The organism is Vibrio sp. 10N.286.48.C11 (genome assembly GCF_041469805.1).
In the GTDB taxonomy this organism is placed as follows: Bacteria; Pseudomonadota; Gammaproteobacteria; order Enterobacterales; family Vibrionaceae; genus Vibrio; species Vibrio crassostreae_C.
Genome location: NZ_JBFRLK010000041.1, coordinates 1 through 57,671, shown reverse-complemented (window position 1 = coordinate 57,671; position 57,671 = coordinate 1). Strand labels below are relative to the sequence as shown.

The window sequence follows — 57,671 nt, the reverse complement described above, 5'->3', positions numbered from 1 at the left end:
TCCTAATTGGTGTGTTCTTCATCATTTCTTGTGTCTCTGGCCTGAGCAACGGTTTAAAAAGAGTTGCATCAGTTACGATCTACATCTTTTTAGCGCTGCTGGCTTACGTGCTGGTTTTCGGAGATACCATGTTTATCGGTAAGATCAGCGCTGAAGCAATCGGAAGCCTGATGGATACATGGGCTCAGAAGACAGTTACCCAGAACACCATGGCACCAGAAGACTCATGGTATGCTAATTGGATCTTCCAGTTCTGGGCGCAATTCTTGGTATATGCTCCTGTAATTGGTATGTTCCTAAGTCGTATGGCTTATGGCCGAACAGTTCGTCAATTTGTTCTGGTTAATGTTCTTGTTCCGTCACTTTTCTGCATCCTTTGGATCGGTGTGTTTGGTGGCATGACCGTTAGCTTGCAAATTAACGAAGTAATTGACGTATGGGGCACAGTTAATGAGTCAGGTATGCAGTCTACTGTATTCCAGATTCTTGGCTCACTACCAATGGGTTCGATAGTTACACTAGTATTCCTAATAACCATTTGCTTCTCGTTCTGTACACTGGCTGATCCGATGGCATCGGTACTTGCAACTTTATCTGTTAAGAACCTTAACTTTGATGAAGAGCCACCAAGAAATATTAAAATAATTATGGGGGTGATCATAACTGTTGCGGCATACATTTTGGTCGCTTCTGGCGGAATGTCTTCTATCAAAGGTGTATACGCGATTATTGGATTAATTCTTTCCGTAGTAGTGTTTATGTGTTTCCTAGTAGCTTTCAGACTTTCTAAAGAATGCATCACTGAGGAAAATCATGGTGTTATTGCAGAAGGTGAAGCTAATCAAGAAAATAAAACAATTGAAAGCTCTAAATTGGATGAGCTTTGTCTAGAAAACTCGTAAGGTAAAAGAAGAGACAAACCTTTATGCATGGTTTGTCTCTTTTCCCTTGCTTTCTATCAAACGACCAGAGCATTTATGATTAGGCAAACTACTTGCAATCGTCGTCATGGGGGGGATGTGCTAGCAGGAGTCATGTTGGCACATACGTAGAACTCACTATTTTGATAGAAATCAATTTGTTTATAGCGCTAATAATGCCTTGAAAATTATCACTTAAAATCTACCTAAGAAGTAATTATGCCCAATACCGCATCCCCAAAAATAATGATTCTCGCCACTGTTGCTGCTATTAGCATGGGAACTATTGGGGTCATTTCACGTTTATCTGAACTTGATGCCATTACAGTTACTTTTTTTAGGTTATTTATCGGTGGAACTCTTTTACTCGTTCTGATGTTAGTAACGGGTCAGGCACGTCAACTACGCACTAGACCGCACCCACTAATAATGTTGAACGGTGTCATGCTCGCTGGGTTTATGACATTTTTTATTGATAAGGTAGAGCAGACATAATATTGCCTCTTCACGATTTTGTCGTAAACTTACTTAAGTCTAGACCATGAAGAGGCAATATCAAATTATGGTTGTACCAAATATCAATATATGGTTGCAAATATCAATTTATGGTTGTTTCAACACTATTCGAATCCGTTCAGATTACTCTTTACCGAATACGTTGTTTTCTTGTTCTTGTACACGAATGAAAGTTGTACGCTTAGTTAGCTCTTTAAGCTTTGCTGCGCCTACGTACGTACAAGTTGAACGTACACCACCAAGGATGTCAGAAATTGTGTTGTGAACTGAACCACGGAACGGAAGTAAAACAGTTTTACCTTCCGCAGCACGGTACTTAGCAACACCACCTGAGTGCTTGTCCATAGCCGACTGTGACGACATTCCATAGAACTTCATGAATTGCTTACCGTCTTGCTCTACAACTTCGCCGCCTGACTCAGAGTGACCTGCTAGCATGCCGCCTAGCATTACGAAGTCAGCACCGCCGCCGAACGCTTTAGATACGTCACCCGCACATGAACAGCCACCGTCACCGATGATCATGCCGCCAAGGCCGTGTGCTGCGTCGCCACACTCGATGATTGCAGAAAGTTGAGGGTAACCTACGCCTGTTTTAACACGTGTAGTACAAACAGAACCAGGGCCGATACCAACCTTAACGATGTCTGCGCCAGCTAGGATTAGCTCTTCAACCATGTCACCCGTTACAACGTTACCAGCAGAGATAACTTTAGTCGGGAATTCAGCACGTACTTTTTGTACATACTCAACTAGGTGCTCTGAGTAGCCGTTAGCGATATCAATACAGATAAATACGAATTCGTCGCTAAGCGCCATGATTTGCTTAGTTTTCTCAAACTCAGCTTCAGAAGTACCTGTTGAAACAAATACGTTGTTCAGCGTTTTCTTGTCTGCTGTTTTTGCGAACTCAGCCCACTGCTCTACTGTGTAGTGCTTGTGTACTGCAGTCATAACACCGTGCTCTGCTAGAGCCGCTGCCATTTCAAAGCTTGCTACCGAATCCATGTTCGCTGCAATTACTGGAGTACCAGACCATTGACGACCGCTATGCTTGAATGTAAAATCGCGGGTTAATTCAACTTGAGAACGGCTTTTAAGGGTAGAACGCTTCGGACGGAAGAGTACATCTTTGAAACCTAACTTAAGTTCTTGTTCGATACGCATGGTGTTTTCCTTGATTCATAAAATTATGTGTCTCTCGCGAAATGCGCAGTAAAACCGTTGGCAGACGAGTTTACTTTTCTTCGGACACAAAAAAACCGGAGCGTTGGCAGACGCTCCGGTTTTCAGCATTATAGGTCGTGATTTAGTAACAGCAAGTCTGATATTTCACTTTTTTTTATGCTATCCTCTCAAAGATTCCATATCCGCTAAAACTTCCTCAGTTACACTTCCCAACTAAATTCTTATTAATTAATAACTTAGCGAACCATTCACGCAAAAGCTGTTGGTTTATTGCGCAATCGTTTTCCTTCATATTTCACGTAATATCACCCTCTCAAAGCAAATATGTGAAGAAAGTGCCTCGAAATTACATAAAAACCACACTTTTCTCCAACAAAAAAATGCCTTTTTTCTTAAATAAATTCGATTATTTTCCAATTTTTATCTGTTTTTGACCAAATTGGCTAATCTCGTGACGTTTCTGTTTTGCGGTCACTTAGAAAAGTAGAGTGAAAAGGACTCAATCTAGAGACCAATATTCACTTGGGTTTGAGAGTCGAGCCCTCGCACTCCATTAAATGAAGCTTTCAAGCTTGTACTTTATAAATCCAATTTCTATTAACCCGTAGCATTACGGTTCCAAAAGCACGTTTCGTCGGCGCCCTTTCGTTCATGTAACCTAGAAGACTCTGCAAAGCGCTCAGAAAAAGAGGATTGGTTGACGTGAAAAACTGGGGAAAAGATAAGATTTGAAGAATAGAAAGCAAAAAAATGGCTCAGGTAATTAACCTTAGCCATTTTTATTCGCTGATTAGACTGATGCTAATGCGCGTATTGGAATGCGTTGTTTGGCGAATAGAGCAATCTAGTTCTTTTGAGAGACTAACGCTTCTGCAGTTGCATCTTGAATAGACAAGAACAATGAGGTCACTTGCCCTGTTGGTGAGCGCATCGGGTTCAGCGTCACGTTCTGATACATGAAATCAGCTTGTTGGGTTACTGGCCTAACGTTACGACACTTAAACAGATAAGGCCTTTGTTGCCATGTAATGAAGCTACGGCAACCTAGGTCATAGACTGGCTTGGTTTTGAGCCTAAACCACTCTTCTGGGATTTCAGGGAACAGTTCAAAGATCGACTTACCGATCGCATCATGCGATTGCTTACCGCTATGGTGCGTCATGAAGCCATTCCAAACTTGTACCTGAAAGTCACGGTTAATGACCACCAGCCCCATATCGACGTTTTGAACCATGTCTACCATCCAGTGGAACTGTTCAAACTCAGCAGGAAGATTCAACATATTAAAACTCCTCCATTAGGTAGGCCAATTTGTTATCTAGAAGAGGCAGAGACTCATCAACAAACATAAATAGAAGGTCACAACGGATGGACGTGCCGTCGATGTTGTAGCTGACTTCGAACGTCATGGTCTTTTTAAATGAGCCGCTGGTATTTTCAATCACCGAATCAATCGAGATGTGTTGACCTAGCAGCACAGGAGAGCTCTGAAAGAAACGAACTTCTGATTGCTCCCCTAACCCATTCAAGAAAGAGCCGACTAAGATGTTCGATACATCCATCAACAACTCTAATTCTTCTAGCTGCTCGCTTTCTGTTGGCACCTTCATGAGCTTCTTAAGATCGCTCACACTGGAATCACTCAACAAAACTAGCGCTTCACCTGCAATGCCTTCTCCACTAAAGCCTTGGCAAACACCCGACACTTGGTCGTTATCCGCTAGGTCACGAAGTGCCATGTGCAATTCACTCACTTCGAAGATGTTAACGTTCGGCAGCGGTAGGTGAACAAACACATTAAAGTGACGAGCCAGTGCATCAGCGGCACGGCCTATCGCTACGTTCGCGACTTCCATATAGATATCGCGTCTGCGAAGTATTGGCAGTTCTAAAGCGGTTGGGGTAATGATTTGAGGTTGTTTTGGCGGCTCGACATGCTCACGTAAAATGGCTTTTAGCGCTTCTTTATCGATCGGCTTTTGCAAAAATGCTTTGGCGCCAAGATCCAGCACCTTCTGTTGTGCTTTTGGTTGTATGTCACCAGAAACAACGACAACTGGCGTGGTATCGCCTAAACGTTGCATCTCTTCCAATGTGCCATAGCCGTCTAATTCCGGCATGGTTAGGTCGAGGAACATCAATTTGAATTGGTTTTTAGCGAGCTCTTCAAGTGCATTAAGCCCATGAACAGCAAAAGTTATATCTGCATTTAGAGAACTAGGCAGTGACCGAGCCATCTGCTTCCTTGCTAACGCAGAATCATCACATATAAGAACTGGGAACGACATAAATGCACCACTGACAAATTAAAGCTAATTCGACCGAGTGTAACAGAACATTATGGTATCAGGTACGGGGTGAATGGATTTATGTGCAGATTATTAGTAAGAATGATGAAACAGGTGGGTAAGCTATTATTTCGCATTATTCTTCATGAAAAACAATATGCTACAAAGGTAATAGCCAATCCTTGCTGTTGAGTAATAGCACTATTATATTTAACAGCAGCCTTAACAAGCGGGTTTATTAAGGCTCGACTGACTCATTCATTGAACGGCTTTATGTAGCCATGATAGAGAGCTATCCCACAAAGCTAATGCAAGAGAACTAGAACTGATATGAAGGCCATAAAATCAGTAATGCGAAACGTATGATCACAGCAAATACCAACAACGCGATCCCCAGGCGATACCATTTGTATTCGGCGATGTTCATTGGGATACGCTTGTAGAACATCGTAATCACGCCTTTCCAATCGCTACTGCGTCTTCCGTACTGCATCATGCTCGTCAAAACAAACAGTGCGCCAAGCACTAACATTCCTTTTTCAGCCCAGAACAATCCAACTTCCATTTGTGTATTCCTTGATAAAACGGTGAGCAACTCAAATCATTCTAGTCACCTTTTAGCTCGGTTTCTGTAAGACCAAGGTCTAAATTACGAAGTACGCAATTTAGGGCTTATAGGTCATTGTTGGTAATTGATAGTTCTCGGTCAGCAATACAACGTTTATCGTTCAAGGTTCCATGGTAAAGGCGAGCATCACAAGCAAATCACGTATAAGCATGATTCGACAAATCTGGAGATTGGTTGTTCTTTTGAATGACACGCATCAATTGGATAAGCAGCAGAATACCTGTCACGCCTAAGCCAACACCGATTCCGCCCCAAATCCCTGCCAATTCGAACTTAGGCATCAAATACCAAGCCGCAGGCAAGCCAAATACCCAGTAACCGATGGCAGTCATCACGGTTGGCATAGAGACAATCTTCATGCCTCTTAGCAGGTTAATCGCCAGTAGCTGCCAAGCATCAACAATAAAGCACAAAGCAACGACCCAAATCACAGAAGCCAGTAGTGAAGTCATTGCACCCGTGCCATCGTCTAACTTGAAGATAGAAGCAATCATCTCAGGCCATATAATGAACACGGCCGACAACGCCACACTCAACACCGACACCAATATAAAGCTTTGAATCGAGGTTCTTTTGATGCCTTCGTAGTTGCCCGCGCCATAATCACGGCCTACTAAAATTGCGGCAGCTTGCGAGAAACCGAAGTTGAAGTTCCAAGTAAAGCTTAAACATTGCAGCAAGATTTGGTGCAAGGCTAACGAAGCAATACCGATCGTGCCCGCCATCAAGGTGCCACCGTAAATCAAGCCATGCTCAAGTAAAGCAGCCAAGCCGATAGGTAGACCCATCAACAACAATGGGCTCATCAACTTGATTGAATACTCTTCTGTATTTAGCCAAGGGGCGAACTGCTTAAACTCGTCACGCTTAAATACCCAAACCGTATATCCAACCATCACGATAAATGCCGCGATAGCCGTACCAAGCCCTAAACCTGTTAAGCCCATGTCTAATTGGAAGGTGAGAAAGTAGCTCACTGGCACATTCAGAATTACGGTGATAATCGACATCACAAGAATGGAGCGCACGTTGCCAAACGCACTGGTTAAGCCACGAAGTACCAACAAGATAAGCGAAGGCAACATTACCCACTTCAAAGCATGGACATATTCCATGGCTAAAGTGATCACTTCTGGTGGCTGTTTGGCTGCTTCTAATACCAACGGAGCAAACCAGAAGCTGGCCATTAAGGTCACGCTGAGCACGAATGCCAACATGGTTGCGCCTTTCACAGCCAATCTGATTTGAGTATTACCAAACTCAGGGCGAGCTACGCGCTGACCATAAGCAATCGCAATCAAGTTCGCGACACAACCCACGGTGCTGCTCGCAATAATGAAGATGAAAAAGTAGATTGAGGCACCTAAGCCACCAGCCGCAAGGGCTGACACACTGATACGCGACATCATCCAAACATCAGTAAGGACTAAAGCCATAGAGATCAGCTGTGAAATGATCAAAGGGAATGCAAGAGTGAGTATTTTTTTCATGAGCGCCTCAGGTAATTTCGCCCAAAATACGATCGATGAGGCTAGCGTTCAATTGATAAATTTGCGACTCTAACATTCCATAAACTCATGCGAACGAATTATGACCCCATATCCTAGCTTGCCATCATCACATAATGGCTTAAAAGCCTTTGAAGCTGCCGCAAGGCTGATGAGCTTTACGCTGGCTGCCGAAGAGCTGCATGTGACACAAAGTGCGATCAGCCGACAGATCAAACAGCTTGAAGATGAGTTAAACGCATCACTGGTTATTCGTAAGCATCGAGCCATAGAATTAACGGTACAAGGTCATGATTTGTATGTGGCTTTGCGAGAAAGCTACGGTAATATCGAAGCTGTTATCGCCTCTTGGAGTGAGCCCAAGCAGAAGCGTATCGTGATCAAAGCGACTCTGAGTTTCGCGACGCGAGTATTGATCTCCAAAGTTCGGGAATTAAACGAGCGTTATCAAGATCATGAGATAGTCATTGTTCCTGTGATTGAGGAAGACGAATCGATTAATAGTAGTGAGTATGATCTACTGATCTTCCACACGCGTTTCAAAAAACGCTATGACAAGGCACCTGACATTACCTTCTTGCGTGAAGAGTTCATGGCGCCGGTTTGCTCTACTAGTTTAACCACCAAAGACACCGACCTTGATTCAATCTTAACCTTGCCAAGGCTGCATCCAACCTTAGATCATCACGACTGGAAAGTGTGGCTGGCCGATGTTGAATTCCCACCAAAGAAACCTGTCAGAAATACCAGCTTCTTGTCTTTAGATATGGCGCTCAGTGCCTGTCTATCCGGTGAAGGGGTTACGGTCACGGATCTGTTGTTAGTTCAACAAGATCTCCAACGAGGCTTCTTGTACTGCCCTAGAAATGCAAAAATCCAACACAGTGCTTGGACTTACTTCATGCACCAGCGTAGTCACACGCCTATCATCAACGACCTTATTGAATGGCTTAGAGAAGAGACAACAAAAGAGATCGAGTTGCTGAAAGTACTCGCACAGCAATATCAATGGTTTGGTGTAATAGAACAGGACAAAGACTTTGGTCGGCTCTTCTAAACTAAGTTATGATTCCTGTTCCCTCAACCGATTGATATTTTTATGTCTTCTTTCTCTTTTTCACAAATCCCTGTTGGGGTTCGATTCATGATCCTCTCCGCTTTTGGATTCGCACTGATGTCAGCTTGTGTGAAATACATCAGCAATTATGGCATTCCTGTATTCGAAATCGTTGCAGCAAGGGCTTTGGTGTCTTTGATCATCAGCTACATCGACGTAAAACGAAAAGGCATTTCGATCTGGGGTAATAACAAACCTTTGTTGTTTGTTCGTGGCGCAGTAGGTACTGCAGCACTGATGTGTGTTTACTACGCTGTAACCACTCTTCCGTTAGCAGAAGCGACCATTCTACAATACGTACATCCGGTCTTTACCGCGTTGCTCGGTGTGTTGTTCCTGAAAGAACGCGTCCAGAAATCGACCATGATCTGCATTGCATTCTGCCTAGCGGGATTATTGGTGATGGTTCAACCAAGCATGAACAGCGGCGCGAGCAGCGAGTTACCGCTATTCAGCATTATGGTGGCGTTATGTGGTGCGTTTGGTAGCTCAATTGCTTATGTGATTGTGAGAAAGCTGAGCCAGACGGAAGACAGCTCTGTCATCATCTTCTACTTCCCACTGGTTGCTCTGCCAATATCGACAGTCCTTATTTGGAACGACTTTGTATGGCCAAGTCTATTCTTAACCGTGATGCTCGTGTTAGTCGGTATTTTCACTCAGATAGGCCAATACGGTTTGACCAAAGCGATGCAGACTCAAGCGGCGGGTAAAGCTTCGGCTTACTCATACGTCCAGATTGTCTTCTCGGCACTGTTAGGCGTGTGGATCTTTAATGAAATTCCATCGGTTTGGACTTATCTAGGCGGTGGCCTGATTGTGACTGGCGCGCTGATTAATGTGTTTGGCAAACAACTGTTGGTGCCTTTTAAGGCTAAATAAACAACCCAACAACTGAGCTAAACATCAGCTAAATAATCAGCTATTGCATAGACCTAAAAAGGGCATTGCGGATTATTCCACAATGCCCTTTTCTATAAATGTTCTCTAACGTGTTTTCATGCCGCTAACCAACTTTAATAAAGCGGCGTATTACGTAACTAACTCGTGGCATTTCGTAACTTAGGATCATCACTCAAATACTCAACAAACTCGATTTCAAAGCCTGCAGGATCCACAAAGTAGACATTTTTTCGATAAGGTTCTTCGGCACCGGGTTTGGCAATTGGAAAGCCCGCATCAACAAGGCGTTGAGTGACACTTTCGATATTATTGGTCACATAAGCGAAGTGTGCGAGACCAACAGAATGCCCAGCCAAATCTCTATTTTCACCTTCACCGTGATCACTTATTGCTATGTATTGGTACTCGTCGCCAAAATGCAGCCAGTTACGTGGCTTACCTGACCACTCCCCTTTTCCCTCGTCACGGACATACCAATGAGGGAACGCCGCTTTATAGAAAACCAGCATTTCTGGGATGTCTTTTACCACTAAATTCACATGTTCAAGTTGGATCATTCATCTCTCCTTAAAGTATTCTCGTAAGCAACGTTGCATATCCTAATACCTCAAGTTAAGTTGAGGTAAAGCACTAATTTGCATTTATTTCGAGAACGTTTTTAGAGCCCAAATTGTCGTATTTTGAAGCGATACAAACCCTAAGTTTAGACGACCTTCCCTGATGTGGTTTATTTGGAATCCAGAATGACTGAGAGACAAGCCGCTATGGTTTAGGCGGAGTAACCTCAACTTCTAAAGCGGCTCGGTCTCTCCACTTGAAAACCTTCTTCCATTTAATCGGCATCATTGGAATAACGATGAGACTAATGCCCACCAGCGTCAGGATGTCTGGAATCTCATCGAACCACATAACACCAAACAATGTTACGAACACCAACCCAGAATATTCGGCGAGCGCAATCTGGTTGGCCGGTGCTTTTTTGTAAGCCACCACCACAAGCGCATGGTATCCAAGTACGAACAAGTTGATTGCCATGATCCAACCAACATGACGCCATTCGAGCGCAGACCAAGTTGGCAGCGCTAATGCCAGTGCAAGTGGCAGAGTCATAATGCTGGTCCAGAACAGAGTTGAGATGATGTGTTGCTCTGCATTCAAGCGTTTAATCAAGATATTACCCACGCCCATCGCAAGCGCACTGCCTAGCCCAGCAATCGCCGCCCAATGAAATTGTTCAGGGCGTAACACGATTAATACGCCCACAAAACCAATCAGGGTCGCGATCACTTTTGAAGATGTCGGCCTTTCTTTCAACAGCACGATCGACAAAGGCAGCATAAGGATTGGTCCAACGTAGAACATCGCGTTTGCTGTCGCCAAAGTAAGGTGTGTAATGGCGATCATCGCGCAGCCACTCCCCACTAAGATAAATTGAGCCCTTAAGAAGTTGATTCGGCAACCGCCTTTCATACGCGTCTCTCTCGGTAACTTTAACCAAAATGGAAGCAACAAGATCACGCTCAATAGCTGACGGATAAACACGTACTGGAACGTAGGGACTTCGCCATTCAGTATCTTCAATGATACGTCTGAAAAAGACGCAAGTAGGTTTGCGAGCACCAAAAGCAAAATGGCGTGGTTAACAGCTTTATTCATACAGAAGTAAGATTACACATTTGTCATACAATTATGGGCGCACATCATACATGAGAATTTGAAATGTGTAATAGCAAAATTAATAAGGCTCAGACTAATGCAATTTTGAATTAAACCTCGATGAACAAATCACAGCTATTCGTTCAATATTTAGCCGCATTAATATCCCCTTACTGACTGATACATCAAGTTACAATTCGATTTCATATTAGCCAACAACACTGATCTGGGTTAATAAACTGGTTTCACAATAACCTTATTTTTATTGGGGTCAGATAATTAATAAAAAGGAAGTTAAAGTGAAAAAATTATTAGCACTTGGTATCGCAGCGGTAATCTCGGCTCCAGCAGTAGCCGACCACAGCACAATCAATGGTATGGATTTTGGTCCACTCGCAAAGTTAGTCGGCACATGGAAATCAGTCGAAACTGGCGGCGTTGATATTTCTCCAGGTCAAGAAGGCACAGAAGTGGGCAAAGGTGGCCCCGCGGTCACACCATTTTATGAAGTAATGACGTTTGAGGTTGCGGCAGATGCAACCAACGCCAGCGATCAATATCTGGTTGCTCTGTACTACAAACAAGAAGTATTCAGAAAGGCCGACGACTCTAAATTCCACGATCAACGTGGCTACTTCATCTACGATCAAAAAAATCAGATCGTCTACAACTCTTACTGTGTACCACGTACCACATGTGTCACCGCAGAAGGCCCTGCTGGCGATACAATGACGTTAGTTGCGTCAAAGCGTGGCATCGCTGAGTCTGAATACATGACGGACAACGCAACCACCACAGGCTTCACGATGAACATTAGCATTTCAGACGATACGCTGACGTACTCTCAAACAACAGGCTTAGAGATCTACGACAACGCATTTGCTCATACAGATTCAAGCACTCTAGTTAAAGTGAAGTAGATTCAAATACAAACGCCTTTCACAGCGAAGTGAAAGGCGTTTTTCTGTTGTACTTGTAACAACAAACAAGTTTAACTAGATTGTGTATCAACCTTGGCGTAACGGTTGGCTAGCACTGCACAGTAAAAGATCTGAATCGGGTGATAAAGCATGATTGGCAGTAATATCATCCCTAGATTAGGGTTGTGAGCAAAGATCACCTTAGCCATAGGAATACCTGCCGCTAAGGTCTTCTTAGTACCACAGAATACTGCCGCGACTTCATCTTGATGATTGAATCCAACCTTTCGGGCACTCCATTGAATGCCGTGTACCATCACCATCAATACCACTAAACAAATCACCGCTGACAGCAACAACAGCATTGGTGAAAAGTCGCTCCAAATACCGTGTTCAATAGAGTCACAGAAAGCACTGTAGACAATCAGAAGTATCACGTATTTATCTAACTTATTGACCACTGACTTGTGTTTCTGAGTCCATTCAAAAAGTAACGGGCGCATCAACTGGCCGACAATCATTGGCAATAGCAGCATTTTAGATATAGAGATCACCGATTCCATCAGGTTTAGCTCTGCACCTTCCAACCCCATAAAGAGCTGGATCAGTAGAGGCGTAATGAACACGCCTAAAATACTAGAAAGTGATGCATTGAATATCGCACCCGGTAGGTTTCCTTTTCCAATCACCGTCATCGCGACCGAAGACGAAATCGTACTCGGTAATACGAAGAGGTAACAGAAACCAAAGGCCAGAGCTGCTGGCATATAAGCGACAAAGCCTTGCCCGAATATCACCCAAAGCAGTGGGTAAACTAAGAATGTCGCGCTTTGTACAAAAACATGCAGCTTCCAATTCGAAAGCCCCTCAAGAATGGCTTTGGGAGACAAACCCAAACCGTGTAAGAAAAACACCAAAGCGATGCCGAGAACAGTCACCGTATCGAGATGAAGTACCCCACCCGATTTGCCCCAATCCGGCGTAAAAACAGCAACGACCATAGCCACCACCATCCCTACAAGAAACCATTCCTTTTTCAGTTTTTCTATCATGTTGACACGCACTTTCTGTAGATTCCATTTCAGCCAATAACAAGGCTCCGATGCTATTTATCCTATCGACTCTAATTTTAATTAACCACCATAAACGCAAATTAAGCTCGTCTTTATCTTGAGGGTTAACGTTGTTATTCGAGTTTGTTACGCACGCTTCGCTCTGGATTAATCGGATGTATGGAATGACGATGAAAATATTAGAAAACAGAGGTTTATCGAGAAGATAAGATCACTTTCAGTGATCGGAACACAAAGGCAAGCCGTAGGGACAGCAATCAAACAGTAACAAATTTAGATACCAATATTCAGCCTATTACCAATAACTACTCAGCGGGAGCAAAACATGGACAACAGAATCACCATTATTGAATTTCTCAGAGTATTTGAGTTTATTCGCTCTTCCGGTGAGCAACGGGACAACAAATATCTAGTTGGCGAAATGACGGCTTGGCATGATTACGACGGTTACACCTGTTGGCTAAGCTATAAAGACGTCACGGTGACGCTGATGTTTCACGGTTCGCTAAAAATTGAGTACGACAACGCTTCAAATTACTCTGAATTTATTGAGCATTGTATGGGTATGCTTGCCACTGAACCTTCTCCATAAAACGCGAACAGACTAACGGCTAACGGCTAACGGAGACAATCATGAACGAAACGGCTTCATTGCTTAAGCGAAGACACCCTTTTTGGCTAGTACTCAGCCTCTCCTTTTTATGGTCTCAAGTATCTGTAGCAGGCATAGGTATGATTGATTTTATACAACCGAACGAACACAAGAATTGGACAGCGACCAACGACGATGTAATGGGTGGCATCTCAACGGGCGGGCTCATTTATCTTGATGATATGAGTCGATTTAGGGGCGAGCTATCGTTAGAAAACAATGGTGGTTTCAGTTCTGTAAAGCGCTCCATTGAATCACCAGCCCATGAAATAGATAGCGCAGAGCTAGTTTTCGTTGGTGATGGTCGCACCTACCAACTGAGGCTCACAACATCGAAAGATGGTAATCGAGTTCAATACAAACACGATTTCGATACGATAAAGGGAGTGCGGCTTAACAAGGTGTTCCACTTCAATGATTTTCAAGCGGTGTTCAGAGGTCGGCTACTGAGCGATGCGCCGGAACTTAAGGCACGAGACATCAAACAAATAGTTTTTTTGATTGCGGACAAACAGCCCTCGCCTTTTGAGCTAGACCTAATACAGCTTCACTTCAGAACATCGAAACCTATCACATCACCAGAAGCTGACTAAACTGAAAACAAACAAAAGCCCCTGAAACCTTTTGACTAGCAATCAGATATCAGGGGCTTCTTCTATTTAAACCGTCAACGACTCAAAACAACGACGGATTAAAACATCGGCAATTAGTATTTGATGGCAGTTTTACCAATCGAGGCACTGCTCTCAATGCGTTGGTGTGCATCTTTGATTGTATCCACACTAAAGCCATTTAGGGTCGTGGTTAGAGTCGTTTTAATACGGCCCGAATCAATCAGATTCGCGGCTTGGAATAGGATGTCTTGCTGCTTCTGGATATCTTCGGTGTTAAACAATGAACGCGTGAACATCAGCTCCCAAACAAAGCCTGCTGATTTTCCTTGCAGCGCTGATAAGTCAATACCACCATCAAATTCAACAATCGAACTGATCATGCCTTGCGGTGCGATCAACTCAACCATCGCATCCCAGTGCCCTTTTGTATCAGCAACATTGAAGATGTAGTCGACATGTTGAATGCCTTGCTCTCGGACAGACTCAACAAGGTTACGGTGGTTCACCACATAATCCGCCCCCATATCCCTTACCCACTTTTCAGTTTCGGGTCTTGAAGCTGTTGCGATAACATTTAGGTTGGTCAGTTGCTTAGCCAGTTGAATCGTAATTGAACCAACACCGCCTGCTCCACCAATGATCAGGATAGACTTTTTCTCTTCAGGACGAACACGCAAGCGGTCAAACAATGCTTCCCAAGCCGTAAGCGTTGCTAGTGGTATAACGGCTGCAGCTTCATCAGAAAGGCTCTTCGGCGCTTTAGCGGTAATACGGTAGTCCACAGCTTGGTATTCGGCATTAGCGCCCATACGAGTTACGTCACCTGCATAGTACACACGGTCACCGACTTCGAAGCCTTCAACGTCAGCACCTTTGCCAACAACTTCACCGACTGCGTCATAGCCCAACACTTTTGGTTGTTCGAGTGTTTTGTCTTTGGCACTACGAATACGAATTTTTGCGTCAGCAGGGTTAATAGAAGTCGCGCTCACTTTTACCAGCAAGTCATTATTTTTTAGTTCTGGCAGACTCGTTTCAAACTCAAATAAACTGTCTTGCTCTGTAATCGCAAGTGATTGAGTAAATCCGATAGCTTTCATTTTTGATGGTACTGACATAGTGCTTTCTCCTTGAATTAGACGAGTTAATCTTAGTCAATTCTCACTCTAGATAAACCGCCTAATATTTGAATAATTCTCAAATAATTTTTGATAATTGTATTGCCGTTATCTGGGTAATGCAGACATCTAACTGCACTACCAACGGCTTAGAGGTTAAATCAGGCCTTTCTCAATCAACCAATCATGTGTGACTTGATCTTGTGGTTTACCTTCACGGCAAACTTTGTAATCCAGCTCTGCGATGATGTCGTTCGAGAAGCGCAGGGAATCCAACTTCTGAATCTGTTGTTCGCTGAACAGATGCTTCTTGTCGTCTCTTAAAAGAAGCACTGCTCTATCAACAATTCCGAGTAGGCCTTTTGGCTCTTTGAGCTCACGAATATCGTAGCGATAGTGCAAAAACTGAGGTTTCCACAGTGGCACTACCACCCACTCTTTGTTTGCGACCGCACTTTCAAAGGCATTGAAACAATCATCTTCACTGCCAGGAAAGAACTGGTAGCCGGCATCGCTCAGGCCATAATCTTTCATCATCTGGATAGAGAAACGTGTGATGCCAGCGCCAGGGTTGATACCTTGAATGGTCGAGTTCATTTTCTCGACCACTTCGGCTTTTAATAAATCAGAGACTTCAGAAACCGCTTCTTCAGGCACATAGTCTGGTACGCCCCACAAAGCATAAGGTTCATAATGAAGCCCAAGCTTGATAAGTGGCTCAACTTCTTCAACGCCCGCTTTGTAGATACCGTGACTTGATGGCAGCCACGCAGAAGAAAGCATATCCACTTGGCCTGTTTTCAGCTTTTCAAAGTTCTCCTGATGGGGAGAGAAAATACGCTCTACCTCAAAACCCATGGCTTTCAATACATTGGCAACCAACGATGCGGTCGTAAGGTGGAACGACAAATCCGTTACACCCATTGTGATTTTCTTAGTCATCTTATCCCCCTAGATCGTAGGCTTCGTCCATACAGTGCGTACTGCGCTACGTTGTCGATATGGGAAAATGATAGTGAGAAAATTACTAATTTAAAACAGCCTCACATTTGAATTATTATCAAATTAGTTTTGACAATTAAGTGTTTGAAGCTAACTTAGAAGCGATAAGTAGAGATAACCCATTTGCAGATTGTGATGGGGAAATATCCCAACGCCATGTTTAGAACATAATTCAATACAGGTAGATAATATGCTTCTTGAAGACTTACAGGTCATTTTGAAAGTGGCGGAGTTTCGCAGTATCACCGCTGCAGCCACCAACCTTGATATGCGCACTGCCACAGCAAGTGCAGCGGTAAAACGTGTTGAAGCGGCACTAGGTGCGGAGTTATTTGTAAGAACCACGCGCCACCTAAGGCTCTCTTCAGCTGGCGAGCGTTATTTACCGGAATGCGAACAAGCCTTAAAGATGTTGGAGCAAGCGAAGCTCAACATGCGCGAAGAGCTCGGGATTCTTGATGGTGAAATTCGAATTGCGCTTTCATCGGATCTAGGACGCAACCTAATCACACCTTGGTTAGATGAGTTCTTGCTTGAATACCCAAAGGCGACGCTTCGTACTAGCATCAGCGATAGCAATATCGACTTCTACCGAGATTCCGTCGATATGGCGCTGCGTTACGGCTCCCCGACCGATGCCAATATGTATGGTTTTAAGATATGCGATGTGCCGAGGATATTGTGTGCGGCTCCTGACTACTTGGCTGAAATGGGAACACCAAAACACCCGAGTGACTTAGCGCAGCACAATGGTTTGCTTTACCAACTCCATGACATGTTGCAAGACGAGTGGGTGTTTAACGATGGTACTCAAGATCATAAAGTGAAACTAAAAGGAAATCGCGCTTCGAACGACGCAGACCTTGTAAGACGTTGGTGTATCGCGGGTAAAGGAGTGGCAATAAAATCTTGTTTAGACATGTCACCTCATCTGCTTTCAGGCGAAGTGGTTAAAGTTATGCCTGAGTTTAAGCCGACCCCTACCGAGCTGTGGTTAGTGTGTCCAAGTCGTCAATCCATCACCCCGACTGTGCGTCTACTGAGAGATTTATTCAGAGAGAAGACCGCTGAGATCCTTTCGCAACTGAGCAAACAAGGCATCATAGAAAGCACAACATCTTAAGATTGAATGCCGCTTAAAGATAAGAAACAGAGAGACAAAAAAGGCGTTAGCGAACTCAATTCGCTAACGCCTTTCATCATTAGAACATCATAGCTTCATGATGAACCTTAATAAGAGTACTTAGTTTAATACTCTTAATACAAGAGCTTAGTTTGACTCGTCTTCAACATCGCAGTCTGCACAGCACTGAAGAGCAATCTCATGTTCGAAGGTGATGGTGTCTTTACCTTCTTCTACTAGCTCTGCGATTTCGTCTACCACTTCTTTTTCATCATCCGCTTCGATTCCGCTTGCTAGCTCTTCTTCTGAATAACCGAAGAAGTTCAGTAGTAAATACTCACGCGCTTCATCTTTCGTACAAACCACGTCCGCTGAAAGATCAGGAGTAACCTCGCCTTGTGCAAGTGTCGCTGTCACTTGTGCGATAGCATCGTCTTTCATCGCAGGCGTTAACCAACCAAGATCAGTACTTACTGTCGTTTTTTTACAGTCGAAGCAAGGCAGTTGGTGAAAGTAGTATTGAAAGGTAGTCATAGGTAAATTCTTCTTTAAATGTTGTATAGCGAGATTATGCGCGTTTTGTAGCAAAATACTATCTCAATCACAACCTGAAACCGCTTCGTTCTAAGTATTTTTTCAAGCTCCGCGCAAGCTGATGTGATCATCCTATAAAAGCGCTGTTTTGCGCATGCTTACTCAGCTTTACGCTTGTTTACATTTGTACGGGTAATATATGCCTCATCAAATAATAAGCGTGGTACCTCACAATTGCTTTGGCTCTTGCTTAGTTTCGTCGTTCCAGCTATCAGCTATGAGTTCACGGCTTACTTAACTACTTAGCTACTTAGCTACTTAGCTACTTAGCTACTTAGCTCGGATTTGTTTGAAATAGCTTTGTTTTCAATTAACTTACTTGCACTTGGCTTATTTTGAACCACGCTTATTTAAATCACCCATTTAGGATACCCAATCAATGATCATCAAAAAATATCAAGCCCTTGCCCTTTCATCGGTTGCTTTGCTCGCTACAGGCTGCTCACCATCATCAGATACGCCTTCGGTCAGCAACATCAGTGATTACCAAGGCTCAGCGAGTATTACTCAGGGTGTGGCGACCACCGTTGAATCGAATCTCTTTGAGTGTGCAAACGGACGTAGCCGAGTGGCGGGCGTTGGGGAAATTACGGACTCAGAAGGAAAGGTTTGGACGGTTCCAGCCAAGAACAACTTTGCGACAGGGCCAAAAGCCTTTGATCTTTATGAAGAGTGCTCAAACACCACACCAAGCAGCCTAGCCGAAGTCGATCAAAGCTCTGTACCTGTAGCGATAGTGGATCAAGACGGTGAGGAAATAACAGGCTATATTTTTGCCGATAACTATTTCGAACTTTATATCAACGGCAAGTTAATCGCGGTAGACACCGTTCCTTTCACACCGTTTAACTCAAACATCGTCAAATTTAAGGTGAAGAAGCCTTACACGATTGCCGTGAAAGTGATTGATTGGGAAGAAAACCTAGGCCTTGGCAGCGAAGATAACCGCGGAAAGGCATACCACGCTGGCGATGGTGGCTTTATCGCGAGCTTTAGTGACGGAACCGTGACAGGACCAGAATGGCAAGCACAAACCTTTTATACCTCACCGATTTATGACCTGACTTGTTTGAGTGAAGTGGACGGGAAGCGTCTTTCTGAAAGCTGCACCACGGAAGGAACTGACCACGGTCAAGATGCCTACGCCGCTCATTGGGAAACACCAACCAACTGGATGAACCAAGAGTTCGATTCAACATCTTGGCCTCTAGCATCGGTATATTCAGAGGACGATATTGGCGTGAACAATAAAAAAGCGTACATGAACTTTATCGAAAAATTCAGTGGTGCAGGCGCAAGCTTTATCTGGTCGACAAATGTCGTTCTCGATAATGAAGTGCTACTGAGATACGAAGTTAGGTAACTTTATTCCTTTGTAAGTAAGCCCAGTCACGAGTATGACTGGGCTTACTACTCAAACAGCTTGCTGGTGTTTCTAATTCACAACGAACCCAATCATAATCTTGAGTCATTTCATTCCGACGAAGTTTGCGAAGTCTTGTTTGCTCCACGCGACTTAGCTTTGTAATTGTGTAACCAGCAACAAAACAACCCAATACACAGACCCCAAAATGCACTGCCGATCCCCAATAAATTGGTGCCAGAAGCAGTGAATAAGAAAGTAAGCAGTGCGGGTTCTCGGTAATGACTGTCTGCCATTGATACCGCAAGGCAATTCATCAAGGTCGGCATCACCGCTAAGCCAGCAACCGCAATGACAATCTCGGAGGGCACAGCGCTAAACAGCGACACAAATGACATCCCCATCACGCCAGCTAACAAGTAAAACCCGCCCATACAGATCCCCGCCATGTAACGTGTCTTTGGATTGCCATCCGCATTCGGGCCCATGCAAATAGCGCCCGTAATCGCAGCAAGGTTATACGCAAAGCCACCAAACGGCGCGAAGATCAAACCTGTCACCCCAGTGGTGGTAATGATCTTCGATGAATCGACCTGGTATCCGTTCGCTTTTAGAACCGCAAATCCCGGTAAGTTCTGTGAAGCCATCGTCACTATAAACAATGGGATACCTACACTGAACAACGAAAAGAACTCAAAATCGGGCGTGATGAACACTGGGGTCGTTAATCCCATAGTCACCTGACTAACATCGAGTTTGCCAAAACCCACACACATAACCAGTGCGATAATGAAAATGCTTGGGATCAGTAAATTTCCTAACCGCGCTTTCGCCAGAATAAATACAGCGAGCATGACCGCTACGACTTGTGCCTCTTCCATTAGCGACGTGAACAAACCCAAACCGAATTGCAATAGAATCCCCGCGAGCATCGCAGAGGCAATCGATGTTGGGATCTGTTTTAGGACTTTCTCAAATATCCCCGCTAATCCAACTAACGTGATCAACATCGAACTGAACAAAAACACGGCTACTGCCTGATTCATTGTCAGCCCTTCAAGAGATGTGATTAACAACGCCGCTCCAGGCGTCGACCACGCTGTAACCACAGGCTTCTTGTAATGAAACGAAAGCAGTATTGTGGTTACGCCCATGCCAATTCCCAACGCCCAAAACCATGACGCCACTTGTTCTTCAGTTGCTCCAGCACTCATTGCCGCTTGGAAAATAATCGCCGCGGCGCTCGCATAACCAATGAAAACAGCGATAAAGCCAGTACTGACGTGAGAAAATTTTAGCTTAGTCATGTTAATTTTTTCCTGCGTGCGTTATAACGTCCATAAACCAAACCTAGCATCGTGCGCTATAACGCACAACTTATTTGTAAAAAACTTGTAGAGAAAATATGCAAACAGAAATTAAAGTTGGCGTTAACTTGAAACGCCTTCGCCAAGAAAAAGGCTGGAGCTTAGACAAAACAGCGAAAGAAACTGGCGTGAGCAAAGCAATGCTAGGACAAATTGAACGTGGAGAATCCAGCCCGACAGTCGCTAAGCTCTGGCAGATAGCTTCTGGATTCGAGGTGTCACTTTCGAGCTTTATCGCGGCTAGCCCAAACAGTGAACTGACGAGTTTATTCAGAGATGCAAACGAACTAAGGCATGAAGAATACAACATTGGCTTTTTCGTCAGTTTGTTGTTTCCTTTTGAGGAAGCACTAGGATTTGAAATATTCGAACTCACCCTAGCACCCGATTACCAGCATGAATCCGCCCCACATAACGCAGGCGTCACTGAGCACATCTTATGCATTTCAGGAGAGATGGCCGTGATGTTTGATGATGAGTGGCATACGTTACGCGCAGGACAAGCCGTTCGCTTCAATGCCAACCAGACCCATGCCTACAAAAATATCGGTGAAGGAAACGCCGTATTTCATAATGTGATTCACTACCCTAATAACAAGCAATAGTGCCGGATTTGGTGCTAACGGATGTTTAGCTCTAACCGGATGTTCAGCGCTAACGAAAGAGCTGGCAGACCACTGGCTGTTACTAACTTAAAGCGACTATACGTTGACGACCATACTGCCATCTTCGGCTTGATAACGAGCCCATAGTTGAGAGAGGTTTTCTTTATTAAGCTGTATCTCTTTTTCTTTCAGAAACGTTTCGTTGTGCAGCTTCGAATACGAGCGCTCAGCAAGGTCACAGCTAAATGTAACGATGGTTTTCCCTTTCCCCATTCTAGCCGCAGCGTATAGCGCACCTGCTACGTTCAACGACGAACTGCTTCCTAGAAGAATACCGTCATGTTCCGCAACAAGGCGGGATATCGTCACCAAATCCTGATCGGGAAGCGTGATGGCACGATTGATTTTTGCCTGCCTGAAATTTTCAACCGTTCGCATGATCCCTATGCCTTCCGTGAACGAACTTCCCGTTGATTGATAGTGTCCATTACGTAGAAACGAATAAATGCCGGACCCATTTGGGTCAACTAACCAAGTTTCGAGATTGGGTTGCTGCTCAGATAGATAGTGTGAGTTTCCGGCAATGGTTCCACCCGTCCCCACCACTGAAACTAGAGCATCAATATTCCCCTGTGTTTGCTGCCAGATCTCAGGTCCAGTATTTAAATAGTGCGCTCGATAATTACTGAGATTTTCAAACTGATCTGCCCACCAATAACTCTCATTTTCGACACCAATCCGCTTAGCCGTGTGGTAAAAATGTTCAGGGTTTGCAAAAGGACAAGGGTCGACCAATAACAGTTCAGCATTATAAAGCGAGATCATGCGCTCTTTCTCTTGTGCCTGCCCTTTTGGCATCACCACTAACATTTTGTAACCAAGGGATTTAGCGACTAGAGCAAGGCCGATCCCCGTATTTCCTGCGGTACCTTCAACGATTGTCATTCCCGGCTTAAGCTTACCGGCTTCTACTGCATCCATAACCAACTGAAGGGCCGCTCTATCTTTAATCGAACCACCCGGGTTCTGGTGTTCGCACTTAATAAGAATCTCACAACCTGATATCTCTGAAAGACTGTTGATTCTAACAAGATCGGTATCGCCAATCAGTTCACTGAGATTGTTTGCAATATGGGCAGATGACATCGCGACTCCATTTATTTGTTGAGGATAAGTTTGTTCATCGATTGGGTTGTCGATGATCATAAGCGTAGCTCTGGGGTCTGCTTAGTCAAGAAGTGCCGGAATTGAAAAGACTCTCATTTTCCAAATAGCAATTATAATTAGGGGTGACCGATTAGATTGAGGGCAAAAAAATGTTTCTAAAAGAGAAAAAACCGGTGACCTCGTTGATGTAACTGAAATGACCAAATTAACCAACTTATTTCAAGACAGTATCGAAGGTCGGTTTCAAGCAGGCGAAGAACAGCAAGACCCTGAGATGTTTAAAAAGTCCGAACTGATGTTTATGTCAGGGGAAGAGTTACCTCGATGCTGGACAGATCCAAACTACCGCTCAGAGACTAAATAACCTTAGCGCTTCCAGAGCACCCGATGAGTCGCAATTTAAGCTCTGTTCTAAAACTGTTTCACGATCGCCTTGTAGGCTATCCCCCTGTTAAAACATTCAGACGCATCTTTACTAGACACAAAAAGCGAGCCACTTGGGCTCGCTTTTGATTGTCTTTTTCTTGCTTAGACTTCAGTTCAGATTACAGAAGTTCTACCGACTGTTGAGCAATCACGAATTCTTCGTTGGTTGGATTGCTATTAGTATCGCATCTGCTAGTAAGAGTGTGGTCAAAATTATTTAGACCACAATTTTAAACGACGTTGCAAAGATGAGTCTTACTCAATATCAGCAATTAGAACAACTATCCAAGCAAAGTGTAGGAAGTAAGCGCTATGTGACTCCCAGCAAAAGGATAAATTGCGCAGTCTAACTCAATGTAATCACGGTTTTTCGTTTTGTGGTTTCACTGTGTTTCAACGCATCAAGCATCTGCTCGAATTTAAAAGTGACAGGAATACTAACTTCAACACTCCCATTTTCAATACGCTTAAGCAGCGCTTCACCATTTTGCATTAATGTATGCCAATCATCTTTATCACCAAAATTATGTAACGCTCCAAGGGCTATTTCGTGGTAAGAAATAGTGCGCGTAAATGGAGGGTCAATGGGTTTAGCAATACGATCTTGAATGCAGACAATATGTCCATTCGCTCTTAACAGCGGCACTAAATGGGCGGCATTTTCCCCACTCACCGCATCAAAAATGGCGAAGTATTTCATGTCGATTTGAGATTGCTCCCGATAAACTTGGCGAATACCTAAGCTTTTGGCTCGCTCTTCGCTCAGACTCGCGGAGACAACATCAACGATATAACCCGCTCTGACAAGGATCTGGGATAACAAATTATTCACCGCGCCAAAACCAACGACAAGCACTTCTCTTTGTTGGGTTAATGGAATTTTTTCAAATGCTTGCCACGCAGTTAGCATCGGACAAGGCAGTGCCGCGGCAAGTTCAAAAGATAGGCTCTCAGGTAGTGTCATCACTCGCTCAACGTTCAAAACAGTATATTTAGCGAAGCTACCATGGCGATTTAGTGAACCATGATATGCCACTCGACGGCCAATTAGACTGGGATCAACTTTAGAACCTACTTGTACGACGACGCCTGCACCATCAACACCTGGAACATGGCCATTCGGCCAATTTAAAGGATTGGCTTTAATAAATTTCCAATCCACAGGGTTAATACCAATCGCTTTGTTTTGTACTAAGATTTCGCTGTCATCTAAAGCTGCTCTTTCAGCCTTACCTAAAACAAGACTGTGTTTCTCAGTTTGATATTGCCAAATTCGATAGGGTTCCATATCACTTCCACTCGCTTAATGAAAAGGTAAGGCACCAAAGAGTTATCGTCCTTGGTACCTGGTGTATTAGGCTTGATAAGTTGGATAATCGACGTAGCCTTCGGCTCCGCCCCCATACAAGGTCAACCTAGCATCGGCATCAAACTCGGCCAATGGTAAATCATGAGCAAATCGGGCGACTAAATCAGGGTTCGTTACAAAAGGAGTACCAAAGGCAACGAAATCAGCATACTGCTTATCTAGCAACTGTTGGGCAGATTGCTTGGTCAACTTTCCTGCAACCATGATTGGATTAGAGTATATTCGGCGTACTTGCTGGCGAAACTCTTCAGGCACCTCTACATAGCGTGATATGTTTTCTGAAAAATGCACATACGCAAGGTTCATCAGTTGTAGTTTTTCCAGCAATGCTAACGTTAGCGGAACAATTTCAACATCATCCCCAGCAAAACCCTCTCCGATATGAGGAGACAGACGAACCGCAACTCTTTCCCCACCAATTTCGTCGGTAAGTGCTTGCAACGTATCAACCAAAAAGCGCATGCGATTCTCTTGGCTGCCACCATATTGATCACTTCTTTGGTTGCTTTCTAAGCGTAAAAAGGTATCAAACAAGTAACCATGCGCAGCATGAATTTCCACGCCATCAAAACCAGCTTCAATGGCGTTTTTGCCCGCTTGTACAAAATCCGCAATCGTGCTCTTAATGTCTTGCAGCGTCATCTCCCGTGGCGTTTCAGTTTCAATCATCCCAAAGCCACCTTCAGCTAGTGGGCCAAATACTTGATCTGGGATTTTAATCGCTGATGGGGCTAACGGCTTAGTACCTGAAATATCAGAATGACTGCGTCGCCCCACATGCCAAAGTTGAGTAAATATTTTCCCGCCATCTTGATGCACAGCTTGGGTGGTTTGTTTCCAGCCTTCGATGTGCTCTGGGGTATAAATGCCCGGAGTCATCGAATAACCTCGTGCAGCCGCTGAGATCGGGGTGCCCTCTGATACAATGAGTCCAGCACTGGCACGCTGACGGTAGTAGGTTGCCATCATCTCGTTTGGTACATCACCAGGTTGAGACGTGCGTGAACGAGTCATCGGCGCCATCGCGATACGGTTTCTAGTCTCAAGTCCGTGACCTTTAAATACCTTAAACATACTTACCCCCTTAAGCTTTATACGTTGGATAATCAATCAGACCTTTCTCACCACCACCAAACAAGGTGTTTGGATCATGCTCTGCCAATGGGTAGCCGTGAAGTAGACGTTCAGGAAGATCGGGATTCGCCACAAAAGGTCGACCAAAGCCGATCATATCAGCCAGTCCGTCATCAATAGCTTGCTTTGCTTTTTCCGCATTATAACGACCTGCGTAGATCAGCACGCCTTGAAAAGCATTGCGCATTGCACGTTTGAATGAGACGGGTGTATCTGGTGCATCATCCCAATCGACTTCAGCAATATGTAGGTACACGATATGATGTTTATTGAGTAACGCTGCGGCAGCGGTATAAGTCTCAATAGGGTTAGCATCAACAGTACCATTTAAGGTTGTTAAAGGTGCCAAGCGCACACCAACGCGGTTAGCGCCAATTGCGTCCACCATTGCTGCAACGACTTCATCAAGAAAACGAAGACGATTTTCCAGGCTACCGCCGTATTCATCACTGCGGTTGTTAGCTTCGGAGTCAATGAATTGGTTGATCAAATAACCATTCGCCGCATGCAGTTCAATGCCATCAAAACCTGCTTCAATCGCATTCAATGCCGCTTGACGATAATCTGCAATGACTTGTTGAATATCTGCTTTTGTCATTGCTCTAGGCTGCACGACATCAACAAAACCTGGTTCATCACTGCCATTATCAACGAATACTTTTACGTTTTCCGCTTTTAACGCTGATGAAGAAATCGGTTGCTCACCACCGATGTTATCTGTGTGAGTGACTCTGCCCACATGCCAGAGCTGAGCGAAAATTGCGCCATTTTCTGCATGCACTGCTTGAGTTACTTTACGCCAGCCTGCGATCTGCTCAGGTGTGTAAATACCTGGGGTCCATGCATAGCCTTTTGCCGTCGCTGAAATTTGCGTACCTTCAGACACAATCAATCCTGCACTGGCACGCTGAGCGTAATAGGTTGCCATCATGTCATTTGCGACATCACCAGGCTGACTGGCTCTTGAACGCGTCATCGGTGGCATGACAATGCGGTTTTTGAGTGTTAGTCCACCCAATGTGAATGGTTTAAATAGTGATAGTGACATAGTTGAGCCCTCTTCATTTGATAAGGGCATACTAGCAAATGAGTCACCAATCATTTATAGCAATAAAGGCAAATAATATTTGTATAAATTGCAACAATCAGCTTGTTTAAGCGGGTTACAGGGTTAGCTTTGGCTTAATAAAATCAATAAAAGCGGAGATCCGCTTGGCCACAGAAGAAGTCTTATAATACACAGCGTTGACTTGTTCTCTTCGTGGATGACTGATTTTTTCGCTCTCCAACAGCGAGATTAAACGTCCTTCGGCAATATCTTTATTCACCATAAACCCTGATAGACATGCAATGCCATTTCCTGCCAACACAATTTGTCGAATGGTTTCGCCATTACTTGATGACATCAAAGCGTCTAGTTGGGTAAACCCTTTTAAAGGCCAGTCATTCAAAATTTTGGGGGCGACAAATCCAATGAGATTATGCTGAGCAAGATCGCTGCTTTTAGTGGGGAGCCCGCGTTTTGAGATATATTCTGGTGAAGCCACAATATACAAGGGGCTTCGACCCAGCGACCGAGCATGTAGCGTAGAATCGCTCAACGTACCAATCCGAATTGCTAAATCGGTTTTCTTTTCTAGTAAATCCACAATGCCTTCATTGGAGGTTATTTCTAGCTCAATATCGGGATAGGCTTGATTAAATGACTGCACCAATGGCACCAGTTGATGAAACACAAACGGACTAGCCGCGTCGACACGTAAACGGCCTTTGGGCAATTCCCCACGGGAAATAATATCTTCTTCCGCCTGCTGTAATTGCATTAATCCCACCCGCACAGAGTCAATGAACTGGCGTCCTTCATCGGTTAATTCAATACGTCTAGTGGTTCGGTTTAGAATAGTGACCCCAAGTTGACCCTCCACTTTACTGACCGCTCTGGATACTCGCGCGACTTGGATATCTAGGCTCTCTGCTGCCGCTGAAAAACCTCCGGTATCGACTACAGCTAGTAAAATGGCTAAATCATCAGATTTTGTTCGCATGCTATTTCCCTCAACTTTATCCAATCGCTCATCAGCTTTATTGCATTTATAACAAATATCATTTGTAAAAACCTCTGTTTTTCACAAAACATCTTTAATGCAAAATGCCCCCCATCAATTAACAACGCGACGGCATAGCGACCAATACATCGGCTATTGCTGGTCATTTTCAAACAACAGAGAGTAAATATTATGCCTTTAGCACTTCTTGCATTGACGCTCAGCGCCTTTGCTATAGGAACAACGGAGTTTGTGATCGTGGGGCTACTCCCGACCATGGCTTCCGACCTAAATATATCACTGCCTTCAGCAGGCTTGCTGGTTAGCCTTTATGCACTTGGTGTTGCCATTGGCGCCCCGGTTTTAACGGCTTTAACAGGAAAGTGGAATCGTAAACACGTATTGATTACCGTCATGTCACTGTTTGTTGTCGGTAACTTAGTTGCATGGCAAGCACCTGGATATAACACCCTGATTATCGCTCGTATTTTGACAGGTTTAGCCCATGGTGTATTTTTCTCCATTGGTTCAACCATTGCTACCGGTCTGGTACCAAAAGAAAAAGCCGCCAGCGCCATTGCGATTATGTTCACTGGTTTAACCGTAGCGTTAGTCACAGGCGTGCCGCTTGGGACATACATAGGTCAAACCTTTGGCTGGCAATCAACCTTCTTAGTTGTTGCGCTATTAGGTTTAATCGCATTAATTGGTAGTGCTTTCTTAGTACCAAATAACTTAAAACAACCTGCTGCAGCTAAGCTTTCATCGCAGCTTAAGGTATTAACTCAACCTAGATTATTACTGGTTTATGCGATTACTGCACTGGGTTATGGCGGCACTTTTACAGCATTCACTTTCCTTGCTCCTATTTTGCAGCAAGAAACTGGCTTTAGTGCGAATGCAATTAGTTTAATTATGTTGGTTTATGGAGTCTCAGTTGCGATTGGTAATATTTGGGGCGGAAAAATGGCCGATAAAATGGGCCCAATAAAAGCCCTTAGCATTATTTTTACTGGTCTTGCAGCTGTGCTTATCGTGTTCAATTTTACCGCCGTTAACCCTATTGCCGCGGTAGCCACGATTTTAGTTTGGGGGGCATTTGCATTCGGTAATGTTCCTGGCCTGCAAGTGTATGTGGTCAAACTGGCTGAAAAATTCACCCCCGATGCGGTCGATGTCGCCTCTGGTTTGAATATTGCGGCGTTTAACGTGGGCATTGCCCTTGGTTCTTGGGGCGGCGGTATGATTGTGTCAGAAATGGGCTTAATGCATACGCCTTGGATTGGTGCAGTGATCGTGCTCGTTGCGCTCATTCTTACTCGAATCAGTGGACACCTAGATAAACGAGCAGAAAGTCAGTGGGAACAAGCAAACGTACTTGTGAAGTAAGCATCACGACAATGGTTACAAGTTGGTCAGTGCACTGCATTGGCCAACTCATTCTTACTTAGAATCAACTTAGGTACCTCACAATGAAAACGGTTTTTATCACTGGCGCCAATCGAGGCTTAGGACTCGAACTTGTTAAACAATACGCTCTGCGTGGATGGCGTGTGATTGCATGCTGTCGTGACATTAACACAGCTCAGGCGTTGTCTCTTTTGGCACAAACTTATCCAACGATTGGTATTCATACGTTAGACGTGAGTAATGAATCCCATATTCTCGCTTTGACAGAAAAATTTGCAGATACCGCCATTGATGTACTTATTCATAACGCAGGAGTGAGCGGAGATGAATGTGAAAGCCTAGGCAACATGGGGCAAAAAGAGTGGATAAATGTATTAAAGGTCAACACCATTGCGCCCATGTTAATCACGCAAGCTTTACTTAATAATATTCTTGTTGGCGAAGATAGAACCATCATCGGGATGACCTCGATACTCGCTAGCATCGATGACAACCGCTCTGGTGGTCGATACAGTTATCGCGCATCAAAAGCCGCTCTCAACCAAATAATTAAATCTCTGGCCTGTGAACTGTCCGATGAGGGCGTGAAGACTATGGCAATTCATCCTGGTTGGGTACAAACCGATATGGGCGGAAAGGAAGGCAAGGTAACAGTAAAAGAGAGTGTTACAGGCATGCTTAATGTTATCGACAATTTAAAACTTAAGCATTCAGGTTCATTTTTTGTCTACGATGGCACTCAATTGCCATGGTAAGCCTAGTAGTTACGTCTCATACAAACTCTAAGGGTAGGATATGCTTTTAACCTTTATAGTTTTAATCCTTTCTATTGTCGCTTTGCTCGGGTGGTATTTACACAAAGTCTCCCGTGACATTTCCCAAATTGACTGGGATTGGGATGACGATGAGATCCTATAAATTGATATTGCCTGCATCTATGGCTGGTCACATTACATATCCTAAGGAACGACTGCGATCTTACTCTGGAATGAGTAAATACTTTAACGTGATGTATGGAATCCACTCTCTCCTTAGCAATCTAGACTTAGGAGTGTGAGAAAAAACCGAGGGTTCCAATATGTTGACTAAAAATGTTATCGCTATCGACTTAGCAAAAAATGTTCTTCAAGCCTGCCATATCAGCATTCATGGTGAGCTAATGTCCAATAAACCTCTGAGTCGCCAGAAGATGAAAGAGTTCTTGGCAAAGGCTAAGCCTTCGATTGTCGCCATGGAAGGTTGTTGCGGTTGCCATTACTGGGGGCAATTAGCAGAAAAACTTGGGCATGAAGTCCGAATCATTAACCCTAAGAAGGTGAAAGGATACCTAGAAGGTCATAAAACGGATCATAATGATGCTCTCGCCATCGCTAACGCCGCTATACAAATTGGTATCAAGTACAGTCGTCCAAAGTCATTGGAACAACAAGCTATGCATTCTTTAGAAACTAGCCGTAGATTCTTATCTCGTAGTGTTGTTTCCCTAGCTCTTCACATTAGAGGGACAATTTTGGGCTACGGGATAGCAACCCTAGAGGTGAAAAAGGCTTAAAAGCGTCGGTTCAAACCGTGCTTGATGGCGATACACCAATACCCTCCAATGTCGTATCCGTTCTGTCGATGCTTTGGGAGCAATATAAAGAACTTAAAGCAAAACTCATCGCATTCGAAAAAGAGAAAAATGCTTTAACCCGTCAGATAGAGCCGTGCCAACGATTAATGGGCATTGAAGGGGTTGGTGAAACAACTGCTGCGATGCTCTATACAACTCTTGGTGATGGAAAGCAGTTCAAGAATGGAAGACAAGCTTCAGCATTTGTTGGTCTTACACCTAAACAGCACAGTTCAGGAGGCAAAGTTTTTATGATTGGGATCGATAAATGCGGTGGTGTGAAGGAGCTACGCTCGCTTCTTTATCTTGGCGCAATGTCATACGTTGGGCGACTACCCGAAAAACCGAAGACTCAGAAGGACGCTTGGTTGAGGAGCATCATAGATCGTATCGGCTTCAAGAAGGCCTGCATTGCACTGGCTAACAAAGTGGTACGTACTGCGTGGGCAATGCTTCGGTATGAGACTGAATATAAACCAGTATTACTCACTCATTAATCACTACCAAATTTTTAAATTTTACAAAATGATGATGCATAAAAGGTAAGACCAACCTACTGAGAACCTGGCCATTCTATCATGCTGTAAAAAGCTGCTAGCGCGATAAGGACAGTAGGTGCGCAAAACATCAAAGGCTAGAGGGTAGCTCCTTCAATAAGAAGCCGAATATACGACCGCATCTTAACTTTTATTGCCAAAATCACTTTGTAAATACGTGGATTCCATATATGAAATGGGGCAAGCAATGATCGCGCTTAGAAAAGTCTGGGCATAAACAAGCCAACACTAACCTTACTAGTTTGGAGCTAAAAAGTGAATTGCAGCAGTCAATGTAGGGAGCGATGAGTGCTCGGCATTCGCGTGCTTTGCGATGGTCTATCCAACATATAAGATCAAAAAAGCGAGCACTAAGCTCGCTTTTAACTATCTGTTTTTAAAGTAAATTACAGTAGTTCTACCGACTGTTGAGCAATCACGAATTCTTCATTGGTTGGGATAACCATTGCTAATGCGTTTAGCATTTCAGACTTACCGATGATGCCTTCAGCACCAAAGCGAGCAGATTCGTTACCTGCTACATCTTCAACGAAACCTAGAATCTTAAGGTTGTTTAGGATTTCACGACGAATTGGTAGAGAGTTCTCACCGATACCACCAGTGAAGATGATGCCGTCTAAAGAATCTAGCGTTGCAAGGTAAGAAGCAATGTATTTTGATACGCGGTAAGTAAACACCTCAAACGCAAGCTTAGCGCCTTCATGGCCCTCTTCCATTGCTTCTAAGATGCCACGAGCATCGCTCGTAAGACCAGACACGCCAAGGAAGCCAGACTCCTTGTTTAGAGAGTTAAATACTTGCTCTTGTGACCAGCCTTTCTTAAGTAGGTATTCGATGATGCCTGGGTCTAGGTCACCACAACGTGTGCCCATCATTAGGCCAGAAAGTGGTGTGAAGCCCATTGAAGTATCAACACTGTTACCGTCTTTGATTGCACATACAGATGCGCCATTACCTAGGTGAACAGAGATAAAGCTAGATTTTTCGATAGGCTTGTTAACCATCTTCGCAGCTTCACGGCTAACGAAGTAGTGGCTCGTACCGTGGAAACCGTAACGACGTACGCCGAAGTCTGTGTATAGCTCTTTTGCGATTGCACCAGTGAATGCACGTTGTGGCATTGTTTGGTGGAAAGCCGTATCAAATACAGCAAATTGAGGTAGAGAAGGGAAAGCTTCAATCGCAGCACGAATGCCGACAGCACCTGCAGGGTTATGAAGTGGAGCTAGGTCAGATAGGCTTTCAATTTCGTTCGTTACTTCTTCAGTAATACGAACGGTTTGAGTGAACTTCTCACCACCGTGAACGATACGGTGACCGATAGCCACGATATCAGCAGTGAAGCCTAGATCTTCCATCAGGCCAACCAATTTGCCAATGGCAATTTTGTGGTGGTTATCTTCGCCTTGAATGGCAATTTCAGTTTTCTCGCCTTGATATTTCCAGCTCATACGAGCATCTTCAAGACCAAAACACTCCCCTAGGCCACTTAATACTGCTTCACCAGAAACAGAATCGATTACAGCAAATTTTAGGGATGAACTACCCGAGTTAATAACCAGAACAAACGAATTAGACATTGGATATGGATCCTGTTTCAGTACGAATTGGATGAAGTGTTTACTTCAATTTTAGTTAAGTCCATTATTCAATAATTTTTGAATCTTTCAACTTTTGTTTTGAAAAAATCACTAAATGAACACAATTAAGTTGATCTTGGTCATTAAATTATTTATTTCGAGAGCGAAATTAAAAAATAGTTGAATAAGAAAATTAATGAACAGGTGACGCAAACGAGTGCTCACGTTATTTTCAACTTGATTCAGTTAATTAAAGCGACTCGAACAAATGCAGGTGGTCCGCTTAAAAAACAACCACCCTTCCCTTTCGTCTGCTTATCATTACCGATAACTTTTTGCTCGATTTCTCAATTGCTCAGTGTTTGCATCAAAAAGCTCACTGAAGTTGAGAATAGTGATCTGATCTTATTTTGATTGCCTTCGAGCACAACTCTACGAATAGATGCACTGTAACGACGCTTAGATAGCCTTCACTCTTTGTTTTAGAATGTTTTGGTATAGGCTTAGAACGCGATACAGCTAAGTTTTGGCACTAACATTCGTTCTAGGCGCGATGCTTAGTTTCATGGACGAAGCATAGTTACAGGAACGAAGCTTGATTAAAGTAAGTTAGCTACGAATATCGAGCCAACCAAAGCTTAAGTTCAAATAGCAGGCACAAAAAAGCCGAGCATTACGCTCGGCTTTTAAATTCAGTGTCTAGACCTAAAGCGTCTAAGCGACAGGTTGATTAACCTTCGTTGCGCTCTGGACGACGACCACGGTTACCACCGCCATTGCCGTTACCATGGCCACGTTCGCCACGGAAGTTACCACGGTGATCGCCACCACGGTTACGGTCGAAACGACGTTCGCCATCACGTCCGCCAGCAGAGTTACCATCGCGAGCACCATCACGGTTGCCACGGTATCCACCACGACCGCCTTCACGGTTACCACCTTCGCGGTTGCCGCCTTCACGGTTACCACGGTAGCCGCCACCATCACGACCGCCACGGTTGCCACCACGGTTGCCATCACGACCGCCGCCGCCACGACGAGGCTCACGGAAGTCATTGAAATCAACAACTACAGCGCCAGCTTCTTTTTGACGAATGCGAAGTTTGCTTAGCTTACCAGCAGTTTCAGAGTTCATTGCTTTTGGCAGTTGAACGTAAGTAGAACCTTGGTCTAGCTTGATAGCACCGATAGAACCTTTAGTTAGGCCAAGTTCGTTTGCTAGTGCGCCAACGATGTCTTTAACCTGAACGCCTTGCTCACGGCCAACTTGTAGTTGGTAAGTATCCCAATCTTGAGTATTGAAGTTGCGACCACCACCGTCACGGCCGTTGTCACGATCTTCACGACGCTCTTTGCGACGGTTCTTATCACGCTCAATAGCAGCGATCATTGGGTCTTCGCCAACGTAGAATAGTGGGCTCTTACCTTGCTGACGCTTAAGAAGCATTGCAGCTAAAGTAGCAGCATCAACTTCTAGAGACTCTTGAAGAGTAGAGATAAGACCTGCAAAGTTTTCTAGTGCTTTGCTTTCTTTCTCAGTTTCAAGTTCAGCGCCAAGCTTAGCAACACGTGCAGCAGCAACTTGGTCACGTAGAGGAAGTTGAATTTCTTCCATTTGAGACTTAGTTACGCGCTCGATTGTGCGAAGCATGCGAATTTGGTTAGTGCGAACTAGTAGGATCGCTTTACCTTTACGTCCAGCACGGCCAGTACGACCAATACGGTGGATGTAAGATTCAACATCGAATGGGATGTCGTAGTTGAATACGTGAGTGATACGTGGAACATCAAGACCACGAGCTACAACGTCAGTTGCAACTAGGATGTCGATAACACCTTGTTTGATGTGATCAACAGTACGCTCACGTAGAGACTGAGGAATATCACCGTGCAGTGCAGCAGCTTTGAAGCCACGTGCAGATAGCCAATCAGCTAGACGCTCAGTGTCTTGACGAGTACGTACGAATACGATTGACGCGTCAGTTTCTTCAGTTTCTAGAAGACGAGACATTGCTTCGTCTTTTTCTACGCCTTTAACAACCCAGAAGTTCTGCGCTACTTTATCAACTGTGTGGTTAGTACCAGCAACGTCAACTTTAGCCGGGTTACGTAGGTAACGGTCAACAATAGTCTTAACCATTGGAGGCATAGTTGCAGAGAAAAGTACACGTTGTGCAGATTCTGGAGCTTGCTCTAGGATCCAAGTAACGTCATCTACGAAGCCCATTTTCAGCATTTCATCTGCTTCATCAAGAACAAATGTGTGTGCTTCATCTAGGTGTAGACGGTCACGAGTTAGTAAGTCTTTAACACGACCTGGAGTACCAACAACAATGTGAGCACCGCGGCTTAGAGCACGCATTTGGTCAACAATTGAAGCACCACCGTAGATTTCAATAACTTTAAGACCTTTGATATCACGGCCAAGGTTTTTGATTTCCGCAGCAACTTGAATCGCTAGCTCACGAGTAGGAGCCATGATGATTGCTTGTGGTTTGTGTTGGTTCAGGTTGATTTTGTTAAGTAAAGGCAGAGAGAATGCTGCTGTTTTACCAGTACCAGTCTGTGCTTTACCTAGTGCGTCACGGCCTTCAAGAAGAAGAGGAATAGCTGCTGCTTGGATTGGAGTCGGAGAAACGAAACCCATGCTATCAAGAGCTGAAAGAATGTTATCGTTTAGGGCTAATTCATTAAATTGAATTACAGATTCGGACATTGGGATCCCACTATATATAAGTAAACAAAAGGTCCCGGGAGCTCTATCAATTCCAATACTGATCCAATCAGATACTGATTCCATTCAGAGTTACGAAGCAGTAATAAAACACTTCAAGCCATTAGGGACGTCTAAGGGAGGCGGATTATTCCCTAAATGCATAAAAAAATCCAGAAAAAATTGAAATACATCACATATTTTTCGCTTTTACATCAATACTGGTTATCATATCGTCAAAACTTGATGAATATCTCGTCACAGCACCCATCTCCTAGCAAATTGACCTAGTTAAATAAGAGGGCAATTAATTAACGCTCACTTCGCCTTTAAGTAGTAATCAAGCCTCGCAATGATTATAGTGTGCTCAATTGTCCTCGATAGATAAAAGTCAAAATGTTTCAAGATAATCCTCTACTCGCTCAGCTCAAGCAGCAAATCCAAGAAACCCTCCCTAAAAAGGAAGGTACCATCAAAGCCACTGAAAAAGGTTTTGGTTTTCTCGAAGTTGATAGCAAAACAAGCTTCTTTATCCCGCCTCCGTACATGAAGAAATGTGTGCACGGTGACAAGGTGATTGCCATCATTCGCACAGAGAAAGAGCGCGAAGTAGCAGAGCCTGAGGAATTGGTTGAACAAGGTCTTACTCGCTTTATTGCACGAGTTAAGCTTTTCAAAGGCCGATTGAACGTTGTTCCTGATCACCCGCAGCTCAAAAAACTGCAACTTAAAGCGAAAGCAATGAAGGGTCTAAACCCTGAAACGCTTAAAGAAGGTGACTGGGTTGTTGCTCATATCGTTCAACACCCATTAAAAGGTGACAATGGTTTCTTGGCTCAGATCTCTGAGAAAATCACAGACGCTGACGACAAGATTGCACCTTGGTGGGTAACGCTGGCACAAAACGATCTACCAAACAGCGAGCCTGAAGGCATCGACAACTGGCTAATCAACGATGACGCCGATCTTGAACGTGTAGACATGACGCACGTCCCTTTTGTGACTATCGATGGCGAAAGCACAAAAGATATGGATGACGCGCTTTACGCGAAGAAGAAAGAGAACGGTGATTTTGAACTGACTATCGCAATTGCTGATCCAACGGCTTACATCTCTCCAGATGATGCGATGGATAAAGTGGCACGCGAGCGCGGTTTCACTATCTACCTTCCTGGTCGCAACATCCCAATGTTGCCTCGTGATCTTGCTGACAACCTATGTTCACTGATCGAGAACGAAGTTCGTCCTGCACTTTGCTGCACAGTAACGGTATCTAAAGGTGGCGTTATCGGTGATGACATTAACTTCTTCGCTGCAAACATCAAATCTCATGCTCGTCTTGCTTACGACAACGTATCAGACTGGCTAGAAACAGGTGCATCAGAGAAATGGCAACCATCAGAAGAGATTGCTGCAATTGTTTCTGATCTTCACCAATTTGCTCAAGCACGTTCAGCATGGCGCTCAGCAAACGCTGTTGTGTTCCCAGATCGCCCTGACTACCGCTTTGAACTGAGCGAAGATAACGATGTTGTCGCTATCCACGCTGACATGCGTCGTAGCGCAAACAAGCTGGTTGAAGAATCAATGATCAGCGCGAACATCTGTGCGGGCCGAGTACTAAAAGAGAGCTTCAACCAAGGTGTGTTTAACTGCCATTCTGGTTTCAAGGCTGAGAAAATCTCCGACGTTCTTGAACTGGTAAACCCGCAAGCGGAAACGCCGTTCACTGAAGAGCAAATCATTTCTCTAGAAGGTTTTGCTACTCTACGTCGTTGGTTAGGTTCTTTAGATAACAGCTACTACGACAACCGTATTCGTAAATTCCAAGCGTATAGCGAGATCAGCAATGAGCCTGCACCGCACTACGCGATGGGATTAGATATTTACGCAACTTGGACTTCTCCAATTCGTAAATATGGCGACATGATTAACCACCGTATGCTTAAAGCACACATCTTAGGTAAAGCGCCAATTCAAACACCAGATGAAACTATCGGTGATGAACTTGCCCTGCACCGCCGTCACCACGGCATGGCTGAGCGTAATGTTGGCGATTGGTTGTATGCTCGCACTCTAGCCAATGCTCCAGCAGAAGAAACTCGTTTCCAAGCTGAGATTTTCGATATTAACCGTGCAGGTATGCGTGTACGTTTACTTGAAAATGGTGCTGCTGCATTTATCCCTGGATCTCTCATTCTTAATAATAAAGAAAGAATAGAGTGCAACGGTGATATGGGTACTGTATCTATCGATAAAGAAATGGTATACAAACTGGGAGACGTTTTAGAAGTAGTTCTCTCTGAAGTTAATCAGGAAAACCGTAACTTAGTAGCAAAACCTACTCAAGTATTTGCGGACTTGCCTAGCGAGCCTGAAACGACAAACGAAACCGAAGCTTAAAGGCTTTAACAGCTACAGCTTTCAAGGTTACGGCTTTCAAGGTCAAAGCTATCAAGGTCAAAAGCTTCAAAGGTTCACTTCTAAAGGCGCTAATTATTAGCGCCTTTTTTGTAAATGTCTCATGCTTAAACAATACTTAAAAAAAACAATCAATAAGCAATCAATTTACAACGTCAAAGAAGCTCACTATGTCATCAATCACAGTTACTCAGTTCAGAAACTTCATTCCCAGGAGACGAGAACGTTATCCTGCTTCTAAAAACGGTATCTTTATAGTGTCGAAAGGCAGCATTTCTTTTGTGTTGCCCAATGGTACTCAAGCCTCGTTGCAAGCGGGAGATTTCACCCTTTACAATTCTGGTCAGATTAAAGACATCACGGTTAACACTGAAAATGGCGAATTCAGCGCAACCTGCTTAGATTTTGATTTGGCTATCTTTCAAAAGTTCATTAATCAGTTCAGCGATTTAGAGTCCGCTCGAATCCCAGACAAGTACATTAAGTTCAATCAAACGGATACTGAGCTCTGTCAGTTGAAAGATCTCATCATGTCACTGGCCAACTCTTCTTCTCAGAATGACTACGCACTCACTCAATTAGGCTTAAGTTTGCTGTCTTTGATGGTGGAACAGTACCCAGCTCTATTGGCTATTATTGCTCGAGCTTCAAGGTTAACCGTGACCCAAAGAGTCATTCATTACATCGAGCAAAACATTGAAAACAATATCTCTTTGGATACGCTCGCCAGTTACATGGGAATGTCACCGGCTACACTTAAACGTCGCTTATCGGCTGAAGATCTGTCGTTCTCAAACTTATTAAAGATAAAACGTATTGCTCATGCAGCCACTCAGCTAAGAACATCGGATAAGTCGATCACTCAAATCGCGTATGAGTCAGGCTTTAAAAGTGCCGCTCACTTCAGCACGGCCTTTAAAACGTATCACGGAAAAACACCAAAAGACTTCCGATCGCTAGTGGCACAAGCACAACTGCAGAGCGTAAAGCCGCAAGTTTAAAGAAACAAAGCGATAGATTGATGTGGACGTCTTAGTTGGGAACTGGTGTAAACCAAGTGGCTTCAATATTAAGCCACTTGGGTGTGGGATGAGATGATTTGGCTTTGGGATTCAGTGGTTGAGTTTTGATACTCATTGATTCAGCTTTGCGAGCAGGCCACCAGCAAACGTGAAAACAGAGTGACTATGACCAGAAGTACGATTTAGGGTCTTTTTCTATTTCCGCCAAAATAGCATCAAGATCCTTCGATTTAGGAAGGTACGGATACGGCCCCCAATTCACAGAGTCGGTTTCGACATCCCCTTCAAGCGGCACCATCACTAACCAACAAGACAGCGACTCATCAAAAGTCACGCAGACGATCTCGTTTGTATAATCACTGTGAGATGAGTCGAGTAGATAATGCGCCTGAGAAAACAGCACACCACCCTCACACTCTTCATATAGGGATTTGCCTAGCTCGACAGGTAAACTTCGATTTCGAGATGTACAGAGCCTCTCGGCCCCAATTAAAAGACGATTCAGCTCGATATGAATGACGGACATAACACCCCTTGTAACTTCATAGAAACTTCTAAGTAGTGAATTCCTCTACTTAGCTTAGGACTCAACAAACATTTTAGCGAACAAGCGTAATCAAAATACCTGCCCTGCTCCCAGAAACGAATCTTGCTTTCGGAAACCCAGAAAGCTACGACTCATCAAGCGAACAGCTATACATCGAGAGTATGGAATTTCACAAAAGTGTCATATAACCGACCTATCATATGCGACAAATGTTATTAACTAGGAGTTGTTTATGTTACGAGTCGCGCTTGCCTCTCTTTTATCCTTAGCCCTGTCTTCTCATGCTGCTTTAGCACAAGAAACCACTATTTCGGGCTCCACTTCAGTATCACGAGTGATGGATGTATTAGCTGAGGAGTACAACAAGACTCACCCTGATAACTATATTGCGGTTCAGGGCATTGGTTCTACAGCAGGTATTACCATGGTTAATAAAGGTGTCTCTGACATCGGTATGAGCTCGCGTTATTTAACCGACCGCGAACAAGACGAGAAGTTGAAGGTATTTCCAATTGCCTTTGACGGCCTAGCTGTAGTAACTAACCGCTCAAACGCTGTAAGCAACGTTACACGTGAGCAGCTGTTCGATATCTACAAAGGCAAAATTACGAACTGGAAAGCTGTGGGTGGCGCAGATCAGCCTATCGCAGTTGTCACTCGCGAAGCGTCTTCTGGCTCACGCTATAGCTTCGAAAGCTTGCTTGGTTTAACGAAGATCATTAATGACCGTCTAGTGTCTGACATCAACCCAAATAACTTGGTTGTAAACAGCAACAGCATGGTTAAAACGATTGTTAACCATAACCCACACGCGATTGGTTTTATCTCTGTTGGTTCAATCGACCGTTCGATTAAAGCAATTACATTTGAAGGCGTAGAGCCAACATCTAAGAACATTGCTAACCACAGCTATGAATTGGCTCGCCCATTCTTGTTGCTGCACAAGACAGACTCAGTTTCTGACGAGAGCAAAGACTTCATCAAGTTCGTGAAGTCAAAGCAAGGGCAAGACCTTATCGAAGAGTACGGCTACACTCGCATTAAATAAGTGAGTGAGTTTTATCTTATGAAAAAAAAGAGAGAGCATTAAGCTCTCTCTTTTTTTTGGAATCTATATGGTTCGTTTAGAAGTGAAGTTGAATCACTGAAACGATCACAGCGCCAGGACGACGAATACCTTCGATTTCGACGCGAATTTCGCGTTCAATCTCTAGGCCTTTCTTAATTGGCGTTACTTTTGTTAGCGTACTTTTAGCACGAACATTACTGCCCGATTTAACAGGGTATGGGAAACGTACTTGGTTAAGACCAATGTTTACGACCATCTTCGCTGTTGGGAATTGAGACTTGTCAGGGTCAACACTGTCAGTCAATCGAGGAAGCAGAGATAAAGTTAAAAAACCATGTGCGATGGTTGTTTTGAACGGAGAGTCTGTTTCCGCTTTTTCAGGCTCAGTGTGAATCCACTGCATATCTTCAGTAACAAGGCCGAACTGGTTAATACGGTCTTGACTTACATTGATCCAGTCGCCAGTATGGATGACTTCACCGATCTGTTGATTAAGCTCATCAAACACAAGTTGTGCTTCTGGCTTAAGTACGATCGGCTGTTCCACCGGCATCTCTGGTGCATCTTCATTGACAGCAGGTTTGTGGTGATCACGAACCCACGCAAAGAAATGGCTATTTTGCGTACGATTAAGAAAGTCGCCCCAGTAATCTCTAAGAGCTGGAGACATCCATTGCATAAACTCTGAGTGTTGCGAAGACATGCTATCGCCTCGGTGTTTAAATAAATCAATGACTTTCATAAGAACCTCAATGCACAAAAAATTTCAATATAACTTCGTAATTTTGAAACACTTCACACTATTGTGCAAATGTTTTCGAGCATACAACCGTTAGCTGAACCTTGTTAAAATCATATTAAACATATACTTACCAATAAAACATCATTTTATTACAAAACCCAAATTAGAGTGTTAGCTCTATCACATGACAAACATTTGTTTATATAAAAGGCGTTTTTATTCATAAGTGGAATAAAAAAAGGCTTAGCGCAATACTAAACCTTAGTTTTTACAAGGAATTAGTTTTCCGAGGGTTGGTCTTGTAAGAGACGAATCTTACAAGACACTCAATCCCCTATTCGTCATCAAGCGGAACCAGCTTGGTATTACCACCGTGTGCTTTCTCACGCTTACGTTGCACGAATGCGTAGAAGCCAGGGATTAGGAACGTACCCGCCAGTAATACACATAACAGGCCGCCGATCAGTGAAATACCCAGAGAGTTCTGACTCACGTGACCTGCGCCCGCAGCGAAGATAAGCGGGAAGATACCTAAGATGAACGACCAAGACGTCATGTTCACAGCACGGAAACGCAGTGTACCGCCCTTCACCGCCGCATCTTCAATCGGTGCGTCTTTCTCTTCACGCTCCACCTTTGCGAATTCCACAATCAAGATTGCGTTCTTCGCGGCCAAGGCTATCAAGAGAACCAAACCTATTTGTGCATAAAGGTTCAGCGGAGTGCCCGTTAGATTCAATGCCAAGAAGGAGCCTAAGGTTGCGACAGGTACCACGAGGATAATCGCAATCGGAATTGTCCAACTCTCGTATTGAGCCACCATAAACAGGTAGATGAAGATCAGAGCCAGTGCGAAAGCAAAGATCGCTTGGTTACCTGCTAGTACTTCTTGGTAAGCCATGCCTGTCCATTCGTACTGGTAACCTTGTGGCAGAACTTCTGCAGCTACACGTTCCATCGCCGCAATCGCATCACCACTTGAGTAACCCGGCGCTGGTTGGCCTTGGATCACTGCACTGCGGTACATGTTGTAACGCCATGCTACATCAGGTTCGAAGATCTGGTCGTAAGTCACCAATGTGCTTAACGGGATCATCTCGCCATTAGACGAACGCACGTGGAATCGTTGTAGGTCATCCATGCTGCTACGGTGTTCACTGTCAGCTTGCATGGTGACACGGAAGTTCTTACCAAACATGGTGAAATCATTCACGTACAACGAACCAAGGTTACCTTGTAATGTTTGGAAGATTTCCGACAACGGAATACCAAGTTGCTGCGCTTTCTCACGGTCAATATCGACATAGTAGTGAGGTACGTTCGCACGGAAAGTACTGAATGTGTGTGAAATCTCAGGCTGTTTGCTCGCCTCAGCTATCACGTCATTCATCACCATAGCAAGATCAGTACGGCTTCGGCCTAGCGTATCTTCAAGTACAAACTCGAAACCAGACGCGGCCCCCATGCCCGGAACTGCAGGAGGCCCCATCGCAAACACGACAGCTTGAGGAAGTTCAGTCGCAGCACGACCATTAATACGCTGTGAGATAGCCTGAGCAGAGTGTTGACCATCCAGTGCATTACGCATGTCCCAATCGTGAAGCTTGATGAACATTGACGCACCATTCGACGCAGAAGCGCCCGTCATAAATGCGTAGCCGTTAACCAGTGTTACACCATCAACACCCGGCTCTTGTTCAACCATTTCAAGCAGCTGCTTAGTCACTTCTTCGGTTCGAGACAAGGATGCCGCGTCAGGAAGCTGAACGTTAACCAGCAAAATGCCTTTATCTTCTTGAGGTACAAACGCCGTAGACGTTGTCTTCGCAAAATAAGTCACAGCCGCCAAAGCCACAAAGAAGAAAGTGAACAGCAGAACGCCTTTCTTAACTAAGAAGCCAGCCACTTGACCGTATTTGTTAGTAACAGACTCTAGACCACGGTTAAATGCTTGGTACCAACGCGCCGTGTTACCACCACCCTGCTTAAGAACCAGTGAACACAATGCAGGTGATAGCGTTAATGCGTTAATTGAAGAGATAACAACCGCGATACAGATAGTCAGAGCAAACTGACGGTACATGATGCCAGTAATACCAGGAAGCATTGCAACAGGGATGAATACCGCAAGTAGAACCAAGGTCGACGTAATGATCGGCCCCGTTACTTCTTTCATCGCAATAAGCGTGGCTTTACGCGGTGAAATGGTTGGGTCTTTAGCCATTGTGGTATCAACGTTCTCGATAACCAAGATCGCATCATCTACTACGATACCAATCGCTAGTATCAAACCAAACAGGGTTACCGTGTTGATGGTGAAACCCGTCATCTGCATGATGGCAAACGTACCAATCAAAGATACCGGAATCGCAACTACAGGAATCAAGGTTGCACGCGCACTACCCAAGAACAGGTACGTTACCGCAATAACCAGCAAGATGGCTTCGATTAAGGTCTTTACTACCCCTTTGATCGACTCAGCAACAAACAGTGTAGTGTCGTAACTTGCTTCATACGCCACGCCTTCTGGGAAGTTCTTGCTTAAGTTTTCCAGCATCGCCATCACAGCTTTGCCACTTTCCAGCGCGTTAGCGTCTGATTGAAGTGACAGCGTTACGATCGACGCATCTTGACCACGGTATTTACCATTACCGTCGTAGAACTTTTTACCAAGCTCAACACGTGCAATGTCTTTTAAGTAAACCGTTGAACCGTCTTGAGTTGCACGAAGAACAACATTTTCAAACTCATCAGCTGTTTCTAATCGACCTTTTGTTACCAAGTTGAACTGCACTTCTTGTGCGTTGTTATAAGGTGCAGCACCAATACGGCCTGCAGCAACTTGAACGTTCTGCTCTGCCAACGCGCGATTCACGTCTGAAGTGGTGATATTGAGGTTAGCCATTTTCTCAGGATCTAACCAAACACGCATCGCGTATTCACCACCACCCAACACGTTAACTTCACTGATGCCCTTCACACGAGCCAGTTGGTCTTTAATGTTTAGGTTAAGGTAGTTGATCAAGAATTGATCGTCGTACTCACCGTTTGGCGAATAGAAGTTCAATACCATCAAAAGGTCTGGTGAACGCTTTTTAACGGTGACACCCACCATTCGAACTTCTTGCGGAAGCTTCGATTCGATTTGAGCAACTCGGTTCTGAACGTTGACCTGAGCCATATCTGGGTCAGTACCAACATCAAAGGTCACATTAAGGTTGTATGAACCATCGTTAGCGCTTTTAGAAGACATGTAGATCATATCTTCAACGCCGTTAACCGACGTTTCTATGGGGTCGGCTATCGCCTGTTCTACTACTTCAGCACTTGCACCTGTGTAGAATGCGGTAACACTTACAGAAGGCGGGCTGATTTTTGGATATTCCGCCACTGGCAAGATAGCGAGAGAAATCGCACCCGCCAGCGTTAAGATTATGGATATTACAAGGGCAAACTTAGGCCTTTGAATAAAGAAACGACTCAACATAACTACGCCCCTTACTCAGCTTGTTCAGCAGAAGCTTGAATGCGAACAGACATACCATTGCGAACACGCTGTAAGCCTTGAGTGATCACTGTGTCATTCTTCTCCAGACCGGAATGAACAATCACACCACCTTCAACCTGACGACCCATTTCGATGTTTCTACGCTCAGCCACAGGAGCAGCTTCGCCTTCAACTAACACCATAACAAAGTCGCCTTCAAGGTCGGTTTGAACCGCGCGGCGAGGAATGGTTACGACATCAATAGATTGCTTCTCACGCAGATCAACACGAACGTGCTGACCAGGAAGCAATTGCTGGTCTGGGTTATCGGCAATAGCGCGCATCGCGATCGTACCAGTGTTTAGGTTGATACGGTTGCCCAAGAAATCGAGCTGACCTAGATGTTCGAATGCTTCGCCATTTTCAAGCATGATTTGCACTTCAACACGATCAGAATCGCTGCTGCCGTCACCTTCAATTCGGTCCATACCTAACTCAATACGCTCACGCTCACTGATGCTGAACGATGCATGGATTGGGTCTAGGCTAACCAAAGTTGTCAGAACACCTGAAGACGGTGAAACTAGGTCACCTTTACTTACTTTAGTGTCACTGATTCTTCCAGAGAAAGGCGCGATAATTTTGGTGTGAGAAAGCTGGACATTCGCGGCGTTTAACTGAGCTTGGCTTGCTTCTAACTGTGCTTGAGAACCTAATAGGTTTGCCGTTAATGCATCAAATTCAGATTGAGAAATACTGCCCTTAGGAAGTAGGTTCTTACCACGATTGAAATCAAGTTCGGCTTTTTTAAGGTTGGCATTCGCTTGAGCAACAGCCGCTTTCGCGCTTGCTACTTCTGCTTCAAATGATGAAGGCTCAATTGAGTAAAGCAATTGCCCCTTCTCGACCATTTGGCCTTCTTTGAAATGGCGGCTTTGCAGGTAGCCAGAAACTTGTGCAGTAATTGCCGTGTCTTCAACGGCTTCAATACGACCGATGTACGACTTACTTTGTTGGTGAGAAACGACGCTAACATCCTGTACAGCTACGAGAGGTAAAGGCGCTTGCTTGGCATTCTGAGCATCTTGCCCACATCCAGCAAGAATAAGAGAGCTTGCAAGAGCCGTAAGGATTAACTTTTTACGCATGGTTATACCGTCACTTATGAGAAATTGAACAGCATAAAAGTTACGTAACACAATTGCTTCAAATGTCCGAGGAATATCAATTATAACTGGCCAAAGTGTATCAATATGTTAATTGAAACCAAGTGCTTATAAAGTGATTACAAACACGCTACAATTCCTAAGTAAATCAATCTCTCAGCTTTTGTTCTCTATGGATATTGTCTAACATAATGTATTGTCAGACAGATAAGCATTCACATTTAATTGTTAAGGAATTCTCATGATTTCAAAATGGGCTAAACGTTTCTATCAAATGGCGGAATTGGTCGGTTCTTGGAGTAAAGATCCTTCAACTCAAGTCGGCGCCGTAATCACTAAGCACAACCGCATTGTTTCTGTTGGTTTTAATGGCTACCCACATGGCGTGTCTGATAGTGCGGATACTGATGACAGAGAGATGAAGTACCTCAAGACACTTCACGCTGAAGAAAATGCGATCTTATTCGCCAAGCGTGATTTGGACAGCTGTGAAATCTGGGTGACTCACTTCCCTTGCCCAAACTGCGCAGCGAAAATCATCCAAACCGGTATTTCTGCGGTTCACTGCCCAGAGCAAAGTGAAGACTTTCTTTCTCGCTGGGGAGACAAAATCAAAGTGAGCCAAGATATGTTTGAGCAAGCTGGTGTGGAAATAGACTGGCTACCACTCGCTGACCTAGACTGATATCGAAGCTGAATTTCAGATATAGAAAAGCCGAGAGTCGATCTTATCGCTCTCGGCTTTCTTTTACTTTTAGAGCCTTACATTTCGAACATGAAATGCGTAAACAACATAAAGCGTTAGTTAGGATTAAGCGTTAATTGGGGTCAAACGCTAGTTGGAAAGGCCTCTGCGTACGCTTCCATAAAGTCTTTACGAATATCTTGCTCAAGATGAATCGCTTTTTCGGTCGGACAGAAGATCATAAAGTGCACTTCTTGCTCACCCGTCGAACTGCTCGTGATATGGATATGAGGCTCAGATCCCGGAAGGTCAACGCCAGCGTGTTTTTCGATCACACCGTTATAACGGCGCGCGACATCGATAAACTCTTCACAATGCTCTTCAATTTTAACAATAAGGCCCGGCACCATTGGATATAGGTTAACGAAGTCTTTTACCGTCACAAAAAAGTTATGATAAACGTAGCGCTTCATGAAATTAAGGTTCTTGACCGGGTAAGTGAAGAACATGCTATTGGGCAGCGTAGCGGTCTTACCTGTGAAATGGTATTGCCCGTGATATAGGTCGATTTCCTGAATCACAGTCGCCATCAAGTTGTGCTCAATCACCTCGCCGCTGATTTTGCCTACTTCGATCCAGTCACCAATTCTAAATGAACGAGAGCTTGCGCGTTGAATCGACCCCGTAAAACACAAGATGATCTCTTTTGAAGCTACCACGATTGCAACAGCAATGGCGGTGACCGACAGTGCAAATTCGCTGATTTCAGATTTCCACAGCACAAATAAAGTGACCATAATAATGGCAAACGTACCGTTCTTGGTACGTGACATCCAGTTACGTTGATCTTCACTGAGAAAAGCGACATCACCACGGATTCGAGACAGAGTGATTCGTCGGATAATTAATATAATGCAGATGATCAGCACACTAAAAATAAACTTATTAGCGAGTAAGAAATCGATCACTTGCCACAACTTTTCCATTACGTATTCCTTAGCATTACAACGACGAGCTTTACAACGATTAGCGGAGACTTCGCTATGAAAAAGCGCTCAAAAATAGAGCGCTTTTTTACGTACCTAAATCAGCTATTGGTAAGGCTATCATTTTATCTTGGCAGAAGTAATAAATTGGCCAAAAGTTTCACACCAAATCACAACCGTATTAAATCGATTAAGATCAGTACCTTCGGGAAGCTCAACCATAAAGCGGTCGAATGTTTTCACATCTCCGACTCTCAATAACTCGTTCTTGCTGTCATTGAAAGCGTGCTCGGTTTCAATGAACTTAGGCGAGAGATAAACCTTGTAATCAGGTCCCGGCGCCAATTCACCTTCAAAAGCGATCGCACTTTCGGATACTGAGACGATGCCTTCTCCCCAGTGCAAGAAGTCACTGTCTTGTCGATCTTTAGTGAACTCGCCCGTGTAGATAGCCTGCTCACTGATCGCTTCAACAGAACTTGAGGAAGGAGAATCAGGCTCAATCAAGATAGGCAATGCGTAAACACCTAGCCCAAAACCAACAGCACCCACGGCTAAGTGGGTGCAAAGTAAAACTAACTTTTTCATCGCGTACTCCCTTATGCTTAAAGAGAGTATTATTGAATACTCTCAAAAATACAAAGAGATATAACGCTCTGATGTTCTATTTTTGGTAATGCGTTGCTGTACGTTGTGACAGTTCAACAATCACTTTTACCGCTTGCTCCATGCCTTGAATGGTAATGAACTCATGAATACCGTGGAAGTTGTAACCGCCAGTAAAGATATTCGGACATGGTAGCCCCATGAAAGATAAGCGAGCACCGTCTGTACCACCTCGGATTGGTTTAACCATTGGCTCGACATTGCACTCAATCATCGCCTGCTTGGCCAATTCAATAATATGTTGATGCGGTTCAACCATCTCTTTCATGTTGAAGTAGCTATCGGTTAGCACCAGCTCAACACGGCCTTTCTCAAGGCGCTCATTCAGCTCATCGACTTTCTGCTGCATGAATGCTTTACGCGCTTCTACACCCTCACGTTCAAAATCACGGATGATGTATCCCAGTTCAGAGCGAGCCACACCCATTTCCGCCGATTTCAGGTGGTAGAAGCCTTCATAACCTTCTGTGCACTCTGGTGTTTCTTGCGCAGGCATCATCAATTGGAATTGCGCTGCAATGTTCATCGAGTTCACCATTTTATCTTTTGCGGTGCCCGGGTGAACGTTCACGCCATGACAGATAACATCGGTGCTCGTGGCATTGAAGTTCTCAAATTCCAACTCCCCTACTGGGCCACCATCGATGGTGTACGCCCACTCGGCGCCAAATTTTTCAACGTCAAACAGGTTCGCACCGCGACCAATCTCTTCATCCGGCGTGAAACCAATGCAGATGTCGCCGTGTTTGATGTCTGGATTCGCTTTCAGGTAAGCAATTGCACTGATGATTTCAGCGATGCCCGCTTTGTTGTCGGCACCAAGCAGAGTTGTGCCGTCAGTCGTAATCAGGTCGTGACCATGTAAAGAATCAAGATCTGGATACTGGCTTGGGTTCAAACTCTCGCCACTTTCCCCTAATTCAATCGTTCCACCTCGGTAATCTTTAATCACTTGTGGTTTCACGTTGGCGCCTGATGCGTCAGGAGCGGTATCCATGTGCGCCACAAAGCCAATCGCAGGCACATCGTAATCGACATTCGACGGCAGTTTCGCCATCAAGTATCCATTGTCATCTAAAGACACATCAACTAAGTCTAATGCCACCAATTCTAACTTTAAGGCTTCAGCAAAGGTAATTTGACCCGGTGAACTTGGGCATTGCTGATTAGAAGGATCGGATTTGGTATCAAAAGTAACGTAATTCAGAAAACGTTCTACAAGCTTTTCCATAATTCATCTCACCATGGATTAAGTAATTGATTTACTGACTTAATTATTATGTCGATAAGTGATACATCGTTAAATAAATACGAGCACAGAGTCAGTAGCGAGGGTTTTCATCTTACGCCCCTGACCATGTATGTAATTGCTCTAAATCATTATTGTGCGAAATTAGATGCGCTTCCTATACTTGAAAACAGAGGGTTTCGTCAGTTCAACATTGCATACGGATGATAAGAGATCGCTTTGTACGCATTCTACGCCCTCCGCTCTCAGCCTAACAAAAGTACAAAGTGGATGATGATCACAATTTATCCTTGATGCAGAATCTGTCATACGTTACACGGAGACACAGTTATGACGATTAATAAATATTTCATTTTCTCTCCTCAAGCCTCTGAGGAAACGCTTCGACCAGTATTAACTGAGAAAGAAGTTCAAAGGCAGGAAGCTCTAAGACAGGCGCAGATCCAGGGTGGATTAGACACAAACGCGACCTCGTAACTCAATGAATACCTAGCACTATTAAGACCCCTATAAAAAAGCTCTACGCTCTATCCGGTAGAGCTTTTTTTATTTTTGATCTGTTCTCCTCTCCCCCACTCCCAAACAAGCTGAACATTAAACCTTCGCTCATTGCTTGTTGTTCTTCACTTCTCGATCACCAATTGGCTCATAGTTTCTCGCGAATGTATTTTCACGCATTGCACACACTAGCTTGCAGCGCTGAGAAATGACTCACTAAACTCCCCGATGCCATACCTTGTCGTGTCATTTTGTGCTAATAATTCATATTCGTTTTCATTCCTCACTCGCCCTCTTTTCAAAACTATAATGCGAGTACCAGAGAACCTAACCACAGGAACCCCGAATTCAATGGAATATTCAAAGCTAGGAAGTAGTCAAATTCCCGTTTCCCGTATCTGTCTTGGCAGCATGACTTGGGGGCTACAAAATACGCAGCAGCAAGCCGACCAACAGATCGAATACGCATTAAGCCAAGGTATTAACTTTATCGATACTGCAGAGATGTACGCGGTTCCACCTTCTCCAGATACCTACGGAAAAACAGAAGCGATCATTGGTAACTGGTTATCGCGTAACCCACAGCGTCGACAAGAGTTGATCATTGCGAGTAAAATTGCCGGGCCAGGGCTTCCTTGGGTTCGAGATGGCGGCCCGATAACGGGTGAAGCGGTGATCGCAGCCGTTGACGCATCATTAAAACGCCTACAAACAGACTATATCGACCTTTACCAACTTCATTGGCCAAATCGTACAACGCCTCACTTTGGTAAGCATTTCCCGAATCACATTCGATTCAGTGATATTGACCGAAAGCAGCATGAAGCTGAGATGTTGGAAATCCTACAAGCACTGGCAAGCTGCATTAAGGCGGGGAAAATTCGCCATGTCGGGCTTTCAGATGATTCTACTTGGGGCATTAACACATACCTCAAGCTGAGCGAGAAACACGATTTGCCACGTATGGTTTCGATTCAGAATGAATTTAGCTTGCTGCACGCAAAAGACTGGCCATATCTGATTGAGAACTGTGTGCATGAAGATGTCGCTTACCTGCCATGGTCACCTTTAGCTGCAGGCATGTTGAGTGGAAAGTACATCGATGGCGCAAGACCGGAAGGCAGCCGTTGGACTTACATGCAACGTAAAGGCATTTTTCGTGATACTGAATCTGCCAATGAAGCGGTTAAAGGCTATGTTGAAGTGGCGAATGCTCACGGGTTCACTCCAAGCCAACTGGCATTGGCTTGGTGTAATCAAGTTGATGGGGTGACGTCCACTATCATTGGTGCAACGACCATGGAGCAGCTAAAAGAGAACGTAGCCGCTTTCAGTAAACCGTTATCAGAAGAGATCCTGACTGATATCAACACAGTCTTTAAGCGCTACCCTGCTCCGTATTAGGCTGTCAGTTCAGCTTAACTTAAGTAAGTAAATCCCATAAGAGCGCGCTATTTAGTGCGCTTTTCTTTTTTAAGTGGATCGCTTTTGCTTTTTATATGGATCGCATTGAGCTATCACGCTTTTGGTTCGCTAACCTTTGCTCTATAATGCGCGGGCTTATATCTAGGATAAAAACATGATTTCAAAAAACCAATTAAAACTCCTTCGTGCTTTGGGTCAAAAGAAACAACGTAAAGCCCACGGCCTGTTTCTAGTTCAAGGTGAAAAGAACGTTCTTGAGCTGTTCAATAGTGACTTAGTGGTGAAGAATGTCTTTGCTACCGCTGATTTCTTATCTGAAAATCATGCTTCACTGATTGAGTTTGATTGTGTTGAAGCCTCGCTGGATGATCTAACCAAAGCGAGCACTTTGGTCAGTAACAACGCAGCGATTGCGGTTGTTGAGATCCCAACGTTTGAACTACCAGAAGCAACAGGACTGATGATTGCGCTTGATGGCGTTTCAGACCCTGGCAACCTAGGTACGATTATTCGCGTAGCAGACTGGTACGGCATCAAGCATATCGTTGCGAGCAGCGATTGCGCAGACCCATACAACCCTAAAACGATCAGCGCGACTATGGGCAGCTTTGGCCGCGTACACGTAAGCCAAACAGACTTACCAGCTTACTTAGAGCAAGCGAACCTACCGGTTTACGGTGCTTTCTTAGAAGGTGAAAGTGTTCATAAGACTGAGTTTACTGCTAACGGCATTTTATTGATGGGCAGTGAGTCTCACGGCATCCGTGAACACGCGGCTAAATACGTGACTGATAAGATTACGATTCCAGCATTCGGTGGCGCAGAGTCTTTGAACGTTGCAATGGCGACAGGCATTATTCTCGACAACATGCGTCGTCAGCACTGCTAGACCTCTAAGCTAACTAGCCAATCGACAGTGTTCAGATATTAAAAAAGGCGTATTGATTAAATCAGTACGCCTTTTTATTTGAGTTCTTTTCAACAATTACTTTTCTAGCATTGCCAACTTATCACACACACCATTCCACTTTTCAGCGTCATCCATTGGTGCTTTTACTTCCGTTTGCACAGGCCAAATCTCAGCGAGCTCTGCGTTCACTTCGATGAAGATCTTTTGATCTTCTGGCAGTTCGTCTTCTTGGAAGATTGCTTGAGCATCACATTCAGGTACACACAAGCCACAATCAATACATTCGACTGGGTTGATTACCATGAAATTTGGGCCTTCATGGAACGCATCTGCGGGGCACACTGCCACACAGTCTGTGTATTTACATTGAATACAATTATCGCCTACGACAAATGCCATGATGCTCTGCTCTATAAGTTAGTCAAAATTGAAGAATGGGGATAATACTCATCCCAAAGCAAAATTCAACATCATACGGCTCTAATATCGTGTCTATTTGCTCCATGTTTCCAAATTAGTATGACAGATAAATCAATTTCTCGTAAAATGCGCGCCATTGTGAGCTTATCGCTTCTTTGAACATCAGCGTTTCCATCAAACTCTGTATTAAGAAACGATCTAGCTAAGACACCTATAAAAACGAGACATCGAAATGATACGTTTAACCGAAATTAAACTCCCACTAGACCATGAAGAGTCTGCTATTCAAGACGCTATTGAAGCGAAACTTGGTATTAACTCTGATCAGGTACTCTCTTTTAATATCTTTAAACGTGGCTACGATGCTCGTAAGAAATCAAAGATCTTACTTATCTACACGCTTGACGTTCTCGTTGAAAACGAAGCTGAGTTGTTAGAACAATTCATTAGCGACCCGCACGTAAAAGTGACTCCTGATATGGAGTACAAGTTTGTTGCTAAAGCGGTTGAGAACCAAACTGAGCGCCCTGTGGTTATCGGTTTTGGCCCATGTGGTCTATTCGCTGGCCTAGTGCTTGCTCAAATGGGTTTCAACCCAATCATCGTTGAGCGTGGTAAAGAAGTTCGTGAGCGTACGAAAGATACCTTTGGTTTCTGGCGTAAGCGTACGCTGAACACAGAATCAAACGTACAGTTTGGTGAAGGCGGCGCAGGTACTTTCTCTGACGGTAAGCTGTACAGCCAAGTTAAAGATCCAAAGCACTACGGCCGTAAAGTAATTGAAGAGTTCGTTGCTGCGGGTGCACCAGAAGAAATTCTATACGTAAGTAAGCCGCACATCGGTACCTTTAAACTGGTTACCATGATCGAAAAGATGCGCGCTTCTATCATTGAACTTGGTGGCGAAATCCGTTTCAGCACTCGTGTTGACGACGTTCATATGGAAGATGGTCAAATCACTGGCCTAACGCTTTCTAACGGTGAAGAGATCAAATCTCGTCACGTGGTATTGGCTGTTGGCCACAGTGCTCGTGACACGTTTGAAATGCTGTACGATCGTGGCGTTTACATGGAAGCGAAGCCTTTCTCTGTTGGTTTCCGTATCGAACACAAGCAATCGATGATCGATGAAGCTCGTTTCGGTAAGAACGCAGGCAACCCAATCCTAGGTGCTGCGGACTACAAACTCGTTCACCACTGTAAGAATGGCCGCACTGTATACAGCTTCTGTATGTGCCCAGGTGGTACTGTGGTTGCTGCAACGTCTGAAGAAGGCCGCGTAGTAACGAACGGCATGAGCCAATACTCTCGTGCAGAACGTAACGCAAACAGCGCGATCGTTGTAGGTATCGACCCAGAGCGTGATTACCCAGGTGACGCACTGGCTGGTATCCGTTTACAACGTGAACTAGAAAGCGGCGCTTATGTTCTTGGTGGTGAAAACTACGATGCACCAGCTCAAAAAATCGGTGACTTCTTGAAAGGTCGCGATCCAAGTGCAATCGGTGAAGTACAACCGTCATTCACGCCGGGTATCCACCTGACTGATATTTCAAAAGCGCTGCCTGATTTTGCTATCGAAGCGATTCGTGAAGCAATCCCAGCGTTCGAGAAGAAGATCAAAGGTTTCTCTACGCCAGACGGCCTACTTACCGGTGTTGAGACACGTACGTCTTCTCCTGTATGCATCAAACGTGGCAAAGACTTCCAAAGCATCAACCTTAAGGGCTTCTTCCCGGCTGGTGAAGGTGCAGGCTACGCAGGCGGTATCCTGTCTGCTGGTATCGACGGCATTAAGGCCGCAGAAGCGCTAGCACTATCAATGGTAGAGCAGAACCAAGCTGAGAAGATTGAGATCGCTTAAACGCTTTCGATAAACCCAAGCTAAATAGCGAACACCCAAAACTGAAAATCCAGTGTCTTGTCGACACTGGATTTTTTTATGTGCATGTGACTAGCGGTGAGCAAGCAACATGGTAGAATGCCGCCATTAATCTTATCCTTGTATAAGATTGTTAAACCTTTCCATCGCTATTTAGCCAAATCATACCGAGAAACTTATGCCATTTTCCAAGCTTGGATTAAGCTCACCTATTGTTAAAGCCGTTGCAAAACAAGGCTATGAAAAGCCAACCTCTATTCAAGAAAAAGCAATTCCGATTGTTCTTTCTGGTAAGAACCTTATTGCTGCAGCACAAACAGGTACAGGTAAAACTGCGAGCTTTGTTCTCCCTATCTTAGAAATGCTAAGCAAAGGTGAAACGCAGCGTAAAAAACGTATCCGCGCAGTTATCCTGACACCAACGCGTGAGCTGGCAGTTCAGGTTGAACAGAACATCACTAAGTACGCGAAGTTCCTAAACCTAACATCACTAGCGATGTACGGTGGCGTGTCTTACCAACACCAGAAAGATCGTCTTATTGAAGGCGTGGATATTCTTGTGGCAACACCAGGTCGTTTGATCGACATGTACGGACAACGTGCCGTTCACTTTGATGAAGTGGAAGTACTGGTTCTAGATGAAGCTGACCGCATGCTAGACATGGGTTTCATTGAAGACATCAACAAGATCATCGCGCGTCTACCACAAGACATCCAAAACCTGCTGTTCTCGGCAACGCTTTCAACGCCAGTGCGTGCACTAGCGAAAAGTGCAATCAGTGAAGCGGAAGAGATTTCGATTGCCAAGACTGATGCGTCTAAAGCGAACATTGAGCAATGGTTGGTAACGGTAGATAAAGACCGTAAGTCAGCACTATTGAGCCACATGATTACCGAAGGTAACTGGGACCAAGCGCTTATCTTTATCGAAACCAAGCACGGCGCGGCTAAGTTGGTTGCTCAACTTGAGAAACGTGGTATTCAAGCGGAAGCGTTCCACAGTGGACGTAGCCAAGCGATTCGTGAAAAGATTCTGGCTGACTTCAAGAAAGGTCGTCTAAAATATCTAGTTGCAACAGGGGTTGCTGCTCGTGGTATAGATATCGATAATCTAAGCCGCGTAGTGAACTACGACATCCCATTCCCAGCTGACGACTATGTTCACCGTATTGGTCGTACAGGCCGTGCTGATGCATCTGGTGAAGCGATCTCTTTCCTATCGAAAGATAACTTCAAGAACCTGTGTATTATTGAAAAACGTCTTGGTCACTTGATTGAACGTCGCGTTGTTGAAGGTTTCGAACCACGCAAAGAAGTACCCATTTCAGTATTGAACTTCGTTCCTAAGAAGAAAAGAGAACAGCAACAAGACTAAGTAATTTCAGCGACAGAAAATGCAAAGTTGCATTAACCAAAAGAAAAGTCGCGTTAGCCAAAATGAAAATAAAACGAAGCCCTATGTGGCTTCGTTTTGTTCTTTGAAATACATATAACGTTGAGGCAATAAGATGATCACTCCTATCGCAACGAGATTAACCCGCGGCCAAGACCTAAAGCTAGAGATCCAGAGGCTAGTGACAGCGCACAATATCTCCGCGGGCTCTATTGCGTCTTGTGTCGGATGTGTTTCTCAACTCAATATTCGCTTAGCTAATGCCAACAACACCAAGCTAGTTCAAGCTCCGTTCGAAATAGTCTCGGTGATGGCAACGCTAACCCCAAACCACCAGCATATTCATATCTCCGTTGCTGATGAGAATGGCAATGTAATTGGTGGGCATTTGCTTGAAGGGACGATTATCGCGACCACGGCTGAATTGATTGTTCACCGCTACGATACTTTGACCTTCAGCAGAGAGCACGACGATTCGACGGGTTACACTGAACTTACTATCGGCACTAGCAAATAACTGATTGACCCATAGCAACACCAAACGCCCCATGTAAAGCGATACTACCAAACAGCAATTAGGAAACACGATGGCTTCAAACTCCGCAGATTCCGTTATCGTTCTCGATTTCGAAACCACAGGCTTATCACCAAACATGGGTGACCGAGCGATTGAGATCGGTGCGGTTAAACTCGTTAACGGCGAAGTCGTTGACACCTTCCAACAACTCATGAATCCAGGGTTTCGTGTGAGTGGCTTCATTGAAAGCTACACCGGCATTACTAACCGCATGCTGAACACCGCGGCCAGTTGCAGTGAAGTGATGGATGAGTTTGCAGACTTTATTCAAGACAGTCAGCTTATTGCTCATAATGCATCGTTTGATAAACGCTTTCTCGACGCAGAATTAGATAATATTGGTCGCGATTACAATGGACAGTTCGCTTGCTCAATGTTGATAGCTCGTCGTCTAATCCAAGACGCACCAACTCATAAGCTAGGCGACCTTGTGCGTTTCAAAAATATCGACAACGACGGTACTTTCCACAGAGCGTTAGCCGATTCAGAAATGACAGCAAGGTTGTGGTTATTGATGATTGATGAATTGCAAAGTGATCACGGCATTCAACAGCCAAGCTTTCAACTGATGCAGAAAATATCTAGGACAGCCAAAGGTTCGATTCCAAAACTACTGATGAGCAACAGGGGTTAGGTTCCGAAATTCAGTTTGATGAAAGGCTAGCTCGATAATGACCGCTAGCCTTTAAAAAGAACGCTCTACTCTTGCAATGACTCCAACGTTCCTTTGAGGCTTTCTAACTCATTCATAAAATACGCCCACTGCTTGTTACTGCTGGTCGCGGCCATATCTACTAAAAACTTGGCTGATGTTTCCATATTTTGGTTAAGCTGCGGCTCAAGTTCAGCAGGATAATAAGCTTCATTGTTTAAAAGCAACTTCATAATAATTGGCTGAGCAATATGTAGGTCGCTCTTCTTTGCCATCAGCGTCGTTAGCTCTTGATAGATGTTGTTTTTATATTGTCGCCAACTGCTATTGGTATTTACCCACTCTTTAGACCAAGCCAAAATAATCTGTTTTTGTTCTTTCGATACTGAACCCAACCACCGTTCTGCACGCTCTTCTATTCTGTTTCGGTATCGCTCTCTCGAATCGTCATCGTTCAACGACAACCTTTCTTCATAATAGTCTTGCTGCTTTTCACGAAAGTTCTTTAAAAACTCCCTGTCTTGCTTAGGGCTAAGCTGCATACTCAAGGCGTAAATATCTGGAGCGAACTTATTGACGATTGTGCGAATATGCTCTTTCGTTTGTTCACTTTGGCCCACAATAAAAGCGGGATTCATATCCGACCGTTCTACGTTTTGAATCGCTTCTAATTGCGAGATGTACAGAGCAGGGCAAGATCATGAAA

51 protein-coding genes and 2 pseudogenes (1 of these 53 running past the window's edge) are annotated in these 57,671 nt (G+C 44.3%); 25 read left to right on the top strand and 28 right to left on the bottom strand.

Annotation, left to right across the window (positions count from 1 at the left end):
* Together AB4209_RS12125 and AB4209_RS12120 are read left to right on the top strand one after the other, a co-directional pair.
* Positions 1 to 902 carry the 3' portion of a BCCT family transporter gene (locus tag AB4209_RS12125; protein ID WP_372055991.1) on the top strand. The gene continues 715 nt to the left of window position 1, outside the view, so 902 of the gene's 1,617 nt are visible here — the last part of the coding sequence; its start codon lies beyond the left edge, outside the window; it ends in the stop codon at positions 900 to 902.
* A gap of 237 nt (positions 903 to 1,139) precedes the next feature.
* On the top strand, positions 1,140 to 1,415 hold the full coding sequence (locus AB4209_RS12120) for an EamA family transporter (protein ID WP_372055989.1): 276 nt from the start codon (positions 1,140 to 1,142) through the stop codon (positions 1,413 to 1,415).
* Between the two features lie 144 nt (positions 1,416 to 1,559).
* On the opposite strand, the gene AB4209_RS12115 is transcribed toward AB4209_RS12120, so the two are convergent.
* The 5 genes from AB4209_RS12115 to AB4209_RS12095 form a co-directional block, all read right to left on the bottom strand.
* The gene (locus tag AB4209_RS12115; protein WP_017062429.1) at positions 1,560 to 2,603 is read right to left on the bottom strand and encodes a GMP reductase; all 1,044 of its coding nucleotides are present in this window, start codon (positions 2,601 to 2,603) and stop codon (positions 1,560 to 1,562) included.
* 865 nt (positions 2,604 to 3,468) lie between these two features.
* On the bottom strand, positions 3,469 to 3,906 hold the full coding sequence (locus tag AB4209_RS12110) for a PAS domain-containing protein (protein ID WP_048606084.1): 438 nt from the start codon (positions 3,904 to 3,906) through the stop codon (positions 3,469 to 3,471).
* A gap of 1 nt (position 3,907) precedes the next feature.
* A complete protein-coding gene (locus tag AB4209_RS12105; protein WP_029236531.1) occupies positions 3,908 to 4,912 on the bottom strand; it encodes a response regulator in 1,005 nt (334 codons plus the stop codon).
* Positions 4,913 to 5,231: 319 nt separating this feature from the next.
* Positions 5,232 to 5,477 carry a hypothetical protein gene (locus tag AB4209_RS12100; protein ID WP_010430578.1) on the bottom strand — a complete coding sequence of 82 codons (246 nt, stop codon included), beginning with the start codon at positions 5,475 to 5,477 and terminating at the stop codon, positions 5,232 to 5,234.
* A gap of 200 nt (positions 5,478 to 5,677) precedes the next feature.
* Positions 5,678 to 7,030 carry an MATE family efflux transporter gene (locus tag AB4209_RS12095; protein ID WP_372055987.1) on the bottom strand — a complete coding sequence of 451 codons (1,353 nt, stop codon included), beginning with the start codon at positions 7,028 to 7,030 and terminating at the stop codon, positions 5,678 to 5,680.
* 100 nt (positions 7,031 to 7,130) lie between these two features.
* Between AB4209_RS12095 and AB4209_RS12090 the strand changes: the two genes are divergently transcribed.
* Positions 7,131 to 8,105: a LysR family transcriptional regulator gene (locus AB4209_RS12090; RefSeq protein WP_017068435.1), complete on the top strand. Its 975-nt coding sequence runs from the start codon at positions 7,131 to 7,133 to the stop codon at positions 8,103 to 8,105.
* Between the two features lie 42 nt (positions 8,106 to 8,147).
* Positions 8,148 to 9,047, top strand: a complete 900-nt coding sequence (locus AB4209_RS12085) for a DMT family transporter (RefSeq protein WP_017068434.1) — start codon at positions 8,148 to 8,150, stop codon at positions 9,045 to 9,047.
* Between the two features lie 158 nt (positions 9,048 to 9,205).
* Here AB4209_RS12085 and AB4209_RS12080 read toward each other — a convergent pair whose 3' ends face one another.
* Positions 9,206 to 9,625: a VOC family protein gene (locus tag AB4209_RS12080; protein ID WP_048614864.1), complete on the bottom strand. Its 420-nt coding sequence runs from the start codon at positions 9,623 to 9,625 to the stop codon at positions 9,206 to 9,208.
* A gap of 205 nt (positions 9,626 to 9,830) precedes the next feature.
* Positions 9,831 to 10,724, bottom strand: a complete 894-nt coding sequence (locus tag AB4209_RS12075; RefSeq protein ID WP_017065985.1) for a DMT family transporter — start codon at positions 10,722 to 10,724, stop codon at positions 9,831 to 9,833.
* Between the two features lie 299 nt (positions 10,725 to 11,023).
* Between AB4209_RS12075 and AB4209_RS12070 the strand changes: the two genes are divergently transcribed.
* Entirely contained in the window at positions 11,024 to 11,644 is a 621-nt protein-coding gene (locus AB4209_RS12070; RefSeq protein WP_372055985.1) for a heme-binding beta-barrel domain-containing protein, read from the top strand.
* Between the two features lie 71 nt (positions 11,645 to 11,715).
* Here AB4209_RS12070 and AB4209_RS12065 read toward each other — a convergent pair whose 3' ends face one another.
* Positions 11,716 to 12,696 carry a bile acid:sodium symporter family protein gene (locus AB4209_RS12065; RefSeq protein WP_032545880.1) on the bottom strand — a complete coding sequence of 327 codons (981 nt, stop codon included), beginning with the start codon at positions 12,694 to 12,696 and terminating at the stop codon, positions 11,716 to 11,718.
* Positions 12,697 to 13,042: 346 nt separating this feature from the next.
* Between AB4209_RS12065 and AB4209_RS12060 the strand changes: the two genes are divergently transcribed.
* Both AB4209_RS12060 and AB4209_RS12055 read left to right on the top strand, forming a co-directional pair.
* A complete protein-coding gene (locus AB4209_RS12060; protein ID WP_017068432.1) occupies positions 13,043 to 13,309 on the top strand; it encodes a DUF3081 domain-containing protein in 267 nt (88 codons plus the stop codon).
* Positions 13,310 to 13,350: 41 nt separating this feature from the next.
* Positions 13,351 to 13,962 (top strand): CIA30 family protein, encoded by a 612-nt coding sequence (locus tag AB4209_RS12055; RefSeq protein WP_372055983.1) that lies wholly within the window; start codon positions 13,351 to 13,353, stop codon positions 13,960 to 13,962.
* Between the two features lie 113 nt (positions 13,963 to 14,075).
* Here AB4209_RS12055 and AB4209_RS12050 read toward each other — a convergent pair whose 3' ends face one another.
* Positions 14,076 to 15,101, bottom strand: a complete 1,026-nt coding sequence (locus AB4209_RS12050) for a zinc-binding alcohol dehydrogenase family protein (RefSeq protein ID WP_372055981.1) — start codon at positions 15,099 to 15,101, stop codon at positions 14,076 to 14,078.
* A gap of 156 nt (positions 15,102 to 15,257) precedes the next feature.
* The gene (locus AB4209_RS12045; RefSeq protein WP_372055995.1) at positions 15,258 to 16,025 is read right to left on the bottom strand and encodes a glycine betaine ABC transporter substrate-binding protein; all 768 of its coding nucleotides are present in this window, start codon (positions 16,023 to 16,025) and stop codon (positions 15,258 to 15,260) included.
* 268 nt (positions 16,026 to 16,293) lie between these two features.
* Between AB4209_RS12045 and AB4209_RS12040 the strand changes: the two genes are divergently transcribed.
* Positions 16,294 to 17,226 (top strand): LysR family transcriptional regulator, encoded by a 933-nt coding sequence (locus AB4209_RS12040; protein WP_102428016.1) that lies wholly within the window; start codon positions 16,294 to 16,296, stop codon positions 17,224 to 17,226.
* A gap of 147 nt (positions 17,227 to 17,373) precedes the next feature.
* On the opposite strand, the gene AB4209_RS12035 is transcribed toward AB4209_RS12040, so the two are convergent.
* Positions 17,374 to 17,760 (bottom strand): hypothetical protein, encoded by a 387-nt coding sequence (locus AB4209_RS12035; protein ID WP_102333936.1) that lies wholly within the window; start codon positions 17,758 to 17,760, stop codon positions 17,374 to 17,376.
* A gap of 439 nt (positions 17,761 to 18,199) precedes the next feature.
* On the opposite strand from AB4209_RS12035, the gene AB4209_RS12030 reads away from it, so the two are divergent.
* Positions 18,200 to 19,183, top strand: coding sequence for a hypothetical protein (locus AB4209_RS12030; protein WP_372055979.1), 984 nt, complete (start codon positions 18,200 to 18,202; stop codon positions 19,181 to 19,183).
* 110 nt (positions 19,184 to 19,293) lie between these two features.
* Here AB4209_RS12030 and AB4209_RS12025 read toward each other — a convergent pair whose 3' ends face one another.
* Positions 19,294 to 20,490: a benzoate/H(+) symporter BenE family transporter gene (locus AB4209_RS12025; RefSeq protein WP_372055977.1), complete on the bottom strand. Its 1,197-nt coding sequence runs from the start codon at positions 20,488 to 20,490 to the stop codon at positions 19,294 to 19,296.
* Between the two features lie 98 nt (positions 20,491 to 20,588).
* Here AB4209_RS12025 and AB4209_RS12020 point away from each other — a divergent pair, with 98 nt between their 5' ends.
* Complete coding sequence (locus AB4209_RS12020) at positions 20,589 to 21,155, top strand: helix-turn-helix domain-containing protein (RefSeq protein WP_050620555.1); 567 nt, start codon at positions 20,589 to 20,591, stop codon at positions 21,153 to 21,155.
* A 96-nt stretch (positions 21,156 to 21,251) separates the two neighbouring features.
* Here AB4209_RS12020 and AB4209_RS12015 read toward each other — a convergent pair whose 3' ends face one another.
* Positions 21,252 to 22,301 carry a cysteine synthase A gene (locus tag AB4209_RS12015; RefSeq protein ID WP_372055975.1) on the bottom strand — a complete coding sequence of 350 codons (1,050 nt, stop codon included), beginning with the start codon at positions 22,299 to 22,301 and terminating at the stop codon, positions 21,252 to 21,254.
* A gap of 217 nt (positions 22,302 to 22,518) precedes the next feature.
* Between AB4209_RS12015 and AB4209_RS12010 the strand changes: the two genes are divergently transcribed.
* Positions 22,519 to 22,686 carry an acetyltransferase gene (locus AB4209_RS12010; RefSeq protein ID WP_372055973.1) on the top strand — a complete coding sequence of 56 codons (168 nt, stop codon included), beginning with the start codon at positions 22,519 to 22,521 and terminating at the stop codon, positions 22,684 to 22,686.
* Positions 22,687 to 23,094: 408 nt separating this feature from the next.
* On the opposite strand, the gene AB4209_RS12005 is transcribed toward AB4209_RS12010, so the two are convergent.
* The 4 genes from AB4209_RS12005 to AB4209_RS11990 all read right to left on the bottom strand — a co-directional run bounded on the left by AB4209_RS12005 (position 23,095) and on the right by AB4209_RS11990 (position 27,296).
* Positions 23,095 to 24,036 carry a zinc-binding dehydrogenase gene (locus AB4209_RS12005; RefSeq protein WP_372055971.1) on the bottom strand — a complete coding sequence of 314 codons (942 nt, stop codon included), beginning with the start codon at positions 24,034 to 24,036 and terminating at the stop codon, positions 23,095 to 23,097.
* A gap of 66 nt (positions 24,037 to 24,102) precedes the next feature.
* Complete coding sequence (locus tag AB4209_RS12000) at positions 24,103 to 25,191, bottom strand: alkene reductase (RefSeq protein ID WP_372055969.1); 1,089 nt, start codon at positions 25,189 to 25,191, stop codon at positions 24,103 to 24,105.
* 10 nt (positions 25,192 to 25,201) lie between these two features.
* The gene (locus AB4209_RS11995; RefSeq protein WP_102321231.1) at positions 25,202 to 26,299 is read right to left on the bottom strand and encodes an alkene reductase; all 1,098 of its coding nucleotides are present in this window, start codon (positions 26,297 to 26,299) and stop codon (positions 25,202 to 25,204) included.
* Positions 26,300 to 26,414: 115 nt separating this feature from the next.
* Positions 26,415 to 27,296, bottom strand: coding sequence for a LysR substrate-binding domain-containing protein (locus AB4209_RS11990; protein WP_372055967.1), 882 nt, complete (start codon positions 27,294 to 27,296; stop codon positions 26,415 to 26,417).
* Positions 27,297 to 27,488: 192 nt separating this feature from the next.
* On the opposite strand from AB4209_RS11990, the gene AB4209_RS11985 reads away from it, so the two are divergent.
* The 3 genes and pseudogenes from AB4209_RS11985 to AB4209_RS11975 all read left to right on the top strand — a co-directional run bounded on the left by AB4209_RS11985 (position 27,489) and on the right by AB4209_RS11975 (position 30,815).
* Complete coding sequence (locus AB4209_RS11985; RefSeq protein WP_017062689.1) at positions 27,489 to 28,685, top strand: MFS transporter; 1,197 nt, start codon at positions 27,489 to 27,491, stop codon at positions 28,683 to 28,685.
* 83 nt (positions 28,686 to 28,768) lie between these two features.
* A complete protein-coding gene (locus AB4209_RS11980; RefSeq protein WP_065576794.1) occupies positions 28,769 to 29,461 on the top strand; it encodes an SDR family oxidoreductase in 693 nt (230 codons plus the stop codon).
* A 323-nt stretch (positions 29,462 to 29,784) separates the two neighbouring features.
* Positions 29,785 to 30,815: pseudogene (locus tag AB4209_RS11975) on the top strand (IS110 family transposase).
* Between the two features lie 446 nt (positions 30,816 to 31,261).
* On the opposite strand, the gene AB4209_RS11970 reads toward AB4209_RS11975, so the two are convergent.
* Together AB4209_RS11970 and AB4209_RS11965 are read right to left on the bottom strand one after the other, a co-directional pair.
* Entirely contained in the window at positions 31,262 to 32,455 is a 1,194-nt protein-coding gene (locus tag AB4209_RS11970; RefSeq protein WP_372055964.1) for an acetate/propionate family kinase, read from the bottom strand.
* A 730-nt stretch (positions 32,456 to 33,185) separates the two neighbouring features.
* Complete coding sequence (locus AB4209_RS11965; protein WP_080582207.1) at positions 33,186 to 35,255, bottom strand: DEAD/DEAH box helicase; 2,070 nt, start codon at positions 35,253 to 35,255, stop codon at positions 33,186 to 33,188.
* 309 nt (positions 35,256 to 35,564) lie between these two features.
* Between AB4209_RS11965 and rnb the strand changes: the two genes are divergently transcribed.
* Both rnb and AB4209_RS11955 read left to right on the top strand, forming a co-directional pair.
* The gene (gene rnb / locus AB4209_RS11960; protein WP_371722077.1) at positions 35,565 to 37,571 is read left to right on the top strand and encodes an exoribonuclease II; all 2,007 of its coding nucleotides are present in this window, start codon (positions 35,565 to 35,567) and stop codon (positions 37,569 to 37,571) included.
* A 188-nt stretch (positions 37,572 to 37,759) separates the two neighbouring features.
* On the top strand, positions 37,760 to 38,590 hold the full coding sequence (locus AB4209_RS11955; protein ID WP_017064362.1) for an AraC family transcriptional regulator: 831 nt from the start codon (positions 37,760 to 37,762) through the stop codon (positions 38,588 to 38,590).
* Between the two features lie 184 nt (positions 38,591 to 38,774).
* On the opposite strand, the gene AB4209_RS11950 is transcribed toward AB4209_RS11955, so the two are convergent.
* Positions 38,775 to 39,137, bottom strand: a complete 363-nt coding sequence (locus AB4209_RS11950) for a DUF3024 domain-containing protein (protein ID WP_017059495.1) — start codon at positions 39,135 to 39,137, stop codon at positions 38,775 to 38,777.
* Positions 39,138 to 39,390: 253 nt separating this feature from the next.
* Between AB4209_RS11950 and AB4209_RS11945 the strand changes: the two genes are divergently transcribed.
* Positions 39,391 to 40,206, top strand: a complete 816-nt coding sequence (locus tag AB4209_RS11945) for a phosphate ABC transporter substrate-binding protein (RefSeq protein ID WP_017064361.1) — start codon at positions 39,391 to 39,393, stop codon at positions 40,204 to 40,206.
* Positions 40,207 to 40,282: 76 nt separating this feature from the next.
* On the opposite strand, the gene AB4209_RS11940 is transcribed toward AB4209_RS11945, so the two are convergent.
* The 3 genes from AB4209_RS11940 to AB4209_RS11930 all read right to left on the bottom strand — a co-directional run bounded on the left by AB4209_RS11940 (position 40,283) and on the right by AB4209_RS11930 (position 45,604).
* Positions 40,283 to 40,969: a MaoC family dehydratase gene (locus tag AB4209_RS11940; RefSeq protein WP_017059493.1), complete on the bottom strand. Its 687-nt coding sequence runs from the start codon at positions 40,967 to 40,969 to the stop codon at positions 40,283 to 40,285.
* Between the two features lie 334 nt (positions 40,970 to 41,303).
* Positions 41,304 to 44,456, bottom strand: a complete 3,153-nt coding sequence (locus AB4209_RS11935; RefSeq protein ID WP_372055961.1) for an efflux RND transporter permease subunit — start codon at positions 44,454 to 44,456, stop codon at positions 41,304 to 41,306.
* A gap of 11 nt (positions 44,457 to 44,467) precedes the next feature.
* Positions 44,468 to 45,604, bottom strand: coding sequence for an efflux RND transporter periplasmic adaptor subunit (locus AB4209_RS11930; protein WP_372055959.1), 1,137 nt, complete (start codon positions 45,602 to 45,604; stop codon positions 44,468 to 44,470).
* A gap of 259 nt (positions 45,605 to 45,863) precedes the next feature.
* Here AB4209_RS11930 and AB4209_RS11925 point away from each other — a divergent pair, with 259 nt between their 5' ends.
* On the top strand, positions 45,864 to 46,307 hold the full coding sequence (locus tag AB4209_RS11925) for a dCMP deaminase family protein (RefSeq protein ID WP_372055957.1): 444 nt from the start codon (positions 45,864 to 45,866) through the stop codon (positions 46,305 to 46,307).
* Positions 46,308 to 46,450: 143 nt separating this feature from the next.
* Here the strand turns inward: AB4209_RS11925 and AB4209_RS11920 are convergent, their stop codons facing one another.
* From AB4209_RS11920 to pepT, 3 genes are all read right to left on the bottom strand, one after another.
* The gene (locus tag AB4209_RS11920; RefSeq protein ID WP_004731751.1) at positions 46,451 to 47,293 is read right to left on the bottom strand and encodes a mechanosensitive ion channel family protein; all 843 of its coding nucleotides are present in this window, start codon (positions 47,291 to 47,293) and stop codon (positions 46,451 to 46,453) included.
* Positions 47,294 to 47,413: 120 nt separating this feature from the next.
* Positions 47,414 to 47,881: a DM13 domain-containing protein gene (locus AB4209_RS11915; RefSeq protein ID WP_017064357.1), complete on the bottom strand. Its 468-nt coding sequence runs from the start codon at positions 47,879 to 47,881 to the stop codon at positions 47,414 to 47,416.
* Between the two features lie 76 nt (positions 47,882 to 47,957).
* Positions 47,958 to 49,190, bottom strand: coding sequence for a peptidase T (gene pepT, locus AB4209_RS11910; RefSeq protein WP_372055955.1), 1,233 nt, complete (start codon positions 49,188 to 49,190; stop codon positions 47,958 to 47,960).
* Positions 49,191 to 49,538: 348 nt separating this feature from the next.
* Between pepT and AB4209_RS11905 the strand changes: the two genes are divergently transcribed.
* From AB4209_RS11905 to AB4209_RS11895, 3 genes are all read left to right on the top strand, one after another.
* Positions 49,539 to 49,685, top strand: a complete 147-nt coding sequence (locus AB4209_RS11905; protein WP_017059486.1) for a hypothetical protein — start codon at positions 49,539 to 49,541, stop codon at positions 49,683 to 49,685.
* A gap of 372 nt (positions 49,686 to 50,057) precedes the next feature.
* Positions 50,058 to 51,110, top strand: coding sequence for an aldo/keto reductase (locus tag AB4209_RS11900; RefSeq protein WP_032545660.1), 1,053 nt, complete (start codon positions 50,058 to 50,060; stop codon positions 51,108 to 51,110).
* A 175-nt stretch (positions 51,111 to 51,285) separates the two neighbouring features.
* The gene (locus AB4209_RS11895; protein WP_102320729.1) at positions 51,286 to 52,020 is read left to right on the top strand and encodes an RNA methyltransferase; all 735 of its coding nucleotides are present in this window, start codon (positions 51,286 to 51,288) and stop codon (positions 52,018 to 52,020) included.
* A 96-nt stretch (positions 52,021 to 52,116) separates the two neighbouring features.
* Here AB4209_RS11895 and fdxA read toward each other — a convergent pair whose 3' ends face one another.
* Positions 52,117 to 52,440, bottom strand: coding sequence for a ferredoxin FdxA (fdxA, locus tag AB4209_RS11890; protein ID WP_017064356.1), 324 nt, complete (start codon positions 52,438 to 52,440; stop codon positions 52,117 to 52,119).
* Between the two features lie 253 nt (positions 52,441 to 52,693).
* Here fdxA and AB4209_RS11885 point away from each other — a divergent pair, with 253 nt between their 5' ends.
* The 4 genes from AB4209_RS11885 (at position 52,694) to AB4209_RS11870 (ending at position 56,947) form a co-directional block, all read left to right on the top strand.
* A complete protein-coding gene (locus AB4209_RS11885) occupies positions 52,694 to 54,325 on the top strand; it encodes an NAD(P)/FAD-dependent oxidoreductase (RefSeq protein WP_048606003.1) in 1,632 nt (543 codons plus the stop codon).
* A gap of 196 nt (positions 54,326 to 54,521) precedes the next feature.
* The gene (locus AB4209_RS11880) at positions 54,522 to 55,718 is read left to right on the top strand and encodes a DEAD/DEAH box helicase (protein ID WP_017059482.1); all 1,197 of its coding nucleotides are present in this window, start codon (positions 54,522 to 54,524) and stop codon (positions 55,716 to 55,718) included.
* Between the two features lie 133 nt (positions 55,719 to 55,851).
* A complete protein-coding gene (locus AB4209_RS11875) occupies positions 55,852 to 56,253 on the top strand; it encodes a PPC domain-containing DNA-binding protein (protein WP_372055953.1) in 402 nt (133 codons plus the stop codon).
* 70 nt (positions 56,254 to 56,323) lie between these two features.
* Positions 56,324 to 56,947: a PolC-type DNA polymerase III gene (locus AB4209_RS11870; RefSeq protein WP_372055951.1), complete on the top strand. Its 624-nt coding sequence runs from the start codon at positions 56,324 to 56,326 to the stop codon at positions 56,945 to 56,947.
* A 65-nt stretch (positions 56,948 to 57,012) separates the two neighbouring features.
* Here AB4209_RS11870 and AB4209_RS11865 read toward each other — a convergent pair.
* Positions 57,013 to 57,651, bottom strand: a pseudogene (locus AB4209_RS11865) (DUF6279 family lipoprotein); the annotation flags it as partial.
* Positions 57,652 to 57,671: the final 20 nt, after the last annotated feature.

Excerpts from the sequence above, each read along its gene's own strand:
- AB4209_RS12120 (WP_372055989.1), top strand. The coding sequence starts at position 1,140 with ATGCCCAATACCGCATCCCCAAAAATAATGATTCTCGCCACTGTTGCT.
- AB4209_RS12115 (WP_017062429.1), bottom strand. The coding sequence starts at position 2,603 with ATGCGTATCGAACAAGAACTTAAGTTAGGTTTCAAAGATGTACTCTTC.
- AB4209_RS12110 (WP_048606084.1), bottom strand. The coding sequence starts at position 3,906 with ATGTTGAATCTTCCTGCTGAGTTTGAACAGTTCCACTGGATGGTAGAC.
- AB4209_RS12105 (WP_029236531.1), bottom strand. The coding sequence starts at position 4,912 with ATGTCGTTCCCAGTTCTTATATGTGATGATTCTGCGTTAGCAAGGAAG.
- AB4209_RS12100 (WP_010430578.1), bottom strand. The coding sequence starts at position 5,477 with ATGGAAGTTGGATTGTTCTGGGCTGAAAAAGGAATGTTAGTGCTTGGC.
- AB4209_RS12095 (WP_372055987.1), bottom strand. The coding sequence starts at position 7,030 with ATGAAAAAAATACTCACTCTTGCATTCCCTTTGATCATTTCACAGCTG.
- AB4209_RS12090 (WP_017068435.1), top strand. The coding sequence starts at position 7,131 with ATGACCCCATATCCTAGCTTGCCATCATCACATAATGGCTTAAAAGCC.
- AB4209_RS12085 (WP_017068434.1), top strand. The coding sequence starts at position 8,148 with ATGTCTTCTTTCTCTTTTTCACAAATCCCTGTTGGGGTTCGATTCATG.
- AB4209_RS12080 (WP_048614864.1), bottom strand. The coding sequence starts at position 9,625 with ATGATCCAACTTGAACATGTGAATTTAGTGGTAAAAGACATCCCAGAA.
- AB4209_RS12075 (WP_017065985.1), bottom strand. The coding sequence starts at position 10,724 with ATGAATAAAGCTGTTAACCACGCCATTTTGCTTTTGGTGCTCGCAAAC.
- AB4209_RS12065 (WP_032545880.1), bottom strand. The coding sequence starts at position 12,696 with ATGATAGAAAAACTGAAAAAGGAATGGTTTCTTGTAGGGATGGTGGTG.
- AB4209_RS12060 (WP_017068432.1), top strand. The coding sequence starts at position 13,043 with ATGGACAACAGAATCACCATTATTGAATTTCTCAGAGTATTTGAGTTT.
- AB4209_RS12055 (WP_372055983.1), top strand. The coding sequence starts at position 13,351 with ATGAACGAAACGGCTTCATTGCTTAAGCGAAGACACCCTTTTTGGCTA.
- AB4209_RS12050 (WP_372055981.1), bottom strand. The coding sequence starts at position 15,101 with ATGTCAGTACCATCAAAAATGAAAGCTATCGGATTTACTCAATCACTT.
- AB4209_RS12045 (WP_372055995.1), bottom strand. The coding sequence starts at position 16,025 with ATGGGTGTAACGGATTTGTCGTTCCACCTTACGACCGCATCGTTGGTT.
- AB4209_RS12040 (WP_102428016.1), top strand. The coding sequence starts at position 16,294 with ATGCTTCTTGAAGACTTACAGGTCATTTTGAAAGTGGCGGAGTTTCGC.
- AB4209_RS12035 (WP_102333936.1), bottom strand. The coding sequence starts at position 17,760 with ATGACTACCTTTCAATACTACTTTCACCAACTGCCTTGCTTCGACTGT.
- AB4209_RS12030 (WP_372055979.1), top strand. The coding sequence starts at position 18,200 with ATGATCATCAAAAAATATCAAGCCCTTGCCCTTTCATCGGTTGCTTTG.
- AB4209_RS12025 (WP_372055977.1), bottom strand. The coding sequence starts at position 20,490 with ATGACTAAGCTAAAATTTTCTCACGTCAGTACTGGCTTTATCGCTGTT.
- AB4209_RS12020 (WP_050620555.1), top strand. The coding sequence starts at position 20,589 with ATGCAAACAGAAATTAAAGTTGGCGTTAACTTGAAACGCCTTCGCCAA.
- AB4209_RS12015 (WP_372055975.1), bottom strand. The coding sequence starts at position 22,301 with ATGTCATCTGCCCATATTGCAAACAATCTCAGTGAACTGATTGGCGAT.
- AB4209_RS12010 (WP_372055973.1), top strand. The coding sequence starts at position 22,519 with ATGACCAAATTAACCAACTTATTTCAAGACAGTATCGAAGGTCGGTTT.
- AB4209_RS12005 (WP_372055971.1), bottom strand. The coding sequence starts at position 24,036 with ATGGAACCCTATCGAATTTGGCAATATCAAACTGAGAAACACAGTCTT.
- AB4209_RS12000 (WP_372055969.1), bottom strand. The coding sequence starts at position 25,191 with ATGTTTAAGGTATTTAAAGGTCACGGACTTGAGACTAGAAACCGTATC.
- AB4209_RS11995 (WP_102321231.1), bottom strand. The coding sequence starts at position 26,299 with ATGTCACTATCACTATTTAAACCATTCACATTGGGTGGACTAACACTC.
- AB4209_RS11990 (WP_372055967.1), bottom strand. The coding sequence starts at position 27,296 with ATGCGAACAAAATCTGATGATTTAGCCATTTTACTAGCTGTAGTCGAT.
- AB4209_RS11985 (WP_017062689.1), top strand. The coding sequence starts at position 27,489 with ATGCCTTTAGCACTTCTTGCATTGACGCTCAGCGCCTTTGCTATAGGA.
- AB4209_RS11980 (WP_065576794.1), top strand. The coding sequence starts at position 28,769 with ATGAAAACGGTTTTTATCACTGGCGCCAATCGAGGCTTAGGACTCGAA.
- AB4209_RS11970 (WP_372055964.1), bottom strand. The coding sequence starts at position 32,455 with ATGTCTAATTCGTTTGTTCTGGTTATTAACTCGGGTAGTTCATCCCTA.
- AB4209_RS11965 (WP_080582207.1), bottom strand. The coding sequence starts at position 35,255 with ATGGAATCAGTATCTGATTGGATCAGTATTGGAATTGATAGAGCTCCC.
- rnb (WP_371722077.1), top strand. The coding sequence starts at position 35,565 with ATGTTTCAAGATAATCCTCTACTCGCTCAGCTCAAGCAGCAAATCCAA.
- AB4209_RS11955 (WP_017064362.1), top strand. The coding sequence starts at position 37,760 with ATGTCATCAATCACAGTTACTCAGTTCAGAAACTTCATTCCCAGGAGA.
- AB4209_RS11950 (WP_017059495.1), bottom strand. The coding sequence starts at position 39,137 with ATGTCCGTCATTCATATCGAGCTGAATCGTCTTTTAATTGGGGCCGAG.
- AB4209_RS11945 (WP_017064361.1), top strand. The coding sequence starts at position 39,391 with ATGTTACGAGTCGCGCTTGCCTCTCTTTTATCCTTAGCCCTGTCTTCT.
- AB4209_RS11940 (WP_017059493.1), bottom strand. The coding sequence starts at position 40,969 with ATGAAAGTCATTGATTTATTTAAACACCGAGGCGATAGCATGTCTTCG.
- AB4209_RS11935 (WP_372055961.1), bottom strand. The coding sequence starts at position 44,456 with ATGTTGAGTCGTTTCTTTATTCAAAGGCCTAAGTTTGCCCTTGTAATA.
- AB4209_RS11930 (WP_372055959.1), bottom strand. The coding sequence starts at position 45,604 with ATGCGTAAAAAGTTAATCCTTACGGCTCTTGCAAGCTCTCTTATTCTT.
- AB4209_RS11925 (WP_372055957.1), top strand. The coding sequence starts at position 45,864 with ATGATTTCAAAATGGGCTAAACGTTTCTATCAAATGGCGGAATTGGTC.
- AB4209_RS11920 (WP_004731751.1), bottom strand. The coding sequence starts at position 47,293 with ATGGAAAAGTTGTGGCAAGTGATCGATTTCTTACTCGCTAATAAGTTT.
- AB4209_RS11915 (WP_017064357.1), bottom strand. The coding sequence starts at position 47,881 with ATGAAAAAGTTAGTTTTACTTTGCACCCACTTAGCCGTGGGTGCTGTT.
- pepT (WP_372055955.1), bottom strand. The coding sequence starts at position 49,190 with ATGGAAAAGCTTGTAGAACGTTTTCTGAATTACGTTACTTTTGATACC.
- AB4209_RS11905 (WP_017059486.1), top strand. The coding sequence starts at position 49,539 with ATGACGATTAATAAATATTTCATTTTCTCTCCTCAAGCCTCTGAGGAA.
- AB4209_RS11900 (WP_032545660.1), top strand. The coding sequence starts at position 50,058 with ATGGAATATTCAAAGCTAGGAAGTAGTCAAATTCCCGTTTCCCGTATC.
- AB4209_RS11895 (WP_102320729.1), top strand. The coding sequence starts at position 51,286 with ATGATTTCAAAAAACCAATTAAAACTCCTTCGTGCTTTGGGTCAAAAG.
- fdxA (WP_017064356.1), bottom strand. The coding sequence starts at position 52,440 with ATGGCATTTGTCGTAGGCGATAATTGTATTCAATGTAAATACACAGAC.
- AB4209_RS11885 (WP_048606003.1), top strand. The coding sequence starts at position 52,694 with ATGATACGTTTAACCGAAATTAAACTCCCACTAGACCATGAAGAGTCT.
- AB4209_RS11880 (WP_017059482.1), top strand. The coding sequence starts at position 54,522 with ATGCCATTTTCCAAGCTTGGATTAAGCTCACCTATTGTTAAAGCCGTT.
- AB4209_RS11875 (WP_372055953.1), top strand. The coding sequence starts at position 55,852 with ATGATCACTCCTATCGCAACGAGATTAACCCGCGGCCAAGACCTAAAG.
- AB4209_RS11870 (WP_372055951.1), top strand. The coding sequence starts at position 56,324 with ATGGCTTCAAACTCCGCAGATTCCGTTATCGTTCTCGATTTCGAAACC.